This is a genomic window from Rickettsiales endosymbiont of Stachyamoeba lipophora, assembly GCF_003932735.1.
In the GTDB taxonomy this organism is placed as follows: Bacteria; Pseudomonadota; Alphaproteobacteria; order Rickettsiales; family 33-17; genus RICK01.
Genome location: NZ_CP033611.1, coordinates 692,059 through 749,729, shown reverse-complemented (window position 1 = coordinate 749,729; position 57,671 = coordinate 692,059). Strand labels below are relative to the sequence as shown.

The window sequence follows — 57,671 nt, the reverse complement described above, 5'->3', positions numbered from 1 at the left end:
TAGAAATATAGCGAGCGCTATTAACAAAGTAGATCGAACCTAATAACGTTATAAATATAATGTAATTAAAGCAGATGAAATAAATAGTTTTATCTTTAAATAATATTACAGGAGACTTAACACCAGCCTTCATATCATCCTGATAATCGCTTATAGCATAAATTGAATCATAGCCACAAATCCAAAATATAGTTGCTATATAAAGAATTATAGCCTGAATTGAAATTTCACCATTAGTGCTAGCTGCAATTATTACACCATTAAAAGTAACTCCTAACATATATTGCGGAAAGTAAGTAAATCGCTTAAATAATGGATAAATACCGGCAAAAATGCTCCATAATATACAAAGTAAGATCGTATTATCAGGTAGTATAAAAAGTGACATGGTGAGTGAGACAACACAACAAGCAACCGCAACAGCAGCCGCGGATATAACCGAAACTTGACCACAAGCAAGGGGTCGGGTTTTAGTACGCTCCACCTTTTTATCGAAACCTCGATCTAAAATATCATTTATAATACAGCCGGCTGAGCGCATTAAAATAGCTCCAACAATGAAGCATAGATAAACATATATTGAAGAAGATTTATTTAGTGCGAGTCCCCACAGGCAGGGGTACATAAGCAATAAAAATCCTGCCGGATTGTTAAGGCGGGTTAGAGCAATAATACTAGCAAGAGAAGGTTTTAATTTACCCATAATTATAATCTAATAGTTTAAATAATATAAGCAATAATTCAATTAAAAATTTATTTTACTTTTAGGCAAGATTAAACTAGTTTTGCTGTTCAAACAACAAAGGAGTAGAACATCTATGCCAAGTATTGCAATAAGCGACCAAACCGTACAACCACAATCTATATCAGAAAAAGTATCCTCTCATGCTGCTATATTAGCCCAGTTAATTTCTCATGTAAATTTGGTTCCAGATGCTAAACGAAAACAAGAGGTGCATGAGCTAATAATCGAATTAAGTAGAGCCCTGCCTCCACATTGGGCGGGTGATAGCCTTCAAACCGATCGAGTGCCTGATGAGGAAACAGAACAAAAAATACAGCAATTACATAAATTATTGGGATTTAAAGGAGAGGCCCCAAAAGGCAACAAAGCATTCTTATATCCTTATAGCAAACATGATTCCGCAGGAGCCGTACAGGCGATATATTGGTCGATAGAGCAGCAAGATTTTGTAGCAATAACCGGGGAGAATGTAAGAAGAAAAGGGGATGTTGATTACACTTCAGCTGGATTTAGAAATCCAATAGGACCTAATATTAGCGGTAATAAAATAGAGGCTGATATTCAAGGTGCTTTTTTTGCGAATTCTTCTAAAGAGGGGGCATTTGATCTTAAAGACTTTTTAATCGCTGGAGAAAAAGCTTTAACCGATTTAGGATATTATGACATCAAATTTATGTGGACTGTTGAAAATATCATCAAATATCGCCAACTAGTTATCCAAAACTTAAAGGCGCATCTAGATAATAAATATAATGATGAGAATTTAGCCTGGTTAAATGAAATAGATCTAAATTATCTTGAAAATAGCTTAAGGGAGCTTAGAGAAGAAACCGGCTTCAAACCTGAAAAAATGGCAGGAATTAAAGCTTTTGAGTTAAGAACAATAGGGACCATGGGTAGCCTTGGTAAATTCTTAGCAGCTAGGCGAGTAGCAATACAAGAAGTCAGCACTTTAGGACTTTATTTAGGGGAAATGAGTGATCAAGAAATTATCAATTTAATTTTGCCTAATGATGATTGTGGAGCAATCAGGCTCATTCCTTTAAGTGAAGTAACCATTAGCCCAGCACTTGACCCAAAAACTCAAGAAACATTAGATTTTGTAACCGCTCCCGAACACACTATAATTTATAAAAACGGTACTTATGAGCATAAAAAAGAAGAATTAAAATTACGTTGCACTCATAACTATGTGCCATTCCATTGGAAGCAATTTCTAAAAGAGCTTATAAATGATTTTACTTCTCATTTTACCGAAAAAGGCGGAAGAAGGAAGGATGCTATGCCATATAAGGATCTTGAACAACTTATAGATAAGTTTTATAAGTTAGAAGAGAGACTTAAAAAGAATAAACAAAAAGAATTAAGCCAACTATCTTTAGAGGACATTGAAAAATTAACCCAGCTAAAAATATTGGGAGAATTTTTAAGTAGCACGCAACATAACTCTGTTAGCATGTTAGCCTTAAAAGCTGGTATAGTAAAAAAGGCTGTAGATCAATATCATGCTATGGGTGCTAGAAAACTAAGTGATTTTATTAGAGGCATGTCAACTGAAGCGATCAAAGCTCTAATTCCTCAGCAAGTTTCTCCTTTTAGCTCAATTGCTAATCTTACAACCAAGCTAAAAATAACCTATCAAGAGATGAAAGATCGAATTAATCCTAGCAATATTCAAACTGAAGAAATACAAAAACTTACTAAACTAAAAGCTTTAACTGACTTTGTTAATACTAATATACAGAATCAACAAAATAGCCAATCAGTGATAGATACTTTAGAAAATTTTATAGTGCACTACATGTCAAAAGGAACTACTAATATCGGTGATTTTGTAAGTAAATTAAATTCTCAAGAATTAGAGTCTTTAATACAAAATAGTGCGCAAGGAACCCATGCTGCTGCAGAGTCACAAAGAAGAAAGTCATTCTCTCAACCACCATTTTGATATAGCTATTATATATTATTATGATTTCTTAAAAAGCCCGGAGAATGCCGGGCTTTTTGCTATCGGAGAAAGGATTAATTACCCGCAGTTTCCTTTTTAATATTCTTAAGGGCTTGAGGGGTAAGTTGAATGTCAAGCTCTTTTAGTTGCTTGTCAGTAACAATATTTGGAGCCTGCATCAGTAAGTCTTCTGCCTGTTGGTTTAATGGGAAGGCAATAATTTCACGAATATTCGGTTCATCAGCAATTAACATTACCATTCTATCAATGCCCGGAGCAAAGCCGCCATGCGGAGGAGCTCCATATTTAAAGGCTTTAATCATGCCACCAAATTGTGCATCTACATCTTCATGAGAGTACCCTACAATGTTAAAGGCTTTATACATGATTTCAGGGGTATGATTTCTAATAGCACCACTGGATAATTCTACACCGTTACAGACGATGTCATATTGGAAAGCTTTAATTTTAAGCAGATCTTCAGTAGTTTTGGCGTTTTCTAACGCTTCAAGGCCACCTTGAGGCATAGAAAATGGGTTATGGTTAAAATCAATGGCTTTTTTATCGTCATTCCATTCGAAATATGGAAAATCTACAATCCAGCAGAATTTAAATACATTTTTCTCCAGCAAGTCTAACTGATTGCCAAGCTCGGTTCTAATCTTGCCAGCAAGCTTTGCAGCATCTAATTCTTTATTACATACGAAGAAAAGGGCGTCACCATTATTAATACCCGCTAGCTTTTGCAATTCAGCTAATTTCCCAGCTGGCAAGAATTTAGCAATTGGGCCTTTAGCTTCTCCGGTTTCTGTCCAGACGATATAACCTAGCCCTGGTGCCCCTAAGGTTTGCGCAAAGCTATTTAAATTATCAAAAAAGCTTCTTGGACGGCCACTAACATTAGTAGCAGGAATGGCTCGCACTACAGAGCCTTGTTTAATGTTATTTGCAAAGATGCTAAAATCAGAATCTTTGAATATCTCGGTGACATCACTAATGATCAGCGGGTTTCTTAAGTCCGGTTTATCAACGCCATATTTAAGCATTGCTGTTTCATAAGTAATGCGTGGGAATGGATAATTAGTCACTTGCTTGGTGCTAAACTTAGTGAAGATATGGTGCAATACCGGTTCCATAGTAGTAAATACATCTTCTTGAGTAACATAAGACATCTCAAGATCTAATTGATAAAATTCACCCGGAGAGCGATCAGCCCTGGAGTCTTCATCCCTAAAGCAAGGAGCAATTTGGAAATAACGGTCAAATCCTGAAACCATTAGTAATTGCTTGAATTGTTGCGGAGCTTGAGGAAGCGCATAAAATTTACCGGGATGCATACGACTTGGTACTAAAAAGTCACGGGCACCTTCAGGGGAGCTGGCAGTAAGAATTGGAGTTTGAAATTCAATAAAACCAATTTTATGCATTTGCTCACGAATCTCACGGATAACCTGTGACCGAAGCAGAATGTTACTATGAATTTTATCACGCCTTAAATCTAAAAAGCGATATTTAAGCCTTAAATCTTCAGGTAAATCTTGATCAACAGCAATAGAAAATGGTAAATCGTGAGCTTTGGACTCAACCAAAAACTCTTCTACCATCACTTCAATTTCACCAGTATTAAGGTTGGTGTTAACAGTTTCGCTAGATCTTGCCACCACTGTCCCGGTTATAGTAATAACAGACTCATATTTAGTTTGAACAGCTTCTTCAAAAAAACTTTTTGTATTATTAAATACTAACTGGGTAAGTCCATAATTATCTCTTAAATCCAAGAACATAATATTGCCATGGTCACGCTTGCGGTGCACCCAGCCGGATAATTTTACGGTTGTACCTACATCTGATTTTCTAAGCTCGCCAAGAGTATGGCTTCTATATTTATGCATTGTTTTTTCCACAATTACGTTATATTTTTGACGGTTAACTTGCTTTTGGTAAGTATATGTATAAACAATATATATACAACAAGATTTTTATTAACTGGTTAGCTAATGGCGCTTATAGACCACCAAGAAGAGCTAGACTTACTCTGCGAGTTAATAGAGCAGAGTAGCATTATAGCTCTTGATACTGAATTTATTAGAACTAAAACGTATTACCCTGATTTAAGTTTAGTACAAATAGGCTTTGAAGATAGCTATTTTGCAGTAGATACTTTTGCTAAATTAGATTTTACCCATTTTTCTAGGCTGCTGGCTAATCCTAATATTTTGAAAATAATCCATTCTGCTGAGCAGGATATTCAGGCAATAAATAGATTTTTTAATATTGAAATTACTAACATTTATGATACCCAACTAGCTGCTTTAATATGCGGGTATGGAGAATCAGTAAGCTATCGAAATTTGGTTAAAGATATCTGTGATAAGGATCTATCTAAAAAGCAGCAATTTTCTAACTGGGAAGTGCGTCCTTTAAGTGATGTTCAGCTTGTTTATGCACTTAATGATGTGAAATATTCCATGAATATTTACCATGAGCTGGAACAACGGCTTGAAATTTTAGGTAGAACAGAATGGTTTAGAGAAGATAGTAACATAACCTATACCCTGCCGGATGAATATTTATGGATAAAATTTAAAAAATCGAGCAACCATATTGAAGAATTTGTACTGATCAAAGCGATATTAAAATTAAGGCAAAAATATGCTATGGAACATAATATTGCCCCTAATCATCTAATTAAAAATATTGATATTACTAAACTTGCCCATAAAGGTAATTTGTTAAATTTAAAGCTAGAGAACTTAGAAGAGTATATCCAAAAAGAAGAATTTTATAATTATCTAGTTAACAATTTTGACTATCAAGCAGAATTAACTGAAGAGGTGGCTCAAAAGTTTCAAAATACTAAAAATTATATCAAACATGCTAAGCTTTCTAATTTAATTAAAGAGATAGCCAGCCATTTTGCTGATAAGTATGGTTTACCAGAAAGCTATTTTATTAGTAGGGATGAGACCTTTGCCCATATCTGCCAAATACCTTATAATATTAGGTTTTATCAAGGATTTAGAAAAGAAATGTTTGGGGATTTTATCTCAAAATTATAAGTTTGTAGAATTAAAGAAGCAAGCAAGCCTCCAAAGAAAAAGCTACCTTACAGCATTAGCTATATACGAGCAAAATGGTGCAATAATTGCACTAAATCTTTTCCAACAGAAGTATTAAAGACTTTTCTTTGTATGAATATTATAATAGCGTGTTAATACTTAATTAATTATCAAAGGAGATAGCTATGACGAATTCATCGACCCAGCAGGAATTACAGAACCAATTATTTAAAGCAGTAAAAGACGGTAATATAGAAAGAACTAAAAAGCTATTAGAGGAAGGTGTAAATCCTAACGTACGGATAATAAAAACAATAACATATAAAAGTAGCATAGAATTGCCGAGGGAGATTATATCTAGAGATGTGTTTTCTAACTTGCTAAGCAACACTTTAAATAACAACCAAAATGAAATAGCAAAATTGCTAATTAAGCATGGTGCTACTTTATATAATTCAGATACTTTAGAAGCTTTGTTAAACTCTATTGATAATGAAGTGCTAACTTACGCTTTAGAAAATAAATTTTTAAATCCTAATCAAGAGAATACTTTTATTATACCATCAGCTTTTGCTAGTGCTAATTTTATTAATAGTATTAATATGGATTCAACAGCGGCTAAAGAAACCTTGCTTACTTATGCGATTAAAAATAAAACTTCTGATAAGGTCAAACTTTTATTGGAGTATGGGGCTGATCCGCTTAAAGCTAACTCTAAAGGTGAGGCGCTAGATAGTTTGCAAGAAAAAGCTAACATTAATCTAGATTTGCCAATAGATGATCACGGGAATACATTTCTACACAAGCTCGCCTTAAATAAATATTGGAATTATCCAAACAAACTGAAATTTCTCTTAGAACATGGTGCAAGCTTGGAAGTAAAAAATAAGGAAGGAAAAACCCCAATTTTTTATGCAAAAGATCAATTTGTTGCAAATACTCTTGTAAGCCAAGGAGCTAACATCCTTGCGAGTGATAATAAAGGTAAAACACCGGTAGATTACTGTTTAGAAACCGAGCAAGGTTATGATAAATTAAATGGGGTCTTTCGATCGCATGTTAAAGATAGCAGGATAGATAATTATATTGAACTTTATAGAGCAATTGAGAGTAAAAATATCAACAATGTAGCATACTTATTAAAAGATGGATGGGTGTATCCAGGAATGAATATAGCTAAAGAAGGACTTACAGGTATGGCATTGACTGAAGCCTGTAAGGTGGGCGATGTAGCTATGCTTAAGTTTTTAGTTGGTCAGCAAGGACTGGATGTAAATACTACCTTTAGTAACTATACTTCGGTGCTTGAATATGTTATTAAAGAATTAAAAGCCAGTCCGGTAATTATTGAGATTTTACTTGATAATGGTGCTAACCCTAATTTTGTAGATAGTAATAATGAAACCCCATTAACTTTAGCGGCTAAAGCTAAGGATGTAGAGTATCAAGAGCAAGTAGTAAAGCTTTTAGTAGATAAGGGTGCAAAAATAGATTTACCAGCAAATCAGGATAATCAAGTTTTACAAAGTTTTATAAATAATCATGCTGATTTGTTTAAAGTAGAATCTTTTCATATACAAAGTGAATTAAATGGTTTGGTTAACATCATTAACCTTGGTAGTAATGGAGATAATCACCAAACTGCCGAAATACAACAAGTTGAACAATTAACTGAGATTAATAGCGGATATAGTTTATAACTATATAGCTACTAAAAGTTTAAATAAAAGGCCTTTTAAAACATCATCTGTTGGTTTATCCCAACAGGGTTAAAGTTAAATAAATGATAGAAAAGCCTAAATTTCTACTAAATTAATCAACTTTAAGGATTGACAAATTAAGAGAATGGCTATAAAAAGCATAAATAATGTGGGGATGTAGCTCAGTTGGTAGAGCACCTGCTTTGCAAGCAGGCTGTCAGCGGTTCGATTCCGCTCTTCTCCACCATTTCTTTAAAAAACTTCTTATGATTCCTTAATTTCTTCTTCTTAATCTAAGCTATATCAAGGTTCTAGCATAAAGCTATCCTTTTTGGTATTTTTGCCTGTAAACAAAAGTAAATAATTGTTGAAAATAGTTATGTTTGCTCTACAGCCCGCATGCCAGTTGGCTGATTAGAAAAGTATACATGTCGCTATCATCTACAAAGATTTTAATAGGTGTTACTCTTTGTTGCTTGTGAATTTTTTAACTGGGCTAGTTTTTAAGTGTATATGTTAACTTTATAACCTTAGTTTAAATTAGATATTACCCTCTTAAGCGCTACGTTGTGCAAAATTTTTAATTTCTATAATTTTATCGTGAATAAAAATAGTTATTTCGTCTAAATCATTAGAAGTAATATTTTTTTTAAAATAGAATAGATCTTTAATAAACTTAGAGAGAACTTCATCAGCAAACACCACAATAGGTCTTATTAAAGCTTGGTTATTTAGATCTAGCTCTTTTAGAGTTTCAATTAATTCTAAAACTTTTCTATCTCCATTTAATAAATAGTTTAATTTTACCATCGGCCGAGTGATTTTTAGAATCATCTTAATTTTGAATTCATTTTCATTGCTATAGAGGCTTTCTAATTTTTTTATATTATTAGTAAGTAAATTTTTATCGCTTGAATAAGCAAAATACAATCGTTCATAGAAAAAATCTAAAGCGTCTTTAGGATTGGTAATAGCAGCAAAGGCAGTATTTACCATTTGTTGTAGGTATTTTTCCAGAAAAAATGCTAATTCATATCTATGCTGCATAGATAAAACCATATCATGTTTTGTTAAATAATTGGTTAATTTTATCTCTAGTAGTCGCCTGTTTACATAGCTCTATAAAATAATGCTGTTCTAATTTTAGTAAACCTTCTTCTTTTATTACAGTTTGATTATTGCCGGTAAAAATTATGTATAAATATTCTGCTATTTTGGCTTTTTCATGCGCGGTATAGATAGATAATAGCTTACTAAATTCATGGTTTTTTACATTTTCAAGGTAAATGCTTTCAGGTAATGTTATTTTCTGGTTGTGAAATTTTAATTCTTCCGCCAACGCTAGCCCTTCATCAAATAAGTTATTAGCGTTCATTACAATTCGAGTATTTTCCTTTTTCAGTAGGCCTTTTTGAATAGCATCAATGGCTGAACTGCTTTGATATCCTTCTAAAATTAGTTTAAATGAGTTTATGATGTTTTTACTTACATCAATGGAGGTGGGATCAAAAAATGCTCTTAAAATCATTTCTTTACATCCGCCCCAGCCTGGTATTAAACCAATATTACTTTCAACTAACCCTACTTTTGTATCAGCATGAATTACTATCCCATGTGAATGAAGTAAGAGTTCACAACCCCCGCCTAAAGCTATATTGCTGGCTAAGGAAATAACAGGAATTTTAGCATATTTTAATTTCTGATGGGTTTTTTGGCCGTAATCTATTAATTTAGCTATAATATCAAAAGCTTGCTGTTCAATTAATTCGCTTAAAATTTTTAAATCTGCACCTGCTGAAAAATGTTGATCATCGCTCAGAATAAATAGAGCATCGTATTTTGATTCAGCTAAATGAATTGCATGTTCCATCATTTCAAAACCATTATAGTCAAGTACATGCATTTTTTTAGAGAATTCTAACCCTAAAATATTTTTGCCTAAATCCCATAATTTAGCAGTACTGTTTTGATGAAGAGGAGCGATATTTTTAGCTTTTAAAGTTTTTAATTTATTATCATTTAGCTCTTTAGCCTGCTGGTATTGACCTTCATGCCAGTAAAAATTATTTTGATAAAAGCTATTTTGATCTACTTCCTTTAATAAATCTGCGCATTCTAAGTTGTCTAATTGGAGTTTAATACTTAAATTTTGGGTGCCGTAAGCATTATCATCTCTTAGGCTGTCTATCAGTTCAAACGGACCGTATTTCCAGCCATAACCAGCTTTCATTGCAATATCAATATCGTTGATATTAAAGGCGCTTTGCGGATAAAGAGTAGCCGCATAGTTAAGTGTAGAGGATAGTACTTCCCAGGCGAACTTACCTATATTACCTGGATAATCTAATAATTCCTTCATATCCTTAAATTTTGTAATACTCTCTATCTCAGGTAATTCTTCATATTCATAGTTTTTAAAGTTTAAAACTAATTCTTGTTTTGTTCCGTTTTCAAGTATTTGTTTCTTGTAAAAACCTTGCTTAGCCTTATTGCCCAATAATTTGTGCGCAATCATATGTTCAATTACCGGCTCGTTTTTGGACATGAGCAAATTATAATTATCTTCCTGCGGTAAATTCTCGATGATTGATTGAGAAATTAGCGGCATTAGATCAACCCCGATTAAATCCCATAATTTAAAAATCCCGGTTTTTGGAATGCCAAAATATTTACTAAGTACTAAATCCGCATGATATGGGTTAATATTGTATTTGATTGCTTTTCTTAACCCCAGCTCTAGCCAAAAGCAGCCTAGCCTATTTGCAATAAACCCAGGGGCATCTTTACATTTAATAATGATTTTACCTAACTTATGATAACAAAAATCCTCAATGGTTTGGGTAACAATATTATTAGTATTTGGGCTCGTGACTAATTCCAGGAGACTTAGATATCTTACCGGATTAAAAAAATGTGTGATTAAAAAATGTGCTTTAAAATTATCACTTACACCTTGGGTTAAGTCATTTAGTTTTATAGTGGAAGTATTGGACGAAATAATACAGTTTGTTTTAAGAAAAGGTGCTATAGTCTGATATAAATTTTTTTTAAGTGATGGTTTTTCAATAATCGCTTCAATTATCCAATCCGCTTCTTGGAGTAAATTTAAATCATCTTCTAAGTTGGCAGGATATATGTGTTTGGCAAGGGATTCGCTCATTAAAGGTTTTAGAGGATCTTTAATAAGCCGTTCAATTGCTTTGAGTGCTAATTCATTGCGATTACCTTCCGCTCCTGCTAAATCAAATAAAATTACACTAGTATCACTATTAGCTAGATGGGCAGCTATTTGGGCTCCCATCACTCCTGAACCAATCACCGCAACTTTTTTTATACTAATCATGTTACTGCTCCAGCAATCTAACCATTAATGGGTTCGAAGGAGTTATGTAAATTTTATTGGTTTTTGTCTTGGTTCCCCAGCCTCTAACCTCAACTCTTTTATTCACCAGTGAAGAAAAATCTTTAAAGCGAATATTCAAATTTTTAAGGAAATTTTTAGGCATCATAATTACTAAATTATTAAATATATTTTTATCTAGATTAATATAATAATGTCCTTGATACAAGGAGATTTTTTGGATTTTTCCTGTCAAGATTAAGAAATTGTGCGATACATGAAGATAGTAACTGTTTTCTTCAAGTTTAGCCTGTTGCCATAAGCCCTGTTTATTGCTACGTGCTATCTGTTCAGCGTTAAGTAAGGCTTGATACCAAAAAGAATTAATAGAAGTTTGTGGATAAAAAACTGCCTGTCCTAATGATAGTAAATTTTCTTGTACAGTCAGGTGCTCTCCAAGAAATTTATAAATCCCTTCGGTTTGATTAAAAATATTAGTTTGCTTGATAAAGATATGAAAGGTTTGGGTTTTAGTTCCTGCCTGTTTTAATTCAGCAGGCAAAAGTATTGCTTGGTACTGTTTATCCTCATGTGCTATATGTACACTTTGAACTTGAGTTTTGTAGGGTTCTGGAGCTTCATTTTCTGAGTTGGTTTTCGAAAATGATTTATTAAATAAAAAATTTTGTTCAGCCGGTAAATAAATATGACTAAGATAATAATCTTTATTATTTATTGTAAAATATTGGCTAGCAAATGAAAAAGTAGGAACAAAAATAAGAAGAAAAAGAAGGGATCTTTTAATCCCTTTCAACATAAATTTCTACTCGTTCTGAATTCTTTAAATTGTCAGTGCCCATAGCTTGCACAGCTATTAAAGAAGAATTATAGTTATTATTAATTAAGTGCTTTCTAACAGAGATAACTCGTTGCAAAGAAATTCTTCTCGCTGCAGAATTATGCTCTTCACCATTATTAGAAGCAAAACCTACAATTTTTAAACGAGATTTTCCATCCAGAATAAGTGGTTTAAGTTGTTCTTGCTGTTCCTTAGAAAGCTCGAAGCTAGCACCTTTAAAATTCAAAGTAATGCTAGAAGGTAGAGGTGTTTTTGATTTTTTACTTACAGCTGAAGATAGTGTTTCTTTTTTAATAGTGCTTGGCTTGCTAGCTGCTGGAGTGGTGATGGCTTCAGACTTGTGAGCAGCTGATGTTGTAGCTTCTGGTTTTACGGTTTCCTTTTTATCAGCCACAGCAGGCTCTGAAACTACATTAGGAAGCTTAGAGGTCTCTATATTATTCACTGTAGGGGCAGCTTTTTTAGTTTCTTTAATGCCGCTTTGGTGGGTAGGAATAATTTGATCTTTCGCTGAAGTTAAATCTTGGGCCTGAATCTTTTGAGGTTCTAAAGGAGTAACTTCCTTTTTCATTTCAATTGTTTGAGGAACATAGATAGGTATAGGTTCAGCTGGATGCATTACTTCAATTGGTTTTGCTTCATCGGCTGGAGGTTGGATTGCTGGAGTGGTTATAGGAGAATTCTCTAGCTGAGTCGGTTGAGTAATTTGTGGTTCGTTAGTTAAGCTAATATGAGGTATAGGTGTATATTCCGGTTGTATTACTGCTTGAATATCTTTAGTTTCAACCGTTTTGGATTTTAAATTTTTGAATTTTTTTGAATTTTTATTAGCTTTTTTAACTTTTTTAATATTTTTCTTTTTACTTTTGTGCTTATTTACATCTTTAATTTGCTTATCAAAATTCTCATACATTGCATTGTTTGAAGCAATTGAGGCAAAACAATAATTTGATAAAGCAAGCGAAGAAATAACAAGTGTATTTAAAAATATCTTTAACATAAGAGTTAGTCTTTTAATTATTCCATTCTATAGGATACATGAATAATTTACTAACGCAACTTGATAGTTAATCATTATCACTAATTTTTAAAGCTGCAATAAAGGCTGATTGAGGAATCTCTACGTTCCCTATTTGCCTCATGCGTTTTTTACCAGCTTTCTGTTTCTCTAAAAGTTTACGTTTTCTGCTGATGTCACCACCATAACATTTGGCTAATACATCTTTTCTTAAAGCCTTAACTGTTTCACGAGCAATTATTTTTCCACCTATTGCCGCTTGAATAGCAATTTGGAATAATTGAGAAGGAATTAAATCTTTTAATCTCTTACAAAGTTCTCTACCTCGATGCTCTGATTTAGATCTATGTACAATAATTGATAAAGCATCAACCGGTTCTGCATTTACTAAAATTGAAAGCTTAACTAAATCGCTTTCTGCATATTCATCCATTTGCCAGTCAAAGCTTGCATAACCTTTGGAACAAGATTTTAAACGGTCATAAAAATCAAATACTATCTCGTTAAGCGGCAGTTTATATACTACCATTGCTCTAGCACCCACATAAGTTAAATCAACTTGTATCCCTCTTTTTTCAGTACAGAGTGCTAAGATTGAACCTAAATATTCGTCTGGTGACATAATAGTTGCTCTAACCCACGGTTCTTCCATAAACTCGATTTTAGTAGTATCAGGCATATCCGAAGGGTTATGAAGTTCTAATACCTCTTTGCTAAGTAAATGTACTCGGTAAATTACACTAGGAGCAGTAGTAATTAGATCTAAATTAAATTCTCGATCTAAACGTTCTTGAATGATTTCTAAATGGAGCAATCCTAAAAAGCCGCATCTAAAACCAAAACCTAAGGCCGATGAAGTTTCCATTTCATATTCAAAACTAGCATCATTAAGTCTTAATTTACCTAAAGATTCTTTTAAATTCTCAAATTCGGAAGCATCAGTAGGATAAAGACCGCAAAATACTACCGGTTGATTTGGTTTAAAGCCTGACAAGGCACGATCACATGGGTTTTTTTCCGTGGTAATAGTATCTCCAACCTTACAATCAGCAACTTCCTTCATTGAAGCGGTGATAAATCCTACTTCTCCGGCATATAAACCCTCAGTTTTGATTTTTTTAGGAGTAAAAATACCCACAGTGTCGACGCTATAAATTGTATTGTTAGACATCATTTTGATTTTCATGTCTTTAGTAATTTTGCCGTCAATGACTCTAAGTAAAATTACTACCCCTAAATAAGGATCATACCAGCTATCAACCAACAGAGCTTTAAGAGGCTTGTTAATATCACCTGTTGGAGCAGGAAGCCTTTCAACAATTCCTTTAAGCACATCTTCTATACCTAAACCGCTTTTAGCTGAGATAGCAATGGCATTGCTAGTATCTAAACCAATTACATCTTCTATTTGCTGCTTAGTGCGATCAATATCAGCCGCTGGCAAATCAACTTTATTTAATACCGGAATGATTTCATGATTATTATCAATTGCTTGATAAACATTGGCTAAAGTCTGGGCTTCAACCCCTTGGCTGGCATCCACTACTAATAATGAACCTTCACATGCAGCTAACGACCGGCTAACCTCATAGGCAAAATCGACGTGGCCAGGTGTATCAATTAAGTTTAAAATATATATCTTGTCATTATGTTGATACTTTAAGCGTACTGTTTGAGCTTTAATAGTAATACCACGCTCTTTTTCAATATCCATCGAGTCAAGCACTTGGGAGGTCATTTCCCTAGATTCTAGGCCTCCACATTTTTCAATCAAACGATCAGCTAGCGTTGATTTGCCATGATCAATATGAGCAATAATAGAGAAGTTTCTAATTAAGTTAATATCATGAGTCATAATTTTTTAAGCACGTAAGGTTGCATCGAGTTTAGAACAAGTATCGATAATCTTATTTGAGATAATATCAATTTCATCGGTAGTTAAAGTATAATTATCTGCTTGTATGGTTACAGAAAAGCCCAGCACTTTTTGGTGTTCACTCAGGCCTTTTAAATTTTCCATATAATCAAATATAGATACGTCTTTTATCAGGTTTTTTTCTACATTTTTAATCGCTACTATTAAATCAGAAGAGTTGAGGTCTTTATTAGTAATTAAAGAAAATCTTCTTTCTATTTTTTGATAATCATTTAGTGTTATTTGTCCTTTATATCCAGCTTTCGATTTAGGATAAGGAATTTCTTCTAAAAACAATTCAAACAGCGCTAAATTTTGTCTGATATCCAGTTGCTTAGCAATTTTTGGATGAATCTCTCCGAAATATCCTAGAGTTTTCTTGCCCAAAGTAATACGGCCTGACTTAGAAGGATGGTAATAGGCTGGCAATTTATCTGCCTCAATTTTAACTTTATTAGCAAGACTAACATGTTCAAGTAAAGTAAATAGATCGGTTTTACTATCTAACCAGTTATATTTATGCTGACCTAGATAATGATTTTTATTTACTAAGCCTGCGCGTATTCCTGCTAATACTTTAGGTTGAGCTTCAGGGGTGGTGCCTAAAAATATTGGACCTAATTCAAAAATGGACTGGTCAAAAATACTTCTATTTTCATTACTTTTGATAATTTTTAAAAGATTAGGTACTATGGTTTTTCTCATCACGTTCAGTTCGCTTGAGATTGGATTGGCTAGTTCAATCTCATCTTGTATCCCAAATATGTTAGAAATGGCTGAGTTCATAAATGACCAGCTAACTACTTCATCAAACCCGATACTAGCTAATAATCTTTTAAATTGATAATGATATTTAGTTTGAGTATCTAGCACTTTGCCAAAATTATCATTAAGCATTGGTAATGGATTAAGCGGAATAGAATCATATCCTATTACTCTGGCTACTTCTTCAACTAAATCTTCTTTAATTGTAAGATCACGTCTGTAACTAGGAGGGGTGATAGCTAAACTTTCTCCCGATACTTCGTACTCACAATTTAGCTTACTGAAAACTTCTATAATTTGCTCTTTATTAACTGCTAACCCTAGCTTACTTTCAATAAACTTGGCATCTATGGTAATGATAGGTAAGTTAATTTCAGCCTGACCCGCAGTTACCGGTAGGCTTGCTTCACCGCCGCAGATCTCTAAAATCAATTGGGTAGCAAGTAAAGAACCAAATTCACCAGATAAAGGATCAATACCTCTTTCAAATCTAAAGCGTGAATCAGAATGGATATTTAAGGCTCTACCTGAATTGATAACGGTTAAAGGAGGGAAGTAGGCGGATTCAAGAAAGATAGCAGTAGTATTAAGCTCACAGCCACTATCTTTACCACCAATAACACCAGCTATTGCTTGAGATGCTTTGCTATCTGCAACGACAGTCACAAGGCTAGTTAAATTGTAGGTTTTATCGTCAAGAGAGGTAAAATTTTCACCATCTTTTGCTTTGCGCACCGTAATGTTGCCGTTTAATTTAGCTGAATCAAAGGCGTGTAAGGGACGAGCAAAGCTTAAATTAATATAATTAGTAATATCTACAATGGCTGATATAGGTTTCATCCCTATTCTAGTAAGCAAATTTCCTAGCCATTTAGGAGATTGGGTGTTTTGTATATTTTTAATATACCTGCCCACAAAATGTTTACATATTTCGGTATCTTCTATTGTTACCTTAATGGGTGATTCATAGGAGCCTTTGATCTCATTAATTTCTAAAGGTTTTAGGTTGCCTAAGCCGAGTGCGCTTAAATCTCTAGCAATGCCATATACCCCTAAACAGTCCGGGCGGTTGGGAGTAACTTCCACCTCAATTACCGGATCGTTTAATCCTTGATAATCAATAAATCTACTACCGATAGGAGCTTGTGTATCTAGTTCAATAATGCCGTCGCTATCAGTACCTAAACCAAGTTCGCTGGCTGAACATAGCATGCCTTGGCTTAATTCTCCTCTGATTTTTGACTCTTTAATTTTTAAATTGTTACTAGGAATAATCGCATCAATGGGTGCAAGTGCTACTTTGATACCCGCTCTAGCATTCGGAGCGCCACAAACGATATCTAAGATTTTTTCACCGTCAAATACTTTGCAAACTCTTAATGAATCAGCATTAGGATGAGGCTTAGCCTCTTGTATTTCAGCAATTTTAAAATAATGATGGGTAGATGTTAAATCTTCAACTTCTTCGACTTCTAAGCCTAATTTAACTAATCCATCACAAATTGCCTGAATATCAGCTTCGGTATCTAAAAATTTTTTAAGCCAGGATAAAGTAAATCTCATGCGCTTAATCCTCCAATCAAACTTGGAATGTCAAATCCTTTAAAATTATAATGATCTAGCCATCTTTGGTCACCTTCAAAGAAGGTTCTTAAATCGCTTATACCATATTTAAGCATGGCTGGTCTTTCTACGCCCATGCCAAAAGCAAAACCTTGATATTTAGTGCTATCAATGCCACAACTTTCTAACACATTAGGATGCACCATGCCGCAACCTAAAATTTCCATCCATTTATCACCTTCGCCAATTTTAAACTCATTGCCGTTACGTGAATAACTAATATCAACTTCCGCCGAAGGTTCAGTAAATGGGAAATAATGCGGTCTTAGCCTCATTGGAATATTATCTTTTTCAAAAAACATTTTTAAAAATTCATTCAGTAAATATTTTAAATGGCCCATATTAATATTAGTGTCAATGCATAAACCTTCAATTTGATGGAACATTGGAGTATGAGTCATGTCCCAATCGCATCTATAAGTACGGCCGGTGGAAATTATTCTAAAAGGTGGTTTACTATTAGTCATGGTTCTTATCTGCACATTAGAAGTATGCGTTCTAAGTAACAACCCCTCTTCCTTTAGATAAAAAGTATCATGCATTTGCCTTGCAGGATGAGTTTCAGGAATGTTTAAAGCAGTAAAATTGTTAAAATCAGTATCAATTTCAGGGCCTTGAACCAATTTGAAACCGAAATATCCAAAAATGTTAACAATTTCCTCTATAGTGCGGCTGATGGGATGCAAAGAACCAATTTTGTGTGGCTTAGGTGGTAAGGTAATATCCACTTTCTCTTGATTAAGCTTGTTCGCTAACTCTTGCTCTTCTAAGCTTAGTTTGTGGGCTTCAACATTATCAGAAATTAAATTTTTATAATGGTTAACTTGAGCGCCATATTCTTTTTTATGCTCAGAGGCTATGTTTTTTATATTACCCATAGCAAGAGTGATAAAGCCATTTTTGCCTAATGCCTCAGCTTTTATTTGATCAAGCTCTGCAAGTTTGCTAGATTTTTTTATTCTCTCAATGAGTGATTCACTAAGCTTATTTAAATCATCCATTTAATAACCATTCATTATAAATTGCTGTTAATTTTAATTCGCTACTAGCTATAAATTATTTGTGCTAACGTAAAATAAATACCAATGCCAAAAATAATATTAAAAGGAACGTTAATCCCTAAAGTGGAAACTAGCGATAAGGTTGGACTGGCCTCAGGAAGAGAAGCTTTCATTGCTGCAGGAACTGCAATATATGAAGAGCTTGCCGCCATAACGCCGAGCAATGTTCCTCCGCCGAGCGATAAACCACACAGCTTACCGAGATAGATACCTATTAAAGCAAAAGGAATTGGAACCGCTAAATTGAAAATAATTAAAAAGCTACCAATTTTTCTAATCTCATGAAATTTGGTGGCGGCTACAATACCTTTTTGTAATAAGAATAAGCATAAAACTCCTTTAAAAGGAGTTTCAAAAAAATATTTGATATCCTGAGTATGGTTCTTATCCATGGTCATCCCAATGGTAATTCCGCCAATGAGTAAAATTAAGCTTTTAGTGCTAAGTGCTTTTCTTAATGCTTTAAAAATATGGCTAATCTTTCCAGAACGCTTAATATAGACCATACAAAGCGCTATAATAATGGAAGGCACCTCTAAGATAGCAACTAAAGCTGTCATGAAAGGTTCATATTCAATTTGCATAATCTGTAAAAAACTGATGGCTGCCATAAAAGTAACCACCGAAACTGAACCGTAATGAGCAGCAATTGCTGCAGAATTGATAAAGTCTAGTTTGCCTACTAACTTCAGCAAAAAGAAAGCTATAAAGGTGGTTAACAAAGCAATAGCAATGGTAGCAAACACGGGCAAAGTAAAGTTGCTTAAATCGCTGCTAGCAATTTTTATTCCGCCTTTGATCCCAATAGCTAATAACAAATAGATAGCTATAGCATCATATACTACATCAGGCAGGGATAAGTTGCTTTTAAAGATAGTGGCAATAATACCTAGAATAAAACACATTATAGCGGGATTAAGCAAATTAACATGAATAAAGCTTAATAGATCCATTAATTACTTACTCCTAACAAGACGGGATTGTTCTCTTTTCCATTCACGCTCTTTAATGGTTTCACGTTTATCGATATTTTGTTTACCTTTGGCGAGAGCTAAGGTTACCTTGGCCATTCGCTTGCCATTAAAGTAAATTTCAAGTGGAATTAAGCTATAACCTTTAATTTTAACTTTGCCAATCAATTTATTAATTTGCTTACGATGTAACAACAGTTTTCGTGCTCTTTTCGGCTCGTGATTAAATTGGTTGGCCCCTTTATATTCAGAGATGTGTGCCTGCATTAGATAAATTTCATTGTTTTGTTCAATAGCATAAGCTTCGTTGATATTGGCTTTACCTTCTCTTAAAGACTTAACTTCGCTGCCTATTAATACAATACCGACTTCAAAGCTTTCTTCGATAAAATAATCAAAACGAGCTTTTCTATTAGATGCAACGATAATTTTATTGGGGTTTTTCTTAGAGCTCATAAAACTTTTTCAACTCATTTAAAATTTTAGGCTGAGATTCCGTTGATAGCTGGGTAAGAGGTGCTCTTAAGATGTTTTTACATAAACCGATTTTACTTAAAGCAAATTTGGTGGGTATAGGGTTAGTCTCGCTAAATAATAGATTGGTAAATTTAAACAAATGATCATATATCGTTTTGGCTTGTTCTACTTTATTATCAAAGTATAGATTGTTCATCTCTACTACTAAATCAGGAAGGATATTGCTTAACACTGAAATGGTTCCGCATGCTCCTAGCAGGTAGCTTGGTAAAGACAGTGCATCGTCTCCACAAAATATCCTAAAATCCTTGCCTATTTGAGAAAGTGTATGAAATCTGAGGATTTCATTAGTAGATTCCTTAATGCCAATAATATTACCAAAATCTTTATATAATCGTTCAATAATCTCAATTTCCAAATTTACATTAGTTCGACCTGGAATGTTGTAAATAATAATTGGAATATTAATGTTTTTAGCAATCGCAGCAAAATGCTCATATAACCCTTGTTGGGTAGGTTTATTATAATAAGGGCATACTACTAAAACAGCATTAGCGCCGTACTTTTGGGCAAGCTGAGCTTTAAGGATGGCTTTCTTGGTTGAATTACTGCCCGCTCCTATAATTAAGGGGCAAGTGCCTGCTTTGGCTTTGGTTGCTTTTATTAGCTCAATTAGCTCATCATCTGTTATGTTGGGTGATTCACCAGTAGTGCCATTTACTACCAGGCCTGAAATTTTGTTATCAACCTGCCAGCCAACAATTTTTTCTAAAGATTCAAAATCTATAGAATAATCTTCATTGAAAGGGGTTATTAATGCAGTGATAGGACCTTGAAGTTTCATAATCATTAAATAAAAGTACTTTTTAGCAGATAGATTAACATTCTTGCAAAATTTTACAATGTTAGATTTTAATTTTTATAGTTATGCCATAATTTATGCATGATTATTTCCCGAGATTTTAACAGCATAAGCAAACTTAAAGCGCTACAAATGCCGATTTCTACTGGACTATAGCTAGTATTACTAAAGCTCCATATACTAGCGCTGGTAGTGCTGGTAAGCATTATTATAATGGCAGCTTTGCTGCTTAGTGAAATTTTACAATAATAACAGAGCATTAAAATAATCAATCCTGGTATGCTAATACTGCCTAAATAATACCACACATCAATGATTGAGGTAAACATCTGAGCTATTAAAAAATTGAAGACAATCACGAGCAGGTTAATAGTAAGGCTGCTATGCTTTTGCTTTAAAATATCAAAGCTTAAAGTATGGATATTACTATAAGTATAACTAACCGCAGAAGATAAAGAAATAGACAGAATAGCTATGTTAAAGAAGGTGTTTATCCAATGCGGCATAAGAGATTTGCTAATTGCTAATAAGCTTAGAGCTGGTTGCGATAAATTAGGAGAAAATATTTTAGCCAAACCAGTGCAGTATATGGCGCAAAAATCAAAAATAATAAAAAATATTAGTGATCCAATAATCCCTTTAACAGCCGTTTGATTATCCTTACACATCTTGACTCTAAAAAAGAAATTAGGATCAATAATAGTAGAGCTGGCTATTACATAGCAAGAAATAAGCTTATGTAGATCTTTAGCTTCGAATGTAGCTGGAAAATAGCTAATGGGAGTAGTAAATGAGGTGGTATTAAATTGGCAGAATATAAACAGACTAACAAGCCCTAGATACATCATACAAAAATCAATAAAATTAGAAATTTTAACCGAGTTAAAGCTCTTAATGCTAATCGTGATAAAAATATAAGTACAAATGGCAATAGAAGCTACTAGCTTAGAAACCCCAGTAACATAAGACAGCAGAAAAGAAGACATGAGTATATAAGTTGCAGGGCTAGTATGCAGCATAATTAAAACAGAAGCGATTTTGCCGGTTAAGCTGCTGTAATGATTAGCAAAAAGCTCGGGTATAGTTAAATAAGAGCTGTTACGAATTTTATTAATAAAAATTAACAGTAAAATTAAATAACAATGATAAGGTGCTGAAAATGATAGCCAGCCAATAATACCTTTATTATAATAAAACTCACTCACGGCAAGTATGCCCCCATACCAAGTAGGTACGATAGTAGCGATAAATCCAAAAGTACTTAGGGTAATTTTGTTTGTTTTTCTGCTAAAACGATTTAATAGATAATTGAACGATAGGCTAAAAATAAGATAATAGAAAATAGCATGGTTTAACATCTGACTCTCCCTACGCAAGTGTTAACGTGTTCAGGTTCTAAGGGTCTAAAGCTACCTTGTTAAAGCTCATTCTCAACTACTTAAGGTGTAGTTCCCCCGGTTTATATGTCTGATATTACTTATGTAAAATTATAAATCAATAGGCTTTTCTTAGTTTAACAAATGATTTTGGAGCGAACTCAATTTGGGATAATCATTGATGCTTAATAAATTATGTTCCTCGCCTGCATTTTTGTTATGAAGCTTTTTTGTTTTCTGGGTTTCTAGGAAAGTAATTTTATAAGATCTATAATTCTTTGGTTTTAAATTTATTTAGAAACAATGATAAACAGCCGAAAATAATAATTAGCAGGGTATAGCTGGAAATTAGCCCGGTTTTTTTATAAATAGCCATTGATATAGCTGGAGAAGAAGCGCCAATTTGTGCGCCGATTGCATAACCAAGAGAGACATATTTGTAACGCTGTTTAACCATAAACTGGGAGATATACCAAGGATGGAGCGCGCAATAAAAGGCTGCGGTTATAAGAATAATTACTACTTTTGAGAAGAACATTAGATAAATATTCTTATAATAAAATAAACAAAATAGCGGATATGCTAGGAATACTGCAAGCTTGATTGATAATGACAGCATTACTTTAGGAGTTAGCCTATCAGTTAAAATTCCCATAAAAGGTAAAGAGATAGTATAAATTAACAACGAAAGGGTATTTAGATACAGAATTTGAGAGGTGGGTATGTTAGTTGCAAGCGGAATAAAGGTAACTATTAGCACACTAGGTACCATATATAGAATGCGCGCAAACGCTGAGATAGCAATTAAATTGATTAATTTCCGTACCGGAAGTTTGTCATCTTTAAGGTCTGCTGCATTTTTAAATGCAGGTGTTTCACTGGTTTTATATCTTAAATATACTGCACAAATAGCGGTAATAAAACCAAAGAAATAAGGTACCCTCCAATATTCGATACCGGCTTTCATTATTACGGCCGAGGTAAATGAACCTAGAAAAATACCAAGCCCGGTAAAAGTACAATAAAAACCACTGGCCCTACCAAGATAGCCGGTTTTGCTGTGCTCTAGCATAAAGATAGGGCCGCCATTTGATTCACCTGATAGGAAAAAAACTTGAGCCATACGCGTTAGCAATAAAAAAACAGGTGCATAAATTCCTACGGTTTCATAAGTGGGGAGTAATCCCATGAGCAAAGTTGCACCACCCATACCGATCATAGAAATAAGTAATGCTCTTTTTCTACCATATTTATCACCAATCTGTCCTATTATATAAGCGCCAAAAGGTTTAGATAAATAAGTTATAGGATAAGTTGAGAACATTAAAATCATACCGCTTACCGGATCATAATTCGGAAAGAATAAAGGTGCCAAAAAGGGAGCCATAAACCCATAAAGGCTAGCATCAAAATGCTCAAATAAAGTTCCTAACAAAATGGAATTTTGATTTTTATTAGTAAAAAAATATTTAAGCTGGCGGTAAAGTAAAGCTAACATTGCTAATATTTTATTATAGTTTAATGGTAATACAATATTATTTTCCTACTATATGAATTAATTTTAATAAAGCAACGTGAAGCTTTTTAATAAATCTTTTATTGATATTATTAGCGGATGTTTAGCTAATAAGGTTAAATATCTTTACCATTTATTAATTGTGTGTTAATTTACCGTAATCATAATAAGAATGAAATATGGCTTTTCTAATGAATAATACTATCAAGGTGGCAACTGAGAGAGGACGTTTTAAAGATATAACATTTAAAGATATACCAAGGGATGTATATTCAGAACATATTTTACCACATCTTAATACAGGCAAATTATATAAAGCAAGGTCGGCAAGTCGCTTCTTTCGGCAAGCAATAGGCGATTATTATACCAAATTTGTTAGACCGGACCATTTTGTTAAGAAAGATACAGTCTACTGCCTTAAAGACATTAAAATGGACATCATTTATTCAATAGATGCCATGGATCTTGATGTAGCTCAAAAGCAACAAAGAAAAAATGATATAATGCGCATTTGGAATTGGCTACAACAACAAGGTGAAACTGTAAGTGTTTGGCAATGGTTGCGCCAAGGTGTATGGAAATTGCTGCGGCAAGATGCAATTGATCAAGAGGAAGACTTATCAAAGATTGAGCCCATCTGTAGTGATGAAGTAATAATTTCAACTTATTATTTGGGCACAGATACGTCCGTAAAAATATATCCCCTGCTGATAAAATTATATCCTAACTTAAAGAGAAGTATCCGGGTTACCAAAGGCTCTATCGAGCTGTTGACTAAGGAAATTCAGAATAATGTAGAATTGGCTGATAGCATATACGCTATTGACTGTTCTTGGCAACGCAATAAAGAGTTAAATGCAAACAGATCCAACATTATTGCATTAATCTCTCAATTGCATCACTGTAGTAATTTGCGCACTCTTAGCTTAATGAATAATGACCTAGGAACTGTGGATGCCAGCAATTTTACCAACTTATCCGCAGCTTTATCAACCTTAAAAAGTTTACGTACTCTTGAGTTAGCAAATAACAATCTAAGCGAAATGGATGCTGGTAAGCTTGCCAGCTTATCAGCAGCTCTATCAGCCTTAAAAAACTTGTGTACTCTTAATTTGCGCAGCAACCAGCTAGGGAGCCGGAACGCTGATAGCCTAGCCAATTTAGCAGTAGCTATACAGAACTGCTCTAAGCTTCATACTCTTGATTTGAGCGACAACCAGCTAGGGAGCTGGAACGCTGATAGCCTAGCCAATTTAGCAGTAACTTTATCAGGCTTACAAAACTTGAGCACTTTTAATTTAAGGTATAACAAGCTGGGAGCACGCCAAGCTGGAATCCTAGTAGGACCTCTCCAAGGTTGTCCTAAGCTTCATACTCTTGATTTATGGGGTAACAAGCTAGGAGAGGAGGATGCTGAAGGTCTATCTAGCCTGGCAGAAGCTTTGTCAGGTTTAAAGAATTTGCGTAGCCTTGCTTTGGGTGGCAATAAGCTATATGAAGTTGATGGCGATGCCTTTGCCAATTTGATGGGAGCTCTATCAGCCTTAAAAAATTTGCACACTCTTGATTTACATTTGAATCGTATAGACGCTAGAAGAGCTCTAATTATTATAGAGGCTCTCCAAGATTGTCCTAAGCTTCATACTCTTGATTTATCCTGGAACAATTTAGTATGGGGGAGAATAGAACTAGGAGTGCGTAGGAGGTATGTACGCAATTACAGTAAGGAGGATTTTACCAATTTTGCAGAAGCGTTATTAAAATTAAAAGGATTACATACTCTTGAATTAGGTGGGAATGGCATCTCAAAAGCACAAGCTATTATAACAATAACAGCCTTATCTCAACACACTAACATAAACTCTCTTTATTTTACCGGCATTCCAGAGGATTTTGCTAAAGAGCTAGGTAGAGTGGCGGGCAACATACCAAATCACCCGGTTGAGATTATTTCTAGGGATAGTAGGGAGCAGAATGCTTTTGAGCAAGCTAGGAAGGCACAACAGTTAAGCTATAGAGAAAAACTGCAACCGATCTTAAATAAAGCTAAAATTTTAGCTGCTTTTGTAATACCGGTGGTAGCGATAGCGGCCCTAATGTATATTGCAGGACGTTATATTCCAGCTTTAAACAGTACTTTTAGCTTTGTTGGTAAAGCTAGTGGTAAAGTTACGGATGCGGCAAGGTATGTTGTACCAAAATGTTTAGCCGAAAAAATTGAAAATATTACACCCAAAGAATTTTTAAGTAGAATAATAAAAACCAGCAAAACCACAGGCATAGGTCTTTAGTAAGTTGCTTCTTATTATATGTCATAATATAATGAAGACTGCTTGGTAGGTGGCATTTTTATGCTATGTGGTGCGTGAAGATAAGAGCAATTAAGCCTTAAAGTTCAAATTAGCAAGATTGATCTAAATATTATTAAATAAATTTTGATTTTGCTAGGAATATAGGTTATTTTATTGCTTAGCAAAAACATATTTGTAAAAAATAATTTCCAAAATAATAAAAAATAAAGCCGCTATAGCTCAGCTGGTAGAGCAACGCTTTCGTAAAGCGTGGGTCGGGGGTTCGAATCCCTTTGGCGGCACCATTATAAGGCATCAATAATGCATAAAAATACTAAATTAGCTGTATTAACAATAGGAGTGCTAGGTGTAATTTTTATTATCAGTAAGTTCCTATCTACTTCTAGTGAATCTTCAGACAATGCATACTTAAAAGCAAATATAATTCCAGTGGCTGCAAAAGTGGATGGGTTTATTTCCAAAATTAATTTTAGCGATAATGCACAAGTTGAACAAGATGAGATCTTATTTGAGATTGATGCTAAAGATTATACGAATAAGCAAATAATTGCTGCAAGCGAACTCCAAATTGCTGAAGCAGATTTAAGCCTAGCTGAAAAAGAATTAAGGCGGGCTAAACAGTTAAAAAAGGATGATTTTGCTTCTGAAAAAGCTTTAGACCAAGCTGCTAACAAAGTTAATAATGCTGTAGCTATTGTAAATAAAGCTAGGGCTAAGGCTGAACTACAGCAGGATAATCTAAACCATACCAAAGTAAGAGCTCAAACTAAAGGGGTGGTTAATAATCGAGCGGTAGCTCCAGGCCAGCTAGTTAGAGTAGGTCAGATGCTTGCATATTTGGTGGATGATCAAAATTTTTGGGTTGAAGCAAATTTAAAGGAAACCCAGCTTAAAAATTTAAAACCTGGTCAAAAAGTTGAGATTAAGCTTGATGCATATCCGGGTAAGAAATTTATGGGTAGGGTAGAAGGTATTGCTAAAGCTACTGGTGCTGATTTTAGTATTTTACCGCCTGAAAATGCTACCGGAAATTTTACTAAAATTATCAGACGGGTGCCGGTGAAGATTGGGTTTGATAAATCGCAGGATTTAGCCTTGTTAAAATCAGGCCTTTCTGCAACTATAAAAATATACACCAACTAGCTTCAAAAAGTATCTATCTATGCAGCGAGAACTATCAATAAAAGATTGGATAGGATTTGTGGCCATGATTGTAGGAATGTTTATGGCCATTCTGGACATTCAAATTGTGGCAAGTTCTTTAAAGGAAATCCAAGCAGGACTTTCTGCTTCCCAAGATGAAATTACCTGGGTGCAAACTTCTTATCTGATTGCTGAAGTAATTATGATTCCTTTATCAGGTTGGCTTGCTAAAGCTTTGTCTACTAGGTTGTTTTATACCATTTCAGCAGCGATTTTTACAGTAATGAGCGTGTTATGTGCGTTCTCCTGGGATTTGGAGTCCATGATTGTATTCAGAGCTATTCAAGGATTCTTTAGTGGAGGAATGATCCCTACAGTATTTTCAACTATTTTTACGATGTTTCCTAAAAAAATGCATTCTAAAATTACAGTATTGGTAGGATTAGTGGTAACAATTGCTCCAACTGTGGGACCAATCTTGGGTGGTTATCTCACTGAGCAATATTCCTGGCATTATATGTTTCTAATTAATGTGATTCCTGGAATTGCAGTTAGTACCTTAACTTATTTACTGATTGATGTAGATAAGCCCGAATTCCAGTTATTTAAATCAATCGATTTCATAGGGATATTTTATATTATTACTTGCTTAGGACCCTTGCAATATATCCTGGAGGAAGGGGTTAAGGAAGATTGGTTTGATAGCCTAAAAATTACGGTTTTATCCATAATTTCGTTAATTAGCTTTATTTTACTCATTGATAGAGAGTTAAAATATCAAAATCCTATAATCGATTTTAGTTCTTTTAAAAATAAAAATTTTACAGCAGGTTGCATTTTTAGTTTCATTATTGGCAGTGGAATGTATTCCGCAGTGTATTTATTGCCGCTCTATTTAGGTGCAGTGAAGGGGCTTAATAGCTTCCAAATTGGTATGTATGTAGCAGTTACAGGAGTGTTTCAATTTCTTTCGGCCCCAATTGCCGGAATATTATCTAGTAAAGTAGATTTAAGAATAATGTTATTTGTAGGCTTTAGTTTGTTTGGTCTTGGTTGCTATCTAGATAGTTTTTTAACCCATGATGAAGGTTTTATGCATCTATTCTTACCGCAAGCAGTAAGAGGTATGTCACTCATGTTTTGTTTCTTGCCGATTAATACTATTACTTTTGGTACCTTACCCCCGGAGCAAATTAAATTTGCCAGCGGCCTTTATAACCTTACGCGTAATTTAGGGGGGGCGATTATGCTTGCTAAAATTAATGGCTATATTGTTAATCATAATAAAATTTATTATGCCGAAATGAAACAGCATATTAGCACGGGATCCTTACAATTTATGCAAGTTTTTACTATGCTAAAAGAACGCTTATTGTCCATAGGCAATAATTTTAGTGATGTGGCAGCAATTAGACTATATAATAATATCTTACTTAGGGAAGCTCTAGTTATCTCGATTAATGATTGTTTTGTAATCTTGGCCATATTCTTTTGGGCCAGCATTATAATTATGCCATTTTTAGAAAAGCCTAAAGAAATAGATGATAGCGCGGTAGGACATTAAGTTTTATTAAAATACTTAAGTGTGGTCTCAAAGGTTGATGTTAAACATTAATTTAGCTTAAGAGCTATAAGGGCTTGTATTGTGCTTGTGATTAGCACAGTTTTACTAACCCATATCAGCCTCCTGTTATACCGGTTTTGCACATTAGTGAACTGAACGCTTAATCTTTTCACAACGCAGTAAGCAAAAGCATAGGGTTATTCTTAAATACTATTGTTATTGAATAATGGCCTGGCAAAACTATTTTATTAAAATAAACTCACCAGCATTTAGAATTTTAAAATCATTCGAGCTTAAATTATTTTGTTTAAGACTGTTGGTTAGGTCTTGTGCCGGATCTTCAATTGCTTCATCAGAAAGCTTAAAGGTGTTATGATGTAGTGCTATGCTTAATTTGCTGTCTAAATCTAGATGAGCCTTTACTGCTTCTTCAGGGGAGGTATGTGAAAATTGCATAAACCATTCGGGTTTATAAGCACCAATTGGAATTAAACTTAAATCAAAATTGCCATATTTATAGTTTAATTCTTTAAAATGTTTACCATAACCTGTATCACCTGCGAAATACATTTTTTTAGTAGGTGTTTCAATTACAAAGCTACCCCATAAGGCTTTGTTGCGATCATGCAAATTTCTGGCTGACCAGTGGCGTGCATATTCTAAATTAAATTTCAACTTATTATAGGTTACCGAATCACCCCAATCTAAGGCTTTAACCTCTATAGCTTGGTCGGTACTGTGTATAATGCTTTCATTACCTAAAGGGGTAATAATTAAGGGTTGAAACTTATCCCATAATTGCTTTAAAGTGACGAGATCTAAATGATCGTAATGATTATGAGAAACTAGTACCACATCAATTTTAGGTAGATCTTCGAATTTAATTCCTGGAGGAGTAACTCTTTTGGGTCCAATAAACTTAACTGGGCTTGCTCTTTCGCTCCACACTGGGTCTGTAAGAATATTTAGATTGCTGGTTTGAATTAATACAGTTGAGTGTCCTACCATGGATACCCTAATGGAGCTATCTGCAATTTTTGCAGGAGGTTTATCATATGATTTAATCTCAATTCTTCCAGGCCAGCGGGCAGGATCACCATTAAGTTTCCACTTTAAAAAAGAAAAATTAGCTTTTTTATTATCATAAAAAGGGTCTCGAAATTTCTTGCCGTCATAGTGATCAGTTTTAGGGCCTTGGTAATAGCTTTGAAACTTAAAGCATAAATAGATAATACCAAGAATAATAATGTTAATTATCAGAAAACTTTTGAGCATGGTAAAAAAGAATAATAAAAAATGGTGAAAGCAACCAGCACTAATCCCAACGTGTAATCCTTAGATGAGGAATCTTAGCTAATCTATGACTTAGAATCAATATATAAGTTAGGAGCATATAATTTTTGCAAAACAATATATTTTAAAGCTGTTGCTTAGTATGTTAATTTTGATACAATTAATTATTAAATAGTATAAATACAACTTAATAAAATTGTATAATTAATTATGCCTAATAAGCTGCAGATAAATTCTAATTTTAGTCGCAACATCGGAGGTTCTGTAGGCATTACCGAATCAATGGTCTCTAGTCTGGTGCATAGCTTTTATGCCAAGATTAAAGCTGATCCATTTATAGGGCCGATTTTCCAAGATAAAATAAATAATAATTGGGATGAGCATTTAGCTACAATGTGTGATTTCTGGTCTGGGGTTGCTTTATCCACGGGTCGCTATAAGGGGCAACCACTACCTAAGCATGTTGTGCTACCTGGGTTGCAGGAAGAGCATTTCGTAAGGTGGATAGCATTATTTGAAGAAAATGCATATAGCATATGCCCTAAAGAAGCTGCCGAGTTTTTTATAGATAAGGCACAAAAGATTGCAGATAGTCTCATGCGTGGTATTGCGTTTTATCGCGGTAACTTAAATTTATAAGGAATTCTGTTATGAAAAATATTACACCAAACTTGTCAGTACATCATATTCCAGCTAGCTTATCTGATCGATTTGCTATGGTTATGTGTAAGTTTTTACGCTGGGTAGCAGATTCTTTCTTTCAAAAACGTTATGGCCATAGAGCCGTAATACTTGAAACGGTTGCTGCAGTGCCTGGTATGGTTGGCGGAATGTTGATTCATTTAAGATGCTTGCGTAAACAATGCCCGGATAATGGATGGATTAAAACATTATTAGATGAAGCCGAAAACGAGAGGATGCATCTAATGACATTTATAGAAATTGCTAAACCTAATTGGTTTGAACGCATGATCATTCTAATAACTCAGGGGATATTTTTTAATGCGTTCTTCTTGCTTTATTTGATCTCCCCTAAGACAGCGCATCGTTTGGTCGGCTATTTCGAAGAAGAAGCTATAGTAAGCTATACCCGTTATTTAGAAGATATTGATAATGGACGTATAAAAAACATTTTAGCTCCACAAATTGCTATAGACTATTGGAATTTACCTGTTGATGCTACTTTGCGTGATGTAGTGCTGGCTGTACGCGATGATGAAGCGGAGCACAGAGATGTAAACCATGATTTTGCTAATTCACTCACCATAAACAAAGTTCAAAACGGATAAAGTTTTATATAATAAGCTGTTAGGTTGCTCACAAGGTTGGCCAGTGTTGGATATATTTTGAGAGAATAACGACCAAAGGGTTTATAATTTAAAATACATATAAGATATGCAAGCTGGATAGCAGTATGCTCTATGTTTGCCAGCTTAAAGCTAGTTCATTTACCAGGTGAATATACATAGATTTAAGGTGGGTTGTGTTGTTGTAGAGGTTATAAATTGGCACCTTCAAAAGAACCGGATCATCGAACGCCAAGTTTTAAACTCTTGGTGAAATCGGCGCGATTCGAACGCACGACCCTCAGATTAGGAATCTTATATAGCATATAATTCACAATCAAGTGCAGTAGCTAATAGCAAAGATTTGCAAGGCTATCAAGAGATTTTGTATTTGTGTCCCACCAATGTCCCGTGGAGGCAAAAGATTTTTATACTTACTTATAATTTAGCAAATTGACATACCGCAAATCTTTGTGTCAATTTTAATAAATTCAATATGTTTATTATTTCCAGATAATAATTCACTAATACTTTCTGGGCAAATAAAACTAGTACAAGATAATTAATATCCATATATTCGCAAGTTTGACTGAAAGTATCTACAAAACCTTTAGATAAAGAAGTGCTAATTTTAACCCAATTAGACAAAAGCTAATTTGATAGACGCCAAATTGTTCCAATGCACAATTTTAAATGTTATTTCGTTTTGCAAAATAAGTATTTCTCAAAACAAGCTTTAAAGCAGGCTTGTCTTCGTTGTGCTCGTAATGATAATTGATCCTTACCAGAATATTCCTTTACTGCCGTCCCCCTCTTCCTTTGAAAGGTGCTGAGGGAGTGGCGCTCGGGGTAGAGGTAGGTCGGCGGCTATCACTGGCGGTTATTCCTTTGGTAGGCGCTGAGGAGGCAGCATAACCTATTGATTTTATTGTAAATACTTGCGGTAATATTTTATTTAAGTCTGAATTCAAGCTTTGTGCCCTGCGGTTAGTCGCTTCATCTTGAACTAAGGTGCCAACCTCTAAAATTTTATTTAGTGCTTGTAAGAATTTATCACTTTTTGTTCCATTTAAACCTTTTTGAGTGGTATTAATCTCCTTTGCTAAATAGCGCATCTGAGCCGCAGCATCTTGAATTTTATAAAATTTAGAATATCTAGCTTTTGTTCCAGCGGCGGCTAGCTGATCGCTACCTGCTATTAAACCTTGAGCTAACTCTAATACTTGGTTGGGATCTCTTTTAGATAAAGCTGTACCAAAGATAACAGTAGGGATAAATAATAATGGGCTACCCACAATGCTTATCATATTAGCTGCTTTAACATGGTTATTACTCCAACTTATTAACCTGTCCCACAAACTATTTTGTTTTACACTTGCTACCCTACAAGTTTGGTAATATGTTGGGTTATTTGCTATATATTGATCACTTCTGGCCTTTTCCCTAGCTAGGTTATATATGCTATTTTTAAGCACCTTAATCTTATCTGGATACATATAAGCTTTACTAGTAACCTTATCTAATTGCGCAGATAACCCATCGTTAGTTCCTAATAATTTAGCAGAAATTATTTCCTGCTTAACGATTTGTAAATCCTTTTCCAGATAGCTTTTTATTTTTAATACTTCATTATGAAAGTGCCTAAAATTATCAGGCTCAAATGTGTCGCCATCTAATAAGCTACTTAACATGTATGCTTTAGGGGAAGCAGTTTTATATTTATCTAAAATATCTTTAATGTTCTTTCTTTCCGCTTGTGGATCATCTGTGAGTGGCGGCTTAGCCATTAATTTATCGCTTATCTCAATGATTTGTTTAAGCCATGGTTGTTCACCCAATTTATCTGTAAGAAATAACTGAAGTTCTTCATGAATTTTTTCACGTGCAAAAGTATAATGATCAACGGAATAAGCAGTTTGTTCACGCTTTATTTGAAGTAGTTTTGACAATGATATGCCATAATTTTGGTAATCAATTGAGGTTAACTTAATGTCTAAAAGAGGGTTTCTATCCCAGCCATTTGCTACAAACTTTGCTTCATCAGTTTCGTTGGTTAGGCCATCAGACCTATTACGGGTTTTGTAAGTTGAAATATATGTTACTAATTCTGGCAAATGCTCTTCAGTTTTAATCGCTTGGTCACTTTGAGCAGGATAATATCCAAATTCAATATTATTATCCACAAAGGATTTAACTAACTTTAAAATAAGATCCTTATATTCTGCACTAGTTTTTTCAGCTTTCTTGGTGTGTGGGTTATATGAAATATAACAGCAAAGTTCTTTGCCTTTTTGATCTCTAAATCGATCATCTCCTGCATAAATATCCCAATTTGGTAAATCGGTACCCACCTCGGGAAAATTTAAAATCTTCCAATTATGTAAGCCATTATCACATAAAATTGGATAAGCTATTTCAAAAGCTTTTTGTAAATTTTCTGCTGTTGGCTTAATAGCAATTCTAAATTCTATGAAACCAGTTGCTTCTGCATTATCAGTATAACGTTCTGGAGCAAACTGGGTATCTTGATGCTGTGCACTAATGAATGCTCTATCTTTTCTAATAATATGATCATTATAAGGTATACTACTATGCTTAGTTTGATTAAATTGATCATATGTAATTTGCATATAAAATACCTATAAAAAATAATATAAATTATATTAACATTTTATATAATTTGATACAATATTAAATTTAAATTGTTAAATTACAGCCTAGAAAAGGAGAGCAAATCAACACTACTTTTATCATAACAGCAATAATATATTAGGTTTTAGAGATACATACCCCTCACTTATGATTGGGTTTACCTTTTCTGGTTTTATGCATAAATCTTCATTGATCGTTTAATATATGTAGTAAAGATATATAGGGTATATAGGCAGTTTAGGAAACAGCGGTAAGCATAACATATTATACCTAGTTGCAGTCTGAGTGCTATAATCTTCTAATATTTTTACAAGATCCTCGCTATATGAATAAGTTGCTATTATTGCCTCTTCCTTGCACGCAGGCTTTCCAATTAATTATCCCACCACAGTCACTAAACTTTTGAGCTGGCAAGTCTTTTTATATTATATAAGATATGTTGCTATCTTGATTTATACGTTTTTCTATAGTGGCCATAGCTAACCACCCGAAGAAGTTGATAATCTACAAAGCTCAGTAAAAAGATACAATATTTGATTGATAATCATATTCAAAGCCTACTTAATTTATTAAAATATATAGATTTTAGGTTTGATAAAGTAGTCTATGAGATAGAATGGTAGGACAATTTGTTCAAAATTTTATTAGCTTAAAATCAATTTTTCTTGAAAGTGAACTGCTGTAAAGTGTTATTGGTTAATGTCCCAAGGGTGTCCCATAAGATTAACCAGCTCTATAAAACCCTGGTGAAACCGGCGCGATTCGAACGCGCGACCCTCAGATTAGGAATCTGATGCTCTATCCTGCTGAGCTACGGCTTCTGATACTAATAATTTAAAATCATTGTAGCTAAAAGTAAAATTTAGGCAAGCAAAACGGTTAGATTTACAATCAACCATTTATAATTTAATGTATAACTATGGTATTAACAAGATGTTAAAATGTTGGTTTCAATTGAGGTAAAATTATGGTATGCTAATTTAATTGTACAGCGGGTTATAAGCTGCATAATAAAAAATTTTTAGGAGAAAAAAGATGAGTAATTTTAAAGAAAGAGTTGGTGGCAAAGTTAAAAGTGCTTTAAAGCCAATGGAATGCTCACAAGCTTTTGCTAATTTAGTAGCGGGCCTTGCTTATGATGACAAAACTAAATTTAAAAAACATGGTACTAACCAGTTATTACCTTTAAGTGAGTTAAAAGGTATGGTTGGTGATTTATCAGAAGGATTAAGTAATTTTACTACAGCTGTAACAGGGATGTATAGATGTGGCCTCGTTAGTAGAGGTGGGCAGCACTCTAAAAAGGAAGTGAAAGGGACGGATGTAGGGCTATATGGTGTTGCAGCTAACTTACAGGAGGCAACCGTTAAGGCTTGGCGTGGTGTGGTTGAAGTGGCAGGTTTATTGGAAACAGCCGGTTTAATCCAAGCGCGCGGGCCTATTGAAAGTAAAGAAATAGGAGCAAGGCTTCAGGATATTACAGATAATTTATTAGATGTTGCTAAAGCACTAACCGTTGATAACATCAAAGTTATAATCTCCTCAGCATCCTTTGCTGCAAAAAGCGTTACTAACGTAGGTGAAGCTGCGCTTAAATTTGTAGTGATGTTGGGTTGTGCTCTTGGATGTGTGGCAAGCTATGCAGCAGAACGCGGAATTAAAGTGGCAGGAGCTGTATGGAGTGGAATTAAAAAAGTATGTGGTAAAGCTGAAGATATAACACAGCAAGCTGATTTAACTTCCTCCTCAATTGTAAGTGGTGCAGCCGCTGATGCAAATACTTTAGTTGGTCAAGTTGAAGCTGGGACGGAAGCTTGGCAACAACGTGCTTGATTTTTTTAAGTAAGCTAGCGATAAAGCTTAGTTAGTTTATTTAATATAAGGGTCTAGATTACCTAAATCTGGACCCTTATTAATCACTAAAACGCATCCATTTGACAAAGCCATTTGACATTAGCCCTTAATTTCCACTATATTCCAAAGCTGAATTAACCAAAATTTATAGGAATTTAATGTATCCTAAAGTTGATGCAAATCCAAGCCTGCCTGATGTAGAAAAGAAAGTTCTAAAATTTTGGCAAGAGCAAAAGATTTTTGAAAAATCAGTAGCAAAAAACCCAAAAAGCAATCAATTCATTTTTTATGATGGTCCTCCTTTTGCTAATGGGTTACCGCATTATGGTCATTTGCTTACCGGTTTTATTAAAGATATGGTGGCCAGATTTCAAACACAGCAAGGTAAAAGAGTAGAGCGCAGATTCGGCTGGGATTGTCATGGTCTACCTGCTGAGATGGATGCAGAAAAAGAGCTGGGGATTAGTGGCAGAATTGCTATCACCGAATTTGGGATTGATAAATTTAATCAACAGTGCCAAACCTCAGTGATGAAATATACCAGTGAATGGCAGAGCTATGTTACCCGCCAAGCGAGATGGGTGGACTTTAGTAATGAATATAAAACCATGGACAAAAATTTCATGGAGTCGGTATTGTGGGCATTTAAAGAGCTGCATAAAAAAGGCTTGGTTTACGAATCAATGCGAGTAATGCCTTATTCATGGGCATGTGAAACTCCACTGTCTAACTTTGAAACTAGGCTTGATAATTCGTATAGAGAGCGCGCAGATAAAGCAATTACCGTGCTATTTAAACTCAACAACAAGCTAAGCAGCCTGGATCAATATAATTTACCGATCTTTGTGCTTGCTTGGACTACAACACCGTGGACATTACCTTCTAACCTTGCTCTTGCCGTTGGCAAAGACATTAGTTACGTGGCGGTTGAACTTGAAGGAAAAATTGTAATACTCGCAAAATCATCCTTAAGCCAATATAAAAAAGAGTTAGGAGAAGAGCCCAAAATTTTACAAGAATTTTTAGGTGCCGAGCTTGAAAACTTAAGCTATACCCCATTATTTGATTATTTTGCTGAGCAACCTCATGCTTTTAGAATATTGTTAGGTGATTTTGTAGTTGAGGGGGATGGTACTGGTATTGTACATATTGCTCCGGGTTTTGGTGAGGATGACCAAAATTTATGTGAAAAAAATGGTATTAAGCTTGTTTGCCCGGTGGATAATGCCGGTAGGTTTGATTCCAGAGTGCATGACTTTAAAGGGATGCAAGTGTTTGAAGCTAATGATGAAATCATTAAAGCTCTCAAAATTAAAGGTAGCTGGCTCAGAACGGATCAATATTTACATAATTACCCCCATTGCTGGCGGACTGATACGCCGCTAATCTATAAGGCGGTACCTTCTTGGTATGTTGAAGTAACCAAGTTTAAAGATCGAATGGTGGAATTAAATGCTCAGATTAACTGGATTCCAGGACATATCAAAGAAGGCTTATTTGGCAAATGGCTTGAAAATGCCAGAGATTGGTCAATATCTAGGAATCGTTTTTGGGGTACTCCAATTCCGGTATGGAAATCAAGTGATCCAGCATACCCACGGATTGATGTTTACGGTTCAATTGAAGAGTTGGAACGGGATTTTGGGGTGGAAGTAAAAGATTTGCATCGTCCATTTATTGATAGTTTAATCCGTCCAAATCCAGATGATCCAACCGGTAAGTCTGTTATGCGTAGGGTAGAAGATGTATTTGATTGTTGGTTTGAAAGTGGTTCTATGCCTTACGGGCAATTACATTATCCATTTGAAAACCAAAAGCAGTTTGAAGAAAATTTCCCGGCTGATTTCATCGTTGAATATACTGCGCAAACTAGAGGTTGGTTTTATACTTTAATGGTGCTTTCAACCGCTCTATTTGATAAGCCGCCGTTTTTAAATTGTATTTGTCACGGAGTCATTTTAGATGAAAAAGGACAAAAACTTTCTAAACGCCTAAATAACTATGCAAATCCGATTGAAATTTTTGAAAAATTTGGAGCTGATGCGTTAAGATGGCTTATGCTTTCTTCACCTATTATGCGTGGTCAAGAGCTATTAATTGATAAGCATGGTAATATGCTTAAAGATGTTCAGCGTTTAACTATTAAACCGTTGTGGAATGCTTTTTACTTTTTTACCTTGTATGGCAACTTAGACCAAATTGAAGCGCGTGAGATTAGACATAGTAATAATTTAATTGATAATTATATTTTATCTAAACTGGCATTGCTTACACAAAATGTAATTAGAAATCTTAATCAGTTTGATACTGTAGCCGCTTGTGAAGAGTTTACCCAGTTTTTAGATGTGCTGAATAACTGGTATATTAGAAGAAATAGAACTAGGTTTTGGAAGTCGGAGCAAGATCAGGACAAGCAAGCAGCATATGATACGCTTTATACTGTGTTACTTAATTTATGTAAGCTGTATGCCTCGATGATGCCTTTAACTTTAGAGGAAATTTATCAAGCGCTAACTAAAAATGATTATCAAGATCCAGAGCAATCTGTACATTTATGCAGTTTGCCGGAGTTAAATGAAATAAGTATAGATCATAAGCTTATTGCCAAAATGGATAAAGTAAAAGATATTTGTAATACTGCTCATTCCATTAGAAACGCTGCCAACATTAGAATCAGGCAGCCATTAGGAAAATTGATTATTGCTGGCCAAAATATTAAAGAACAGGCTGCTGAGCTAAATTACATTATTTTAGATGAAGCCAATGTGAAAGAAGTTGAATTTGTAGAAAATATTGAGAGCTTTGCTACTTTTAAGCTGCAGCTGAATTTTCCGTTATTAGGTAAAAGAATTCCTGAGCAAATTAAAACTCTTACGCAAGCTTTAAAACAGGGTGATTGGCAGGTTCATGGTGAAAATATCATAGTTGGTGGTATCCTAGTCAAAAAAGCAGAGCATAAATTATTGCTCGAACCAAAAGATGTAAAATCTACAGCGGCACTTTCTACTCAGGATGTGGTTTTAAGCTTAGATTTAAATATTACGCCGGAACTCTATAATGAGGGCGTGGCTAGAGATTTAATTAGAGCAATCCAGCAATTCAGAAAGGATAGTGATTTTGAAGTGTCTGACCATGTAGATGTAAGAATTAATAGTGATAACCATGAGCTGCAGAAAGTGATAGGCGAATATAAAGCCTTTATAGAAGACCAAACCCTAAGTCATATTCAAATCAGTAACAAACCTGAAGAATCAGCTCAACAAATAGAAGATATACAATTTACAATTAGTGCTAAAATATGCCAGAAAAAGTAGCAGTTTTAGGTAGTGGTTCTTGGGGAACTGCGTTGGCTATTCATTTAAGTAGAGTAGGTTTTGAACCCACAATTTGCGCAAGGAATTTAGATACCATTAATGAAATAAATAATGAACATCAAAACCGTAGTTATCTGCATGGAATCGCCATACCAGAAATTATTAAAGCTACTGCTAATCTGGCAGATGCTCTGGTTGATACTCAAATGATAATAATTGCGTTGCCTGCCCAGACTATTAAAGAGTTTGTATCAAATGTTGAGAGTGAATTGTTTAAAAATAAACTAGTGTTAATAGCTGCTAAAGGAATTGATGCATTAAGTCTAGAGTTTTTAAGTGAAATAGTAGCTAGCAAATTAAAAACTTCTGTGGGGGTTATTTCTGGTCCTAACTATGCTTTTGAGGTGGCATTAGGATTACCAGCTCGGACTGTTATAGCATCTGCTAATCTACATGAGGCACAAAAATACAGTGAGCTAATGACTAACCATAATTTTAAGTGTGAATATAGTAACGATCTTCGCGGAGTAGAGTTGCTAGGAGCGGTTAAAAATGTATTGGCTATTGGTTGCGGGATTGTTAGAGGGCTTGAAATTGGTGATAATGCAGTGGCAAGCTTTTTTAACAATGGTATTAATGAAATCAGACTTTTGCTAGAGCATTTTGGTGGCAAGGCAGATACCATGTTCTCAGCAGCAGGTATGGGTGATTTAATTCTAAGCTGTACTAGTTTTAAGCTAAGAAATCATAACTTAGGAATAGAACTTGGCAGCAATAAAATTCAAGTTGAAGAGATTTTATCCAGGCCGCAATTAGTTGAAGGATTTAAGACTACCTTTAGTTTAAAAAAATTGCTTGATCAGAAGGATATTAGTCTGCCAATATTTAATTTAATTTATCAAGTTTTAAGCGGTGAAGAGCCAATTGATGCGTTTAGAAGTGCTAATATATGGCTATAAAACGTAGCATAATAAAAAATTTTTTTAAAACCTTTTGGAAAGCAATTGCCGATTTAATCAAACATGATGGTATTGAACATGCTGGTTATATGTCGTTTGTTACCATTCTTTCCCTATTTCCCTTTTTAATAATTTTTATAACATTAGCTGGTGAAATAGGACAATTACCGGTAGTGGATAATTTTATTAAAGCATTTTTAAATAACTTGCCTGATTATGTAGCTGAAGCGTTGAAGCCGCGTATTCAAGAGATAATTTCTGGTCCACCTCATAGTATTGTAACTATAGCAATTTTAGGAGCTTTATGGACAGCTTCTTCGGCAATAGAAGGCTTAAGAACTATTTTGAATAAGGCTTATAGGGTTTCCTCTCCTCCGCCATATTTACTACGTAGATTACTATCAATCATGCAGTTTTTGATTATGATATTTTTATTAATATTTATTTTAGTAATTATTTTAGTCTTGCCTCCTATTGCTTTAAAAATTTTAAGTATTGCAGGCCTAGATCATTCTCTGCTAGAATTTAATCTGGCTAACCTAGCGATTGTAAAAAATATTAGCTTATTTATGGTTTTGCTTGTATTTGTTACTTCTCTAAATTATTTTGTAACTAATTTAAAACTTACCTTTAAGGAATTGGTACCTGGATGTATTTTAGTAGTTGCTGGCTGGATTATAGCAGGGCAGTTATTCTCTAGTTATTTAAGAAGTTTTAACCAGGTAAATCTGATCTATGGAAGCTTAGAAGGTATAATTATTACTTTACTATTTTTTTATATTATCAATATTATTTTTATTTTTGGTGCGGAATTTAATTATCATTTTAAAGCTAAAAAACAATTTTAAATGAAATAACAAATGTGTGCACATTAATTTAAAATTGTTTTTAGAAAAAGTTGATGTTAATAAATTTTAAGTTTATTGTTAATTTAATTGAGTTAATTAAGATATTGTTAGTATGGATTTTATTTTAATAAGTCTGGAATGGTTGGTTGATTTTGCTCATAAAACAGGTTATGTGGGTGTGTTCCTAATGACCTTTTTAGAAAGTACTTTTTTGCCGATACCAAGTGAAATTACTATGATACCGGTAGGCTATCTAATCTATCAAGGTGAAATGTCTATGTGGGCGGTAATTTTAACCAGTATACTTGGAACGGTTTTAGGTTCGTTGCTTAGTTATTATATTGCATATCGGTATGGTAGGAAGCTGCTACTGGATTATGGTTCCTATCTTTTTATGAATGATGAAAAATTAGCTAAAATAGAAAAATTTTTCAATAAACATGGAGCAATATCCACTTTTACCGGTAGATTAATCCCAGGACTTAGGCATTTTATTTCGTTCCCTGCTGGACTTGCAAAAATGAATTTAGCTAGCTTTAGCCTGTTTACTGCTCTGGGTGGCGGTTTCTGGATGACCACTTTATTATTTGTTGGTTACTTTATCGGTCGCAATGAAGAGAAAATTCATGAAATACTTTCAATTGTTAGTACGGTTTTTATTGCATTTGCTATAATCTTAGTTGCATACTATATTTATAAGCAGCAAATAAAGAATAAAACTAATGTTGATCAATAATACTTGGCTTAAATTATGTGCAATTGGAATAATTGCTTATTTTATATTTAAAAATTATGGTAATGAGATAGTTGCGACCACTAGCGTAGTTGAAAAGATAGCAGCAGCCAAGCCTGCACCAGTTCCTGGTAGCACTACTTCATCTAAAGATAATACAGATATTGAAGATTCACTAAAAAACCCTGCTTGTGATGATAATATTAAAGCGGGATATTTAGAAAGGAAATTAGCTGGAGTAATTGCAAGCTTCGCTGAAACTGAGCAAGGAAAAAATTTTTTAGAACAAATGATTAAGCCTAGCCGGCAAATTACGACAGAAATTAAAAATTTTGAGCAGTATAATGGTATTTTAGATGTGCGGCTTGAACATCAAGTACCAGGTACGCCTCTCGGTTGCGGGTCCATTGTTACAATAAAAAATCATCATGATAATCTAATTAAAGATATTACCCTGGGTAATAATGAGTATGTGGATGGTTTGGATTCAGTCATTGCTAAAATGCATCCAGGTGAAATTATGAATATCACTATGGTTGGCAATAAAAAATACCTTATTGAAACTATGAAAGTTAAACGCCAAATGCCTGAATTTTATAAAAGTCCTATAAATTTTTATGGAATAATTCCTGGATGTGGTGCAGAAGTGGCTATTAATTACAATATCGTTAGTATTGATAAGCAGTTTCAATATGATCATTATGCCAAAACTAACAATCTTATTAAAGTTAAGATTAATGATCATCTTTCGCCAAGGTTGCTAAGCTTGCTTTATGATTTGCAACTCAATACTACCGCTGTGACATATTTTAATTATGCGCAATTAAAAGAGGAATTTAAACATTCTCCGCAAATTTTTGAGAATATAATACTCCCTCACAAAGATGGTTTTGCGCTAGAGGTTAAAATTATTTCAGCAGAATATAAATATCCATCTCTATAAATTTACTTTTTGTAACTTGTTTTTAGTAGTTATTGCTACCATATAAAAATAAATAATACAAATTACGGTAAATTTATGAAAATAGATAATTATACCATCAAAGCCCAAGGATTAATTCAATCTGCCCATAATTTCGCTGTAGCAAGCAACCATCAACAATTGCAACTTATACATTTGCTTAAGCAGATGATTGATGATAACGAAGGGTTTATTACTGGCTTGCTAGCTAGTTGTAATATAAATGTGAATTTATTAAAGGCTGATATAGAAAATGAGATAAGCAAAATTCCAAGAGTGGAGGGTGCTAATACCCAAACTTATTTATCTAATGAATTTGCTAAACTATTTCAAGAAGCAGAAAATTTAGCTAAGAAGAATGGAGATCAGTATATCACAACCGAACGTATGCTCGAGGCAATGTTAGTGATTGATTCCCAGGCTAAAAAGATTTTAGAAAAGCATGATTTAACCCATCAAAAAATAACAGCAATAATAGATCAACTTCGGGGAGGAGCTACGGTGGAGTCACAACATAGTGAAGAAAGCTACCAAGCTCTTAAAAAATATGCCCAAGATGTTACTGAGAAAGCAAGGCAAAATAAAATTGATCCGGTAATAGGTCGAGATGAGGAAATTAGAAGAACTATACAAGTTTTATCCAGAAGAACCAAAAATAACCCGGTTTTGATTGGCGAACCTGGAGTAGGTAAAACGGCTATAGTTGAAGGATTAGCAGCTAGAATAGTTAAAGGTGATGTACCAGAAAACCTTAAAAATAGGCGATTAGTATCCTTGGATTTAGGTGCCTTAATTGCCGGGGCCAAATACCGTGGAGAATTTGAAGAGCGCTTAAAAGCAGTTTTAAAAGAAATTATTCGCTCAGAGGGTGAAATAATATTATTTATTGATGAACTGCATACTTTAGTAGGAGCAGGCGCTACTGAAGGAGCAATGGATGCATCAAATTTATTAAAGCCGGCCCTGGCTCGTGGTGAATTACATTGTATAGGGGCTACCACCTTAGATGAGTATCGTAAGTATATTGAGAAAGATGCTGCTTTAGCGCGTAGATTTCAATCAGTATATGTAAATGAACCGTCAGTGGTAGATTCAATTTCTATTCTGCGCGGACTTAAAGAAAAATATGAACTGCATCATGGGGTGAGAATTAGCGATAGCGCTATTATAGCTAGCGCTACTCTTGCAGATAGGTATATAACAGATCGATTTTTGCCTGATAAAGCTATCGATTTAATGGATGAAGCTGCTAGTAGGCTAAAAATGCAAATTGATAGTAAGCCTGAACAACTTGATGAGTTAGATCGGAAAATTATTCAGCTTAAAATTGAGGCGGAAGCCTTAAAGAAAGAGACTGATAAAGCTTCTCAAGACCGCCTTAAAGTAATTGAAAAAGAGATAGAACAATATGAAAAAGAAGAGCAAGATTTAGAGAGTAAGTGGCAAGCCGAGAAATTAAAAATAACAGAAATTCATAAAATTAAGGAGCAGCTTGAACAAGCTAAAATCGAATTAGAAATGGTACAAAGACAAGGCGATTTAGCCCGGGCTGGTGAATTAAGATACGGAGTGATTCCTGGTCTTAGTCAAAAGCTAGAAGAATATTCTCAAGGTACTAGTAATGGTTTGCTCAATCAAGTGGTTACGGATAAGGATATAGCAGCCATTGTTGGTAAATGGACAGGTATTCCCATTGAAAGGTTAGTGGTAGGAGAACGTGAAAAACTCTTAAAAATGGAAAGTTACCTATCCAAAGCGGTAATAGGCCAAAATGAAGCTATTAGGGCTATAAGTAATGCGGTTAGACGTGCGCGAGCGGGAATTGGTGATAAAAATAGGCCGCTTGGTAGTTTCTTTTTCTTAGGACCTACAGGGGTTGGTAAAACTGAGCTTTGTAAAGCGTTGGCTAATTTTCTATTTGATGATGAGCATGCTATTCTTAGAATTGATATGTCGGAATACATGGAAAAGCATAGTATTTCACGGTTAATTGGATCTCCTCCTGGATATGTGGGATATGAACAGGGTGGATATTTAACAGAAGCGGTAAGAAGGAGACCTTACCAAGTAATATTATTTGATGAAGTGGAAAAAGCGCATCCGGATGTATTTAATTTGATGTTGCAGGTTTTAGATGAAGGGCGGCTTACGGATAGTCACGGTAAGTTGGTTAATTTTTGTAATACAATTATTGTGTTTACTTCCAACATTGGTTCAGACCTAATAGCTAATTTAAAAGAGGGGGAAGATATAGAATCAGTTAAACCCCAAATTATGGAGCGTATGAGCTTATCGTTTCGACCTGAATTTATTAATAGGTTGGATGAGGTTATATTATTCCATAGATTAGCTAAAGAACATATGTATGATATTGTAAAAATTCAAATTCAAAAACTGGCTAAACACCTGGTAGAACAAGAAATTAATTTGAATGTAACCGATGATGCTTTAAATTATTTGGCTGAAAAAGGATATGATCCTGTATATGGCGCACGGCCCCTTAAACGAGTAATACAAAGAGAAATACAAGATAGGTTGGCCATGATGATTTTAGAAGAAGAACTGAGTGGCAAGACTGTTACAGTAAACAAAGCAAAGGCTGGATTGGAATTTAAAGTAGAGTAATTAGGCTTTTACTAAATTTGCATTAATTTAGATTTATTGTCAACAAATGCCAATTGTATAACGAGATTCTATGAAGGAAATTTTATTATAAGACTTTAGGGATAAGCTTTTGAGCTACAAGAGAGATTTTGCTCGGTGGGGGTGCCACTGTGTTAGCCAAATAATGACAGAGGTAAAAACCAAGGCGCCAACAAAAAGGAGGCCTTTTATCAAAGTGAAAAAAAACGCCTAAAGGGTTTAATTTTATTAAAGAAGTATTCTATAAGAGGGCATTTTTTATAAAAATAATGGTTTTGATCAGATTAGCATAGCTTAATAATGTTAAAGGCATGAGGAAAGCAAGGAAAAATAAATACTTAAAAATTGCCAAGATTTCTGAGGAGAAATTTAGAAAAATAATCAGATACATCAGTAATATGTAATTTAAATTGCAAAATTATCAACCGAATCTATAATAAAATCCGTTAATATTTGATAGAATTAACTAAAGAAGATAAAATAAGTGGCGAGATAGAGGTTGATGAGAGTTACTTTGCCGCCAAGCGCGTTAGTGGCAAAAGAGGCCGAGAGCAGCTGGTAAACTCCGGCATTTGTGGTATAAAACATGACAGATGTTTACGTAGAAATTATTACCAATAGTGCTAGGAAAAGCCTAATGCCAAGGATCCAAGGTAAGATCCTCGGGGTTTCAACAATCTATACAGATGGCTGGAAAGCTTATGATGGCTTGATTCTTAAACAATCCTTTCTAATCTAATCAAGAGCTAAAATAATTATTGTAATATCTAAAAATTCTACGGGGTTTCTGGGGAGATATAGCCAGACTGTAAATTTGTAATTTGTTTGCTCAATCAAAACATGCTGTTATCAACCATAGCTCGGGACGCGTTAAAGCCATTAACTGGCAAATAGCTTGAGTAATATTATTGCGATTGTCTGAACCATAGAGCAATACTTTTTACGTTCCAACTATATGTCATTTTATATATACGGCGGAATATGAATGAGCATGGATAATAGTTGAATTAATCAAGATATATTTCATCAGCATTTACTAACAAAAAAGACAATAAGAGGGCACCATATGCGCTTTCCTGCGGCAATGAAAGCATTCCATATATGGTATTACGTAGCTTTTGCCATTGTGTATTTTATACAATGATAAATATACTCCTTTTATAAATCGCCGGGTTCTATTCTTATCATGTGTTGTGTACTTCTTCTCTTTATTACTTGTATTATATAATTATTATATAATAAGGTTGCGTCTCAATTGCTTAAGTTTATTTAATATTTACCCAGCTCCTTTCTTTTTCAATCGGTACATTATTATTTCTTAATATAAAATTTGTTTATGCTAAGGTCAAAGTGGTGCAACTAAACTAAGCAAAAGAAGTTAGACCTGCCCAGAGAGAGGAGTGGCACCGTAACTCTAATAATCAGGTTGATAATAATTCTTATCCGCAATTGATACAATCATTACCATACATATACATACTAGCATCGCTACTAACTATAACAATAAAAAAACCCACCAAAAATTGGTGGGTTTGAACTTGATAAAGAGGATTTTAGCAACTTTCATCGTCCATCTTTTTTTTGAGCTTGCGCATACGACGCTCTGACTCTTCTTGCTTACGCTTCTTTTTTACGGAAGGTTTTTCATAATGACGACCTAGCTTCATCTCACGGAAAACGCCTTCTTTTTGCATTTTTTTCTTCACGTTACGAAGCGCTTGATCAACATTACCGTTAACAACTACGACAGAAACCACTAACAATACCTCCTTTTATTTTTTCCAAAAGTGAAACTTATTTTGACAGAAAATTAATAATTTTCTAGAATGACTTAAAATCACAGTATAAAATAACATGGAATCATCAATTATACAAGATAAAAAACTAGTTATTAATAGCTTCGTAGCAAACATTCATTTTGAGGGATGGACCAAAAAGAATGTTTATATGTCATTTCAAAATAATAATTTAGATCCAAATCTTGCTCAAGTTTATTTCCCTAAAGGTTTTATAGATATCTTTCAAGCTATCATTACTCAAATTGATGAATTAATGAAAGCGCAGATAGACCATAAATATTTAGCTAGTTTAAAAGTTAGAGAAAAAATCTTTTATCTTACTAAAACAAGAATATTAGCGGCCAAGCAATTCAAAGATGCGTTAAGGACCGGAGCTAGTATGTTTGTTTGTCCTAATAAACTTGGTTTTGGCTTTGAAATATTATGGCAAAGTGCAGATCAAATTTGGCGCATTGCTGGAGATAGAGCTTTGGACTTTAACTATTATTCCAAACGCGGCTTATTATCGTATGTATATTTTACTACTTTAACATATTGGTTTGAGGATAATTCTGAAGATACTCATCTTACCTGGCGCTTTTTAGAAAATAAAATTGAGCAAATTCTTAAGATTGGTAAAGTTAAAAGTAATATTAGCGGCATATTTGATCAATTTAAGCTCAGTAGAATTCCAGTAATAAGATATATTTGGGCTAAAGCGAAAAGCGGGAGTGTAGGATAGTGGTGCCGCAGGAGGGATTTGAACCCCCGACCTACCGCTTACAAGGCGGTTGCACTACCCCTGTGCTACTACGGCTACTTTTAATGGTGAGTAATTTACTGGAATATTAGAAATTGGTCAATAATTTACTTTTAATTTACTCAGGAAGAAAACTATTTTTTATTATTTATAATATAGTTTTTTAATCAGCTCTTATAATAGTCCTCTATCTCTAAGGCCATTATCTCATCATTTTTTTCAGTGTTACTTAGGATGGTCTTCAAATAATTAAAGTTAGTAATATTGTTCTCAGTATAAAGATTATTCTCTGTGATGAAGAGAAGGCTTATCATTACAGTACTCTTCTAAATTATCAATAATATGGATAACAGTTAAGACTCCATTATTTTGTTAGTAACTTATATATAAATGCCTTGCTAATATCAAGGCGTTATATTAATTAAAACTTAAATCATTTAGCCAATTGATATGTTTATTGCTAGATTACTTTATTCATGATATTCGTTAAGGAGTTTTCTTAGCAGTTGTTCCTCCAACTCCTCCATTCTTGCAGCTTCATCATTGTTAATATGATCAAATCCGAGTAAATGCAGTACACTATGAATAATAAGATGGGTATAGTGATAATTAAAACTTTTATTTTGCTCTTTAGATTCACGCTCTAAGGTATTAAATGAAACAATAATTTCACCTAAATACGCATGCCCTTCAGTCACCTCATGTTGAGAGATTAGCTTTCCTTCTTGAAACTCAAGCGAAGGAAAAGATAGTACATTAGTAGCCTGGTCTAATCCTAGATATTCTTTCTTTAACGGTCTAATATACTCATCATTGGTAAGTATTATACTAAGCTCAATTTCTTTAGCTTGGCTGATAAGATCATTTGATACATAATTTAAGGTATCGGTAATAATAAAGCCAGTATAAGCTTTAACACCTTTAAATTTATGCCATTTAGCTTCCTGAAATTCAAAATAAGGATAAATATTAAACTTAGGCATTTAGATAAAACGCTTTTTTATGACTGGATAAATCATGACAAGACTTGCACAAAGAATTATCAAAGATCCATTAACGGTTTGAGTTGATACTGTTTCATCAAAACATATGAAAGCCAACAACGAGGTAAATATTAACCTTAAGAAGCTAATGGGCATTACTACTACTAAATCAGTTATAGAATAAGATTTATAGATCACCAGCACATTACAAACAAACAGAAAACCCATGACAGCTGCAATAATTAAATCTCTTATAGGTGGCACCTCTAATTGCCATAAATGAAGGGGTAAAGAAAATATAGCAGTGATCATAAATATGAAATAAGTCTGATCAAATATTTTTTCATATCTAGTTTGCACTTTAGAAATCACATCATGTATTGCCCACACACATGCTGAAAACAAACTTAAAATATTACCATAATTTATTTCCATATTATTGGGGTGAACTATATATAACGCCCCAAATAACCCCAATATTACTGAAACCACTGAAGACACATGAATTTTTTCTGATAAATATAACTTGGCAATAATCATTGCTAGAATTGGCGTAACAAAAGAAATTGCTACAGCTTCTGACGCGGTAGTTAAGGTCAATGCATAGAACCAGGTAGTTAACCCTAATACATTTAATAGACCTCGCATTACATACAGCTTAATGTTTGCTATATTAATTTTGCGCTTGAGTAATAATCTCATGGCGTTTAAAAAAATTGCAGCAAAGCCCATGCTGTATACAAAGGTAAGAAAATAGTGAGTATTAGGAGAAATGAATTTTGCCAATATTGTAATTATGCTAAAAATTAGCAAATTTACTACTTTCCAAGCAATACCTCTTAAGTCAGCTCTACCCATCATAATATCCTTATCTAAACTAATTCACCTTTCAAGCTATTGGCAGTTACTTCGGTTAGACGAATATTTTGTAGAGTGTTGATTAATTTTTCGCCACCCACCACATGCACTGGCTGCATATAAGGTGTTTTACCAACCGCTTGGGTTTCATATTTTCCTTTCTTTTCCAACAATACTGGCAGAATTTTTCCGACGCAAGCATTATTAAATTCCTGCTGTTGTAATAATAATAATTGCTGCAATCTTCTTAAGCGCTCTGATTTAACTTCTTCAGGTATTTGATTTTCCTGCATGGCAGCCGGGGTACCAGGCCTGGTACTATATTTAAAGGAATAACACTGGGTAAACTGTACTTGTCTGATTAAATCCATAGTATCTTCAAAATCTTGATCGGTTTCCCCTGGGAATCCAACAATAAAATCTGAGGAGAAAGCCATATCAGAGCGTGCTTTTCTAAACTTATCAATAATTTGTAAATATAAGTCCCTTGAATGCTTACGGTTCATCAGTTTTAAAATTCGGTCCGAACCAGATTGCACAGGCAGATGCAGATATGGCATTAATTTGGGCTCAATCCCATGAAGTTCAATTAGATCATTAGTCATATCTTTAGGATGAGAGGTAGTATAGCGAATGCGCTCAATGCCTTCAATTTTAGTAATCATTGTAATTAATTTGGCTAAGCTTTGTTCACCTTGATCTGAAGCCCCATGATATGCTGTGACATTTTGCCCTAGTAAAGTTATTTCTTTTGCTCCCTGGGACGCGAGTTTTAAAGCTTCGCGGTATACATGCTCTACTGGACGAGAAAATTCTGCTCCACGGGTGTAAGGTACCACACAAAAAGTACAAAATTTATCGCACCCTTCTTGTACAGTTAAAAATGCGGAAGCCCCTTGCGGCATAGATTCTTCTGGCAAAGCGTCAAATTTAGCTTCTGCTTTAAAATCTAAACTGAGTAGATGTTTAGCTCCGTTACGTACTACTTGATGCACCATATCCGGTAAATTTCCATAAGCTTGAGGTCCTACCACAATATCCACATAAGGCGCACGCTTAAAAATAGCATCACCTTCAGCCTGTCCTACGCATCCTGCCACTCCAATTACCATATTAGGCTTGTTTTGTTGTTTGAAATCTCTAATCATTCCAAGTTCTGAATATACTTTCTCGGTGGCTTTTTCTCTAATATGGCAGGTGTTTAAAATTACTATATCCGCGTGATCAGGCTCTTCAGTAATTTGATAGCCATGCGGGCGCATAATATCGGTCATCCGGTGTGAATCTTCTACATTCATCTGGCAACCATAGGTTTTAATATATAATTTTTTTAAATTATTTTGATTACTATTCATAATTTCTTGGGCTCTTAAATTTACTTAATTTTGAAATTTAAATTTATTGTTACTTTAAAAATTACTCTTCAAGGGGTACGCAATATAATTCTAAACGATGGTCTACTAGCTTATAACCGAGCTTAGCTACAATTTCTTGCTGTAATTTTTCAATTTCTTCACTATGAAACTCTATTACCTTTCCAGTTTTTAAATCTATTAAGTGATCATGATGATCATCACTTATTTCTTCATATCTTGATCTGCCATCACCAAAATCATGTTTTTCAATTACCCCCATTTCTTCAAATAACTTTACGGTACGATATACAGTTGCTAAGCTAATGTTAGCATCAATATTTGAAGCTCGTTTGTGAAGTTCTTCAACATCAGGATGATCACTTGATGAACTTATAACTTCGGCAATAATTTTACGTTGCTCAGTAAGCTTTATACCTTGGCTTTGTAATATTATTGCTATTTTGTTTGGCATTATAAATTCTCGCTTTATACTTGGATAACAGGCCATATATTTGAGAAGGATGGCCAAGTAATACACTTAAAATCTGATTTAGGCAATATTGAAAGAACAATGAATATTAATAACATTACCAACTTGCAGAAATTCAAGGGAAAATTTATTGCTATTGAGGGTATCGACGGCTCCGGCAAGTCGACTCAAAGTAAGTTACTTGCAGCACACTTTACCAAGCTTGGCTTGAATGTCACTTTAACGCGCGAACCTGGTGGAACTGATAAGGCAGAAATTTTAAGAAATGTGATTTTGAATAATAAATTTGCTAATATTACTGAAATGCTGTTATTCCAAGCTGCTAGATACGAGCATGTTGCCAACCTAATTAAGCCACAATTGCAACAGGATTATTTAATTATTTGCGATAGGTTCATTGATTCCACCTTTGTTTACCAAGGATTAAATGGAGTGGATCAAGAGTTAATTAATACTATTCACCAATTAACTAGTAAGATTTTGCCTGATTTAACTATTCTTATGGATGCCGATATTAGCCTTTGCCAAGAACGACTAAGTAATAGAAAAGATAATAACTATTATGATGAACTTAAGTTTGATCAACTGAAAATAATTAAAGAACATTTTCATCACTTAGCTCACAACAGTAAAAAACATATTGTTATACGCGTTGATCATAATGATGAAATGCTTATCCATCAGGCTATTATAAAAAATGTAATAAATTTTTTTGATAAGTAAAATGAAACCATCAGGTCCTAAAGAGCTAAACAAGCTAATAAGCAACATCATGAAACCTTTATATAAGGAAAAAGGTGCATTAATTAGCAAATTACTTGAAAATTGGGAACAGGTTGTGGGACTTAATTTTGCTAAACAAACTATACCTTACAAGGTCAATCGGATAGTATTAGAAAATAGAAACTATCAGGAACTAGTCATTAAAGTAGCAAATAGCTCTGCAGGGGTACAAATTAACTTTCTTCATAATGATATTATTAGACGTATTACCGCTATTTTAGGTTACAAGGCTATTGAGAAAATAAAAATTTTAAATTAACAATTTTATTTGTTAATTTTTTAATATTCATGATATTATTAAATTAAAAGGTTTAAAGTTGTTATGACTGTAGATAATTTACCGCAAAAAATAGCTAAAGCGATTCCTCAGGCTATAAATACTCTTAAAGTTTTTTTTAAAGCCGCTAATAAGCTAAGTCAAGTTCGACCTCAAGAGCAAGCTTCTACTACTGATATCTCCGTACAACAGGCAAAAAATAAAAACACTAAAAATCCTGGACATTTACGATAAAGACTGAAATTCTATTATTTTGAATAAATTAACAATTGCTTATATTAATTTTTTAATATAAAAGCTTGGCCAATTTATTTAATTTAAGGTACATGGTAGCATGAAAGTTGATTTTAATGAGCATTACAGCTCAATACTGGATACTTTAGATACTACTGAATTTCAAAAATTATTTCAAAGCCTTGCAGCCGATAAAATAACTCACTTGGATTTAAGCAACAATACTTTGTCCTTGCAAGCATTTGAAATAATTGCCGAATATTTACCAAAATTTATACAACTGACTACTCTTAAAATTAATAATACCTATATTGCTCCTGATTACATTAAACTTATGACTAATAGCATTAAGCAATGTGCCAACTTAAAAGAATTAACTATTGGCGGGGAAACATTTAGCTTTTCGACTCATCAGGAATTAATGGCTTTTGATCAACTAGAAGAGCAGTTGTCATTTCATAATTTTTCAGACGCCTACTGGACAGATATTGTAATAAAATCTCAATCTACCGAACATAACACACCAATTATCCCTTCTATTTTTTTTAAAGGATTGAATAGCAATAGAGAAAAACTATATGAAAGAAAATTCTCATCCCAGCGAAATCATGATATTAATAGCTCTACTAACACTAAATCGACCAACCATTTTTAGACAAAAATAAACAATTTTATAACTTACTGATTTACAAAGACTCTTGAGTGTTAATAAATTTATGAATTAGAGGTACTAATTAGTTATTGATTGAATGAAGGAGCCAATAACTGATGTTTAATAAGCTTAAGCAAGTATTTACTAATACTAATTATGAACACAAATATTCTCATAATTTAAGAACTAAATTCAATTCTTATCTTGAAGGACCTAAAAGTCCGGTATGGATGAATCGTAATTATACTCAGTTTGCAGATGAAGCTTATTGCAAAAATGTAATTGCCTATCGTTCAATCAATTTAATTGCAAAGAACGCTAGCAACGTAGATTGGCAAGTAGGAAGAATAGCTCCTAATAATAAATTTGAGTTATTAGCAAACCATCCTTTAAATGCTCTTCTAAATAAACCTAACCCACTCTTTTCAGGTGCTGCATTTATTGAAGCGCTAATTCACTATTTATTACTTGCAGGCAATGCCTATATTCAGCTTACTAAGCTTAATAATAACCTTCAGGAGCTTTTCTTATTGCGGCCTGATCGGGTTGCTATAATCAAAAATGGTTCTCAAGTCCCTCTCGCTTACCAGTATAAAAGCGGGCGTGAGGAAGAATATTTTCATGTGGAAACCTTAACCGGTAAAAGTGATATACTTCATTTAAAGTATTTTCACCCATTAGATGATTTTTATGGCCTTTCGCCCATCGAAGCTGCAGCTTATAGCATTGATCAACACAACCAAGCTGCAAAATGGAATCAAGCGTTGCTACAAAATGGGGCGCGCCCCAGTGGGGCTCTGATCGTACAAGGAGATAATAATCTTGATAGCCATCTAAATGATGATCAATACGAACGATTAAAACAGCAAATTAGCGAAAATTTTAGTGGCAGCGCTAATGCCGGCAAACCTTTATTGCTTGAAGGTGGATTAAAATGGCAAGAAATGAGCTTATCAAACAAAGATATGGAATTTTTGGAAGCCAAAAATAGTGCTGCTCGTGAAATTGCACTAGCCTTTGGCGTTCCCCCACAACTCTTAGGTATACCTGGTGATAATACTTACAGTAATCTACAAGAAGCACGGCTTGCTTTATGGGAAGAAACTATTCTACCTTTACTAAATTATATATCTACCAGCTTTAATAATTGGTTTAAACATTTCTATAATGAAGATATTCATATTCGTTACAATGCCGAGTCAATTAGTGCCTTAACTAATAGACGTGAGATTCTCTGGCAGAAACTTAGTAAAGCTGATTATTTAACCTTAAATGAAAAAAGAGCAATTTTAGGATTTGAGCCTTTAAGAGACGGGGATAGCATAAAATAAAAAGATCATCCTTTATGGGGATGATCAAAGGGAGGTAATGATAGAATGGTTAGAGGACTACTTTACAGCGCCTTCTTCACCAACTTCAACTTCTACTTCTTTACCTTCAACGGTAACTTTATGTTTACCTGCTGGTGCTAAAACTTCTTCACCATCTTTTACGATGAAAAGTTTACCATCAACGATTTTCGCTTCAACAGCTACATCTTCAGCAATAGCAACGTTAGCTGCAGCAAGTGATGCGATAAAAGCACTAGCTAATAATATTTTTTTCATAGTTTTTAAACTCCCAAAGTTGAGTAACAAATATTATGTTGCACTTTATTATGCCACACAAGTCAGAAATTTACCGCAAGATTGACAAAAAACAATATGAAAAAGCGTGTCTTAGAAGGGGTCTATTCTTTTTTTTAAAATAACGTGACAAAAAAAACGCATATTTTTAATTAAGAGTTATTAATTTACTAATTTTTATATCAATAATAAGAAGAAAAACTAACATATTATGAAAGATTTAAACTTATCTTGGGAATTAAAATCAATTAAACCTAATGGATTTTTCTCTGGATACGCTAGTGTTTTTAATATAACCGATTTACATGGCGATATTATACAATCCGGCGCTTTTCTAGAATCCCTAAAACGCAAGCAACCATCTGAAATTAAGCTTCTATGGCAGCATAAAACCGATGAACCCATTGGCATTATTAATAGTTTATATGAGAACGAATTTGGTTTGTGTATTAATGCAAGGTTGTTACTTGAACTTAAACGTGCTCAAGAAGCTTATACCCTCATGCAGCATAATGTACTTGGCGGCATGAGTATTGGCTATCAAGTTAAAAAATATAGTTACAATCCTAAACTCAAACAGCGAATTATTACTGAGCTTGATTTGCTTGAGATTAGCCTGGTTACTTTTCCTGCCAATCCGCAGTGTAAGATCACCAATCTCAAACAAGCAAAAAGCACTGTATTAACTGACTCGATTAAACACGCAATTAACATCTTAAAACAACAATAACTTAAAAAGGTATTTATGGACTTATATTCCGTCTCCGAACAAATTAATCAACTCTCCAATGAATGGCACAATTTTAAACAACAAAATGATATTCGCCTTAAATCATTAGAAACTAAAGGTAGTGTAGATAGCATTACCACCGAACAAATCAATAAACTTAATAAAAACATTGATGATTTGCAGCTTCAAATAAAGGCTCAGGAGGTAGCAAGCCTAAGGCCCGGAGTGAATACAACTTCATATGCCAAAGAGAATACTGAACATAAAAAAGCTTTTTTAGATTATATCCGTAAAGGTAATGATTATAATTTAGCTCATATTGAGCAAAAAGCTTTAAGCATTTCTAATGATAGCGATGGTGGCTATTTTGTTACCCGCCAAGTTGAGCATAATATTCTTACTGAATTAAACACTCTTTCAACTATGAGGAAATTAGCAGATATTCAATATATCTCCTCTGATGGCCTTGAAATCATTGAAGATTTTGACAATACAGAATGTGGTTGGACTACTGAAACTGGCAGCATTAAAGAAACTAAGACCCCTAGATTACTTAAAAAAATCATTCCGGTTCATGAAATTTATGCTCAGCCCAAAGCTACTCAAAAATTAATAGATGATTCAGCAATTGATATTGAGAAATGGTTAGAGCAGAAACTAAGTACCAGCTTTTTAAATCTTGAAGAAGAAAGCTTTATTAAAGGTGATGGAATCGGCAAACCAAAAGGCATTTTAAGCTACGCAGATGGTAATGAGTGGGGTAAAATAGAACAAATAAAATCAGGAATCGTAGGCGGATTAAAGTTTCCAACACTTCATAAACTCATCTATTCTCTTAGTGATTACCATCGCCAAAAAGCCAGCATCATTATTAACCGCCAAACCAGCTCATTAATTAGATCGCTTAAAAATGAACATACCGGTGAATATTTATGGGCACCTGAAAGCAATTCAAATGGCCAAGCAACTATTCTTGGCATACCCGTGCATCATAGTGATCATATGCCAATTTCTCTTAATAATGAGATAGCTTTAGCCTTAGGTAATTTTAAGGAAGCTTATCAGATTGTTGATCGCCAAAATATCAAGCTGATGCGCGATCCATTTACTGAAAAACCATTTGTAAAATTCTATGCAACTAAACGGGTTGGCGGCGATATTAAGAATTTTAATGCTATAAAGCTACTTAAATTAAGCGCTTAAATAATTGGTAATAGTATGAATCCTTTTAGTGGTGAAATTGAATTTACTGTAAATACTCAAAGCTATTTAATTAGACCGAGTTTCGGAGCTATTGCCGAAATAGAAAATGAACTTGATCAAGGCATTATTAATCTCTTAGAACAAATAACCCATAAAGGTCTTACTTTAAATCAAATTCGAATTATTTTTAAATTTGGCTTGAAATATGCAAATTTAGCACATAGCGATGAAACTATAATTTCAATCATTTCTAAGCTGGGAATAATAGAAGCGAGCTTAATAGCAGCCAAATTTCTAAAAAAAGCACTTGGAGATTAAACTTATTTATACTGGTTAAGCTGGCCTTTCTTCCTCATGCAGGTATTGTAATATTTATCCATTAAACTATAGCGACCACCAGAAGATTTAATTCTAGCTCGTGCTAGTTTTTTACAAGGAATTTTATCATCAATCTCGGTAATAACAGTAATATGATCATGATCTTTAATGCAAATATATGCTTTAGGGTTTTTATGGCTGATATAGTCTTCTGCTCCTAAACTGCAATAATAATCATCTTTAGAATACTGAGAATTTAAATTACATGAAGATAATAACAATATACCCAGGATGAAGGCTAGCTTAAATGCCATTATGAAAGTAACCATTTTCTTTTAAACATAAATAATATCTATGATAATATGCTTTTTCACTCAGATATTTGGCTTGAGGTTTAAGTTGTTTTTGGCAAATAAACTTAATATTCTCTAAATCAATATCTACTGTTCCTACAAGCATACCCTTATTCAACCTGGAAGCTTCTGAGCTAACACAGCTTTGATACTCTAGAGTATTTTTAGAATACTGTTCTAAACAAATATCATGAGCTAGCTCCCTAGTAGCACACGCACTTAACAAACATATTAGTAATAAATAAAATAGCTTAAACATGCACATACCAGAAGATTTCAGCAATATCAAAAACTTAAAAGCTGAACTTGAGTCTGTCAATGAAGAATTCAATGAGGCTCTCGAATTAAACCAAAGGCTTATAGACAAAGTCAAAGAATGTGAGTCTCAGCAGCAACATTTAATGCAAACTCAATATGAAACTAACAATGAGTTTGAAAAATTTACTGAGAAAATAGTTAATACTAAGGAATTAAT

General features: G+C 34.0%; 51 protein-coding genes, 4 tRNA genes, 1 pseudogene and 1 riboswitch (2 of these 57 only partly in view). Of the genes and pseudogenes, 29 read left to right on the top strand and 27 right to left on the bottom strand.

The genetic code is table 11. The features are described from left to right. Positions 1 to 703: the 5' portion of a UbiA family prenyltransferase gene (locus tag EF513_RS03395; RefSeq protein ID WP_125216011.1), read on the bottom strand. Its footprint begins 137 nt before the window's first position; the window shows 703 of its 840 coding nt (coding positions 1-703); it begins with the start codon at positions 701 to 703; its stop codon lies off the left edge, out of view. A gap of 115 nt (positions 704 to 818) precedes the next feature. On the opposite strand from EF513_RS03395, the gene EF513_RS03390 reads away from it, so the two are divergent. Continuing rightward, on the top strand, positions 819 to 2,693 hold the full coding sequence (locus EF513_RS03390; RefSeq protein WP_125216010.1) for a hypothetical protein: 1,875 nt from the start codon (positions 819 to 821) through the stop codon (positions 2,691 to 2,693). Positions 2,694 to 2,767: 74 nt separating this feature from the next. Here EF513_RS03390 and aspS read toward each other — a convergent pair whose 3' ends face one another. Then, entirely contained in the window at positions 2,768 to 4,585 is a 1,818-nt protein-coding gene (gene aspS, locus EF513_RS03385) for an aspartate--tRNA ligase (RefSeq protein ID WP_125216009.1), read from the bottom strand. Positions 4,586 to 4,690: 105 nt separating this feature from the next. On the opposite strand from aspS, the gene EF513_RS03380 reads away from it, so the two are divergent. From EF513_RS03380 to EF513_RS03370, 3 genes are all read left to right on the top strand, one after another. Further along, a complete protein-coding gene (locus EF513_RS03380) occupies positions 4,691 to 5,752 on the top strand; it encodes a ribonuclease D (protein ID WP_125216008.1) in 1,062 nt (353 codons plus the stop codon). A 185-nt stretch (positions 5,753 to 5,937) separates the two neighbouring features. Beyond that, a complete protein-coding gene (locus EF513_RS03375; protein WP_125216007.1) occupies positions 5,938 to 7,452 on the top strand; it encodes an ankyrin repeat domain-containing protein in 1,515 nt (504 codons plus the stop codon). Between the two features lie 171 nt (positions 7,453 to 7,623). Next, positions 7,624 to 7,699: transfer RNA gene (locus EF513_RS03370), tRNA-Ala, on the top strand. 308 nt (positions 7,700 to 8,007) lie between these two features. Here the strand turns inward: EF513_RS03370 and EF513_RS03365 are convergent. From EF513_RS03365 to EF513_RS03310, 12 genes are all read right to left on the bottom strand, one after another. Beyond that, positions 8,008 to 8,499, bottom strand: a complete 492-nt coding sequence (locus tag EF513_RS03365) for a hypothetical protein (protein WP_125216006.1) — start codon at positions 8,497 to 8,499, stop codon at positions 8,008 to 8,010. 13 nt (positions 8,500 to 8,512) lie between these two features. Then, entirely contained in the window at positions 8,513 to 10,795 is a 2,283-nt protein-coding gene (locus EF513_RS03360; protein WP_125216005.1) for a 3-hydroxyacyl-CoA dehydrogenase/enoyl-CoA hydratase family protein, read from the bottom strand. 1 nt (position 10,796) lies between these two features. Continuing rightward, positions 10,797 to 11,609 (bottom strand): hypothetical protein, encoded by an 813-nt coding sequence (locus EF513_RS03355; protein ID WP_125216004.1) that lies wholly within the window; start codon positions 11,607 to 11,609, stop codon positions 10,797 to 10,799. After that, entirely contained in the window at positions 11,593 to 12,651 is a 1,059-nt protein-coding gene (locus EF513_RS03350) for an OmpA family protein (protein WP_125216003.1), read from the bottom strand. Before EF513_RS03350 ends, EF513_RS03355 begins: the two co-directional genes overlap by 17 nt. A 67-nt stretch (positions 12,652 to 12,718) precedes the next feature. Next, on the bottom strand, positions 12,719 to 14,524 hold the full coding sequence (gene lepA / locus EF513_RS03345) for a translation elongation factor 4 (RefSeq protein ID WP_125216002.1): 1,806 nt from the start codon (positions 14,522 to 14,524) through the stop codon (positions 12,719 to 12,721). 6 nt (positions 14,525 to 14,530) lie between these two features. Next, the gene (pheT, locus tag EF513_RS03340; protein ID WP_125216001.1) at positions 14,531 to 16,912 is read right to left on the bottom strand and encodes a phenylalanine--tRNA ligase subunit beta; all 2,382 of its coding nucleotides are present in this window, start codon (positions 16,910 to 16,912) and stop codon (positions 14,531 to 14,533) included. Continuing rightward, entirely contained in the window at positions 16,909 to 17,973 is a 1,065-nt protein-coding gene (gene pheS / locus EF513_RS03335) for a phenylalanine--tRNA ligase subunit alpha (RefSeq protein ID WP_125216000.1), read from the bottom strand. Before pheS ends, pheT begins: the two co-directional genes overlap by 4 nt. A 44-nt stretch (positions 17,974 to 18,017) precedes the next feature. Continuing rightward, complete coding sequence (locus EF513_RS03330) at positions 18,018 to 18,986, bottom strand: sodium-dependent bicarbonate transport family permease (protein ID WP_125215999.1); 969 nt, start codon at positions 18,984 to 18,986, stop codon at positions 18,018 to 18,020. Positions 18,987 to 18,989: 3 nt separating this feature from the next. Further along, entirely contained in the window at positions 18,990 to 19,460 is a 471-nt protein-coding gene (gene smpB / locus EF513_RS03325; protein WP_125215998.1) for an SsrA-binding protein SmpB, read from the bottom strand. Beyond that, on the bottom strand, positions 19,450 to 20,325 hold the full coding sequence (dapA, locus tag EF513_RS03320; RefSeq protein WP_164503813.1) for a 4-hydroxy-tetrahydrodipicolinate synthase: 876 nt from the start codon (positions 20,323 to 20,325) through the stop codon (positions 19,450 to 19,452). Before dapA ends, smpB begins: the two co-directional genes overlap by 11 nt. 68 nt (positions 20,326 to 20,393) lie before the next feature. After that, on the bottom strand, positions 20,394 to 21,701 hold the full coding sequence (locus EF513_RS03315) for an SLC5/6 family protein (RefSeq protein WP_125215996.1): 1,308 nt from the start codon (positions 21,699 to 21,701) through the stop codon (positions 20,394 to 20,396). Beyond that, positions 21,692 to 21,809: riboswitch (TPP riboswitch) on the bottom strand. Its footprint overlaps the gene before it by 10 nt. A 178-nt stretch (positions 21,810 to 21,987) precedes the next feature. Continuing rightward, positions 21,988 to 23,217 carry an MFS transporter gene (locus EF513_RS03310; RefSeq protein WP_125215995.1) on the bottom strand — a complete coding sequence of 410 codons (1,230 nt, stop codon included), beginning with the start codon at positions 23,215 to 23,217 and terminating at the stop codon, positions 21,988 to 21,990. A gap of 209 nt (positions 23,218 to 23,426) precedes the next feature. Here EF513_RS03310 and EF513_RS03305 point away from each other — a divergent pair, with 209 nt between their 5' ends. From EF513_RS03305 to EF513_RS03290, 4 genes are all read left to right on the top strand, one after another. Further along, entirely contained in the window at positions 23,427 to 25,526 is a 2,100-nt protein-coding gene (locus tag EF513_RS03305; protein WP_164503812.1) for a leucine-rich repeat domain-containing protein, read from the top strand. A gap of 229 nt (positions 25,527 to 25,755) precedes the next feature. Then, positions 25,756 to 25,831: transfer RNA gene (locus EF513_RS03300), tRNA-Thr, on the top strand. Positions 25,832 to 25,847: 16 nt separating this feature from the next. Then, complete coding sequence (locus tag EF513_RS03295) at positions 25,848 to 26,690, top strand: HlyD family secretion protein (RefSeq protein ID WP_125215993.1); 843 nt, start codon at positions 25,848 to 25,850, stop codon at positions 26,688 to 26,690. 19 nt (positions 26,691 to 26,709) lie between these two features. Continuing rightward, positions 26,710 to 28,254, top strand: a complete 1,545-nt coding sequence (locus EF513_RS03290) for a DHA2 family efflux MFS transporter permease subunit (protein WP_125215992.1) — start codon at positions 26,710 to 26,712, stop codon at positions 28,252 to 28,254. A 240-nt stretch (positions 28,255 to 28,494) separates the two neighbouring features. On the opposite strand, the gene EF513_RS03285 is transcribed toward EF513_RS03290, so the two are convergent. Beyond that, on the bottom strand, positions 28,495 to 29,529 hold the full coding sequence (locus tag EF513_RS03285) for an MBL fold metallo-hydrolase (RefSeq protein WP_125215991.1): 1,035 nt from the start codon (positions 29,527 to 29,529) through the stop codon (positions 28,495 to 28,497). Between the two features lie 228 nt (positions 29,530 to 29,757). Between EF513_RS03285 and EF513_RS03280 the strand changes: the two genes are divergently transcribed. Beyond that, complete coding sequence (locus EF513_RS03280; protein ID WP_125215990.1) at positions 29,758 to 30,186, top strand: group III truncated hemoglobin; 429 nt, start codon at positions 29,758 to 29,760, stop codon at positions 30,184 to 30,186. A 32-nt stretch (positions 30,187 to 30,218) separates the two neighbouring features. Beyond that, on the top strand, positions 30,219 to 30,836 hold the full coding sequence (locus EF513_RS03275) for an alternative oxidase (RefSeq protein WP_206425213.1): 618 nt from the start codon (positions 30,219 to 30,221) through the stop codon (positions 30,834 to 30,836). 794 nt (positions 30,837 to 31,630) lie between these two features. Here EF513_RS03275 and EF513_RS03270 read toward each other — a convergent pair. Both EF513_RS03270 and EF513_RS03265 read right to left on the bottom strand, forming a co-directional pair. Beyond that, positions 31,631 to 33,463, bottom strand: a complete 1,833-nt coding sequence (locus EF513_RS03270) for a hypothetical protein (RefSeq protein WP_125215988.1) — start codon at positions 33,461 to 33,463, stop codon at positions 31,631 to 31,633. Between the two features lie 766 nt (positions 33,464 to 34,229). Further along, a tRNA-Arg gene (locus EF513_RS03265) sits at positions 34,230 to 34,306 on the bottom strand. A gap of 214 nt (positions 34,307 to 34,520) precedes the next feature. Here EF513_RS03265 and EF513_RS03260 point away from each other — a divergent pair. The 9 genes and pseudogenes from EF513_RS03260 to EF513_RS08140 all read left to right on the top strand — a co-directional run. Beyond that, positions 34,521 to 35,318, top strand: coding sequence for a hypothetical protein (locus tag EF513_RS03260; RefSeq protein WP_125215987.1), 798 nt, complete (start codon positions 34,521 to 34,523; stop codon positions 35,316 to 35,318). A 164-nt stretch (positions 35,319 to 35,482) separates the two neighbouring features. Beyond that, positions 35,483 to 38,653, top strand: a complete 3,171-nt coding sequence (ileS, locus tag EF513_RS03255; RefSeq protein ID WP_410528583.1) for an isoleucine--tRNA ligase — start codon at positions 35,483 to 35,485, stop codon at positions 38,651 to 38,653. Beyond that, the gene (locus EF513_RS03250; RefSeq protein WP_125215985.1) at positions 38,638 to 39,612 is read left to right on the top strand and encodes an NAD(P)H-dependent glycerol-3-phosphate dehydrogenase; all 975 of its coding nucleotides are present in this window, start codon (positions 38,638 to 38,640) and stop codon (positions 39,610 to 39,612) included. Before ileS ends, EF513_RS03250 begins: the two co-directional genes overlap by 16 nt. Next, on the top strand, positions 39,603 to 40,460 hold the full coding sequence (locus EF513_RS03245; RefSeq protein WP_125215984.1) for a YihY/virulence factor BrkB family protein: 858 nt from the start codon (positions 39,603 to 39,605) through the stop codon (positions 40,458 to 40,460). Before EF513_RS03250 ends, EF513_RS03245 begins: the two co-directional genes overlap by 10 nt. 112 nt (positions 40,461 to 40,572) lie before the next feature. Continuing rightward, positions 40,573 to 41,196 carry a DedA family protein gene (locus tag EF513_RS03240; RefSeq protein WP_125215983.1) on the top strand — a complete coding sequence of 208 codons (624 nt, stop codon included), beginning with the start codon at positions 40,573 to 40,575 and terminating at the stop codon, positions 41,194 to 41,196. Then, positions 41,183 to 42,136 carry a hypothetical protein gene (locus EF513_RS03235; RefSeq protein ID WP_125215982.1) on the top strand — a complete coding sequence of 318 codons (954 nt, stop codon included), beginning with the start codon at positions 41,183 to 41,185 and terminating at the stop codon, positions 42,134 to 42,136. The genes EF513_RS03240 and EF513_RS03235 overlap by 14 nt, the downstream gene beginning before the upstream one ends. 75 nt (positions 42,137 to 42,211) lie before the next feature. Next, positions 42,212 to 44,779: an ATP-dependent chaperone ClpB gene (gene clpB / locus EF513_RS03230; RefSeq protein WP_125215981.1), complete on the top strand. Its 2,568-nt coding sequence runs from the start codon at positions 42,212 to 42,214 to the stop codon at positions 44,777 to 44,779. Positions 44,780 to 45,250: 471 nt separating this feature from the next. After that, a complete protein-coding gene (locus EF513_RS07880) occupies positions 45,251 to 45,418 on the top strand; it encodes a transposase (protein ID WP_164503811.1) in 168 nt (55 codons plus the stop codon). A gap of 10 nt (positions 45,419 to 45,428) precedes the next feature. Further along, positions 45,429 to 45,515, top strand: a pseudogene (locus tag EF513_RS08140) (IS1595 family transposase); the annotation flags it as partial. An 835-nt stretch (positions 45,516 to 46,350) separates the two neighbouring features. On the opposite strand, the gene rpsU reads toward EF513_RS08140, so the two are convergent. Beyond that, a complete protein-coding gene (rpsU, locus tag EF513_RS03225; protein WP_206425212.1) occupies positions 46,351 to 46,554 on the bottom strand; it encodes a 30S ribosomal protein S21 in 204 nt (67 codons plus the stop codon). A 97-nt stretch (positions 46,555 to 46,651) separates the two neighbouring features. On the opposite strand from rpsU, the gene EF513_RS03220 reads away from it, so the two are divergent. Beyond that, complete coding sequence (locus tag EF513_RS03220; RefSeq protein ID WP_125215979.1) at positions 46,652 to 47,317, top strand: COQ9 family protein; 666 nt, start codon at positions 46,652 to 46,654, stop codon at positions 47,315 to 47,317. On the opposite strand, the gene EF513_RS03215 is transcribed toward EF513_RS03220, so the two are convergent. The 6 genes from EF513_RS03215 to EF513_RS03195 all read right to left on the bottom strand — a co-directional run bounded on the left by EF513_RS03215 (position 47,318) and on the right by EF513_RS03195 (position 51,003). Continuing rightward, a tRNA-Thr gene (locus tag EF513_RS03215) sits at positions 47,318 to 47,392 on the bottom strand. A gap of 110 nt (positions 47,393 to 47,502) precedes the next feature. After that, positions 47,503 to 47,649 carry a hypothetical protein gene (locus tag EF513_RS07875; RefSeq protein ID WP_164503810.1) on the bottom strand — a complete coding sequence of 49 codons (147 nt, stop codon included), beginning with the start codon at positions 47,647 to 47,649 and terminating at the stop codon, positions 47,503 to 47,505. A 156-nt stretch (positions 47,650 to 47,805) separates the two neighbouring features. Beyond that, a complete protein-coding gene (gene ybeY / locus EF513_RS03210) occupies positions 47,806 to 48,318 on the bottom strand; it encodes an rRNA maturation RNase YbeY (RefSeq protein ID WP_125215978.1) in 513 nt (170 codons plus the stop codon). Then, positions 48,319 to 49,179: a DMT family transporter gene (locus tag EF513_RS03205; protein WP_125215977.1), complete on the bottom strand. Its 861-nt coding sequence runs from the start codon at positions 49,177 to 49,179 to the stop codon at positions 48,319 to 48,321. An 11-nt stretch (positions 49,180 to 49,190) separates the two neighbouring features. Further along, positions 49,191 to 50,531 (bottom strand): tRNA (N6-isopentenyl adenosine(37)-C2)-methylthiotransferase MiaB, encoded by a 1,341-nt coding sequence (miaB, locus tag EF513_RS03200; RefSeq protein WP_125215976.1) that lies wholly within the window; start codon positions 50,529 to 50,531, stop codon positions 49,191 to 49,193. A gap of 61 nt (positions 50,532 to 50,592) precedes the next feature. After that, positions 50,593 to 51,003: a Fur family transcriptional regulator gene (locus EF513_RS03195; RefSeq protein ID WP_125215975.1), complete on the bottom strand. Its 411-nt coding sequence runs from the start codon at positions 51,001 to 51,003 to the stop codon at positions 50,593 to 50,595. A gap of 99 nt (positions 51,004 to 51,102) precedes the next feature. Between EF513_RS03195 and tmk the strand changes: the two genes are divergently transcribed. The 5 genes from tmk (at position 51,103) to EF513_RS03170 (ending at position 54,298) form a co-directional block, all read left to right on the top strand. Further along, positions 51,103 to 51,744, top strand: coding sequence for a dTMP kinase (gene tmk / locus EF513_RS03190; protein WP_125215974.1), 642 nt, complete (start codon positions 51,103 to 51,105; stop codon positions 51,742 to 51,744). A 1-nt stretch (position 51,745) separates the two neighbouring features. After that, positions 51,746 to 52,063, top strand: coding sequence for a DUF721 domain-containing protein (locus EF513_RS03185; protein WP_125215973.1), 318 nt, complete (start codon positions 51,746 to 51,748; stop codon positions 52,061 to 52,063). 63 nt (positions 52,064 to 52,126) lie between these two features. After that, positions 52,127 to 52,315, top strand: coding sequence for a hypothetical protein (locus tag EF513_RS03180; protein ID WP_125215972.1), 189 nt, complete (start codon positions 52,127 to 52,129; stop codon positions 52,313 to 52,315). A 100-nt stretch (positions 52,316 to 52,415) separates the two neighbouring features. Further along, on the top strand, positions 52,416 to 52,970 hold the full coding sequence (locus EF513_RS03175) for a hypothetical protein (protein WP_125215971.1): 555 nt from the start codon (positions 52,416 to 52,418) through the stop codon (positions 52,968 to 52,970). 113 nt (positions 52,971 to 53,083) lie between these two features. Then, positions 53,084 to 54,298 (top strand): phage portal protein, encoded by a 1,215-nt coding sequence (locus EF513_RS03170; RefSeq protein WP_125215970.1) that lies wholly within the window; start codon positions 53,084 to 53,086, stop codon positions 54,296 to 54,298. Positions 54,299 to 54,355: 57 nt separating this feature from the next. Here EF513_RS03170 and EF513_RS03165 read toward each other — a convergent pair whose 3' ends face one another. Then, a complete protein-coding gene (locus tag EF513_RS03165) occupies positions 54,356 to 54,574 on the bottom strand; it encodes a hypothetical protein (protein WP_125215969.1) in 219 nt (72 codons plus the stop codon). A 229-nt stretch (positions 54,575 to 54,803) separates the two neighbouring features. Here EF513_RS03165 and EF513_RS03160 point away from each other — a divergent pair, with 229 nt between their 5' ends. Genes EF513_RS03160 through EF513_RS03150 form a run of 3 tightly spaced genes read left to right on the top strand, consistent with a single transcriptional unit; the run spans position 54,804 to position 56,843 of the window. Further along, positions 54,804 to 55,322 carry an HK97 family phage prohead protease gene (locus EF513_RS03160; protein WP_125215968.1) on the top strand — a complete coding sequence of 173 codons (519 nt, stop codon included), beginning with the start codon at positions 54,804 to 54,806 and terminating at the stop codon, positions 55,320 to 55,322. A 15-nt stretch (positions 55,323 to 55,337) separates the two neighbouring features. After that, positions 55,338 to 56,525: a phage major capsid protein gene (locus tag EF513_RS03155; protein WP_125215967.1), complete on the top strand. Its 1,188-nt coding sequence runs from the start codon at positions 55,338 to 55,340 to the stop codon at positions 56,523 to 56,525. A gap of 15 nt (positions 56,526 to 56,540) precedes the next feature. Then, positions 56,541 to 56,843 carry a GTA-gp10 family protein gene (locus tag EF513_RS03150; protein WP_125215966.1) on the top strand — a complete coding sequence of 101 codons (303 nt, stop codon included), beginning with the start codon at positions 56,541 to 56,543 and terminating at the stop codon, positions 56,841 to 56,843. 2 nt (positions 56,844 to 56,845) lie between these two features. Here the strand turns inward: EF513_RS03150 and EF513_RS03145 are convergent, their stop codons facing one another. Both EF513_RS03145 and EF513_RS03140 read right to left on the bottom strand, forming a co-directional pair. Beyond that, complete coding sequence (locus EF513_RS03145; protein WP_125215965.1) at positions 56,846 to 57,157, bottom strand: hypothetical protein; 312 nt, start codon at positions 57,155 to 57,157, stop codon at positions 56,846 to 56,848. After that, the gene (locus EF513_RS03140; RefSeq protein WP_125215964.1) at positions 57,147 to 57,455 is read right to left on the bottom strand and encodes a hypothetical protein; all 309 of its coding nucleotides are present in this window, start codon (positions 57,453 to 57,455) and stop codon (positions 57,147 to 57,149) included. Before EF513_RS03140 ends, EF513_RS03145 begins: the two co-directional genes overlap by 11 nt. Between EF513_RS03140 and EF513_RS03135 the strand changes: the two genes are divergently transcribed. Then, positions 57,454 to 57,671 carry the 5' portion of a phage tail tape measure family protein gene (locus EF513_RS03135; protein ID WP_125215963.1) on the top strand. 523 nt of this gene lie beyond the right edge of the window, so only the first 218 of its 741 coding nucleotides appear in the window; it begins with the start codon at positions 57,454 to 57,456; its stop codon lies beyond the right edge, outside the window. The genes EF513_RS03140 and EF513_RS03135 overlap by 2 nt on opposite strands.

What these genes read in the sequence shown, in the direction of transcription:
- EF513_RS03390 (WP_125216010.1), top strand. Translation starts at nt 819, where the DNA reads ATGCCAAGTATTGCAATAAGCGACCAAACCGTACAACCACAATCTATA.
- aspS (WP_125216009.1), bottom strand. Translation starts at nt 4,585, where the DNA reads ATGCATAAATATAGAAGCCATACTCTTGGCGAGCTTAGAAAATCAGAT.
- EF513_RS03380 (WP_125216008.1), top strand. Translation starts at nt 4,691, where the DNA reads ATGGCGCTTATAGACCACCAAGAAGAGCTAGACTTACTCTGCGAGTTA.
- EF513_RS03375 (WP_125216007.1), top strand. Translation starts at nt 5,938, where the DNA reads ATGACGAATTCATCGACCCAGCAGGAATTACAGAACCAATTATTTAAA.
- EF513_RS03365 (WP_125216006.1), bottom strand. Translation starts at nt 8,499, where the DNA reads ATGCAGCATAGATATGAATTAGCATTTTTTCTGGAAAAATACCTACAA.
- EF513_RS03360 (WP_125216005.1), bottom strand. Translation starts at nt 10,795, where the DNA reads ATGATTAGTATAAAAAAAGTTGCGGTGATTGGTTCAGGAGTGATGGGA.
- EF513_RS03355 (WP_125216004.1), bottom strand. Translation starts at nt 11,609, where the DNA reads ATGTTGAAAGGGATTAAAAGATCCCTTCTTTTTCTTCTTATTTTTGTT.
- EF513_RS03350 (WP_125216003.1), bottom strand. Translation starts at nt 12,651, where the DNA reads ATGTTAAAGATATTTTTAAATACACTTGTTATTTCTTCGCTTGCTTTA.
- lepA (WP_125216002.1), bottom strand. Translation starts at nt 14,524, where the DNA reads ATGACTCATGATATTAACTTAATTAGAAACTTCTCTATTATTGCTCAT.
- pheT (WP_125216001.1), bottom strand. Translation starts at nt 16,912, where the DNA reads ATGAGATTTACTTTATCCTGGCTTAAAAAATTTTTAGATACCGAAGCT.
- pheS (WP_125216000.1), bottom strand. Translation starts at nt 17,973, where the DNA reads ATGGATGATTTAAATAAGCTTAGTGAATCACTCATTGAGAGAATAAAA.
- EF513_RS03330 (WP_125215999.1), bottom strand. Translation starts at nt 18,986, where the DNA reads ATGGATCTATTAAGCTTTATTCATGTTAATTTGCTTAATCCCGCTATA.
- smpB (WP_125215998.1), bottom strand. Translation starts at nt 19,460, where the DNA reads ATGAGCTCTAAGAAAAACCCCAATAAAATTATCGTTGCATCTAATAGA.
- dapA (WP_164503813.1), bottom strand. Translation starts at nt 20,325, where the DNA reads ATGAAACTTCAAGGTCCTATCACTGCATTAATAACCCCTTTCAATGAA.
- EF513_RS03315 (WP_125215996.1), bottom strand. Translation starts at nt 21,701, where the DNA reads ATGTTAAACCATGCTATTTTCTATTATCTTATTTTTAGCCTATCGTTC.
- EF513_RS03310 (WP_125215995.1), bottom strand. Translation starts at nt 23,217, where the DNA reads ATGTTAGCTTTACTTTACCGCCAGCTTAAATATTTTTTTACTAATAAA.
- EF513_RS03305 (WP_164503812.1), top strand. Translation starts at nt 23,427, where the DNA reads ATGAATAATACTATCAAGGTGGCAACTGAGAGAGGACGTTTTAAAGAT.
- EF513_RS03295 (WP_125215993.1), top strand. Translation starts at nt 25,848, where the DNA reads ATGCATAAAAATACTAAATTAGCTGTATTAACAATAGGAGTGCTAGGT.
- EF513_RS03290 (WP_125215992.1), top strand. Translation starts at nt 26,710, where the DNA reads ATGCAGCGAGAACTATCAATAAAAGATTGGATAGGATTTGTGGCCATG.
- EF513_RS03285 (WP_125215991.1), bottom strand. Translation starts at nt 29,529, where the DNA reads ATGCTCAAAAGTTTTCTGATAATTAACATTATTATTCTTGGTATTATC.
- EF513_RS03280 (WP_125215990.1), top strand. Translation starts at nt 29,758, where the DNA reads ATGCCTAATAAGCTGCAGATAAATTCTAATTTTAGTCGCAACATCGGA.
- EF513_RS03270 (WP_125215988.1), bottom strand. Translation starts at nt 33,463, where the DNA reads ATGCAAATTACATATGATCAATTTAATCAAACTAAGCATAGTAGTATA.
- EF513_RS03260 (WP_125215987.1), top strand. Translation starts at nt 34,521, where the DNA reads ATGAGTAATTTTAAAGAAAGAGTTGGTGGCAAAGTTAAAAGTGCTTTA.
- EF513_RS03250 (WP_125215985.1), top strand. Translation starts at nt 38,638, where the DNA reads ATGCCAGAAAAAGTAGCAGTTTTAGGTAGTGGTTCTTGGGGAACTGCG.
- EF513_RS03245 (WP_125215984.1), top strand. Translation starts at nt 39,603, where the DNA reads ATGGCTATAAAACGTAGCATAATAAAAAATTTTTTTAAAACCTTTTGG.
- EF513_RS03240 (WP_125215983.1), top strand. Translation starts at nt 40,573, where the DNA reads ATGGATTTTATTTTAATAAGTCTGGAATGGTTGGTTGATTTTGCTCAT.
- EF513_RS03235 (WP_125215982.1), top strand. Translation starts at nt 41,183, where the DNA reads ATGTTGATCAATAATACTTGGCTTAAATTATGTGCAATTGGAATAATT.
- clpB (WP_125215981.1), top strand. Translation starts at nt 42,212, where the DNA reads ATGAAAATAGATAATTATACCATCAAAGCCCAAGGATTAATTCAATCT.
- EF513_RS03220 (WP_125215979.1), top strand. Translation starts at nt 46,652, where the DNA reads ATGGAATCATCAATTATACAAGATAAAAAACTAGTTATTAATAGCTTC.
- EF513_RS07875 (WP_164503810.1), bottom strand. Translation starts at nt 47,649, where the DNA reads ATGATAAGCCTTCTCTTCATCACAGAGAATAATCTTTATACTGAGAAC.
- ybeY (WP_125215978.1), bottom strand. Translation starts at nt 48,318, where the DNA reads ATGCCTAAGTTTAATATTTATCCTTATTTTGAATTTCAGGAAGCTAAA.
- EF513_RS03205 (WP_125215977.1), bottom strand. Translation starts at nt 49,179, where the DNA reads ATGATGGGTAGAGCTGACTTAAGAGGTATTGCTTGGAAAGTAGTAAAT.
- miaB (WP_125215976.1), bottom strand. Translation starts at nt 50,531, where the DNA reads ATGAATAGTAATCAAAATAATTTAAAAAAATTATATATTAAAACCTAT.
- EF513_RS03195 (WP_125215975.1), bottom strand. Translation starts at nt 51,003, where the DNA reads ATGCCAAACAAAATAGCAATAATATTACAAAGCCAAGGTATAAAGCTT.
- tmk (WP_125215974.1), top strand. Translation starts at nt 51,103, where the DNA reads ATGAATATTAATAACATTACCAACTTGCAGAAATTCAAGGGAAAATTT.
- EF513_RS03185 (WP_125215973.1), top strand. Translation starts at nt 51,746, where the DNA reads ATGAAACCATCAGGTCCTAAAGAGCTAAACAAGCTAATAAGCAACATC.
- EF513_RS03180 (WP_125215972.1), top strand. Translation starts at nt 52,127, where the DNA reads ATGACTGTAGATAATTTACCGCAAAAAATAGCTAAAGCGATTCCTCAG.
- EF513_RS03175 (WP_125215971.1), top strand. Translation starts at nt 52,416, where the DNA reads ATGAAAGTTGATTTTAATGAGCATTACAGCTCAATACTGGATACTTTA.
- EF513_RS03170 (WP_125215970.1), top strand. Translation starts at nt 53,084, where the DNA reads ATGTTTAATAAGCTTAAGCAAGTATTTACTAATACTAATTATGAACAC.
- EF513_RS03165 (WP_125215969.1), bottom strand. Translation starts at nt 54,574, where the DNA reads ATGAAAAAAATATTATTAGCTAGTGCTTTTATCGCATCACTTGCTGCA.
- EF513_RS03160 (WP_125215968.1), top strand. Translation starts at nt 54,804, where the DNA reads ATGAAAGATTTAAACTTATCTTGGGAATTAAAATCAATTAAACCTAAT.
- EF513_RS03155 (WP_125215967.1), top strand. Translation starts at nt 55,338, where the DNA reads ATGGACTTATATTCCGTCTCCGAACAAATTAATCAACTCTCCAATGAA.
- EF513_RS03150 (WP_125215966.1), top strand. Translation starts at nt 56,541, where the DNA reads ATGAATCCTTTTAGTGGTGAAATTGAATTTACTGTAAATACTCAAAGC.
- EF513_RS03145 (WP_125215965.1), bottom strand. Translation starts at nt 57,157, where the DNA reads ATGGCATTTAAGCTAGCCTTCATCCTGGGTATATTGTTATTATCTTCA.
- EF513_RS03140 (WP_125215964.1), bottom strand. Translation starts at nt 57,455, where the DNA reads ATGTTTAAGCTATTTTATTTATTACTAATATGTTTGTTAAGTGCGTGT.